We start from the raw sequence: 57,671 nt of genomic DNA on the forward strand, positions 1-57,671 counted from the left end.
TACTACGCCGCGCTGGCCTTCGAGCTGGAGGACACGCACGGGCGCGCGCTCCTTCCCGTGGCCCGCCTCGGCCGGGCCCGTACGGCGCTCCGGGGCGACCTGGGCGACCAGACCAAGGGCCTGGCACGCGAGGCGGGCGTCCGCGACCAGCTCTGATGCTCGACCACGCAGATGGTGCCGGCCGCCCGGCGCCTGGCCGGTGGCGGAGGCCCGCCGGGCGGTCGCGCGCCTGGCCGGTCTCCGCCGTACGCCCGCCGCCGGGGCCTGAACAAGGTGTGATGATCGGTCGGCGCAGGTCGCGGAACGGTTGCCCGCGACCTCGCTCCGGACCCGCCCTCTCTTGCGGTAACGTCACGTTACATGCCCCTCCTCGCCTCGATTCCCAGCCCGTCACAGGGGGTCTGGAATCTCGGACCGATCCCGATCCGTGCGTACGCGCTGTGCATCGTGCTCGGCGTCATCGTCGCCGTCTGGATCGGCGAACGCCGCTGGCGCGCCCGTGGCGGCGCCCCCGGAACGATCACCGACCTCGCGGTCTGGGCCGTGCCCTTCGGCCTCGTCGGCGGACGCCTCTATCACGTCATCACCGACTGGCAGATCTACTTCGGCTCGGACGCGCCCAAACGGCCGATCGACGCGCTGTTCATCTGGGAGGGCGGCCTCGGCATCTGGGGCGCGATCGCCCTCGGCGCGCTCGGCGTATGGATCGGCTGCCGCCGGCGCGGCATCTCCTTCACCGCCATCGCCGACACCCTCGCCCCCGGCGTCGCCGTGGCGCAGGCCATCGGCCGGTGGGGCAACTACTTCAACCAGGAGCTGTTCGGCGGCCCGACCGACCTGCCGTGGGCACTGGAGATCGAGCCGGGCCGCCCGGGCACCGTCCCCGGTGAGACCCTCTATCACCCGACGTTCCTGTACGAGTCGCTGTGGGACCTCGCGCTCGCCGGTGTGCTGATCCTCGCCGCCCGCAGGTTCAGCCTGCGGCACGGCCGGGTGTTCGCGATGTACGTCGCGGGCTACACGCTCGGCCGGTTCTGGATCGAGGGGCTGCGGGTGGACCCCGCCCACCACATCCTCGGCCTGCGGCTGAACCAGTGGACCTCGATCTTCATCTTCCTGTGCGCGCTGGCATACCTGTGGCTGGCCCGCAACCGTACGGGCGAGGAGCCGCTGGGCGTGCAGAGCGGCGACGCCGGCGACGACCCCGCCGATTCCGCCGATCCCGCCCACGGACGCGACCAGGCCGACGAGCCGGAGCTCGTCTCCGGCGAGGAGCGGGAGGACGCGGAGGCGCGAGACGGCGCCGGCGACGACCTGCCGCCGGACGGCGACACCGGCTCCGGCAAGCAGACGGCGACCGCGGGAGCGGGCGCCGCGAGCGACGGCCCGGCGGCGGAACCGGAGGCCGGCCAACGATGACGAAGGCCACGACGGGGGCGCGGGCCGAGATCCACCACGAGCATCGGGACGTCACCGGCGGTTGGTTACGCCCGGCGGTCTTCGGCGCGATGGACGGGCTGGTCTCCAACTTCGCGTTGATCGCGGGCGTCGCCGGCGGCACCGCGGAGACCAGGATCATCGCCCTCGCCGGCATCGCGGGCCTGGCCGCCGGAGCGTTCTCCATGGCGGGCGGAGAGTACGTGTCGGTCGCCAGCCAGCGCGAGCTCGCCCAGGCGGAGATCGACGTCGAGCGGCGGGAGCTGGAGCGGCACCCCGAGGCCGAGGAGGTCGAGCTCGCCCGGATGTACGAGGCGCGGGGCGTGGACCCGGAGACCGCCAGGGAGGTCGCCCGGCAGATCTCCCGCAACCCGGAGGAGGCCCTGGCGGTCCACACGCGGGCCGAGCTGGGCGTGGACCCCGACGACCTGCCCTCGCCCGTGGTGGCCGCCGTGTCGTCGTTCCTGTCGTTCAGCCTCGGGGCGCTGGTGCCGCTCCTGCCCTACCTGCTGGGCGTGCGGGGCTTGTGGATCTCGGCCGCGGTGTCGATGGCGGCGCTGTTCGCCGCGGGCGCCGTGGTATCCCGGGTGACGGCCCGCAGCTGGTGGTTCAGCGGCCTGCGCCAGCTCGTGGTGGGGGCCGTGGCGGCCTCGCTGACCTGGGGACTGGGCTCGCTGATTGGAACCGGCGGTCTATGACCAAGCGCAAGCGCCGGTCGCCGGCGCCGGCCGAGGGGCGGACCGGGGCCGCGCTCTCCGACCTCGGGCTGGACGACCGGCAGCAGCGTGTGGTCGTGTGGTCGGTCAGCGCCGTGGGAGTGCTGGCGATCGCCCTCGTGCTGACGCTGGTGGTCAACGCGATCGGCGGCGGGCAGTCGCAACCGGCCGAGGCGTCGGGCGACGTGTCGGGGGAGGGCCTGCCCGCGACCTTCCAGCCCTGGCCGACGGTGCAGGAACTGGCCCCGATCGCCGACAGGAAGGCCGACACCGCGCCGCTGACCGCTCAGGAGGTGTTCGGCGCGCGGACGCTCACCTCCGGGAAGGTCACGCTGCGCAGGCTCGCCAGCCGCCTCGACCAGTCGTGCGCGGGCGCCGTGTGGGGAGTCGATCTCGCCGACGCGCTGGCCGAGGCCGGATGCAGCCAGGCCGTACGCGGCCTGTACGGCACGGCCGACGGCGTGTACGCCGCGCAGTACACCCTGTTCAACCTGGCGGACGTCACGGCGGCGGACACGCTGGCGAAGTCGCTGGCGTCGCTCTACCGGGGCGCCTGGGTGCAGCCGCTGGAGTCGGCGCGGGCGAAGTTCGGCACCTACAGCGAGGGCAACGCCTACGTCCTGGGGCACTACCTCGGGGTGACCTGGATCGGCCGGACCGACGGCGCGGAACCGGGAGAGAAGGACGACTTCATCATGCTCGGGCTGGCCGTGCGCGAGGCCGAGAAGGCGATCTTCCGGCGCGTGGTGAAGGTGACGGGAGTGCCGTCGGACCCCGCGCAGCCGCCGGGCCCGGAAGACACCGCGCAGCCGTCCGAGGAGCCGCCCTCCGAACCCGGCTCCTCTCCCGCGGCGTCCCCGTCCGCGACGGCGACCTCGGCGCAGTCGTCCCTCGAACCCTAGAGCGCCGGTCATGTAGTCGTCAGACGGCCGGCCGATGTCGGGCCGGCCGCCAGACGAGGACGTGTGGGTTGTGGATCACGGCGGTTCGGCTGAGCTGGGGCCGTGCTCCGCTGGGGCCGGGCGCGGCGATCCGCGCCCTAATGGGACCGTCAGCCGGTCGTCACCTGTGCCGTCACCTGTGCCGCCAGCCCGCTGAGGCGGTGGAGGGGGAGTTCGAGCGGGGCGGCGTCGAGGGCCCACGGCGCGGCCTCCTCGACGGCGGCCCTGGCCTGCCGCTTGGTGAGCCCGGCCGTCTCGGTCAACGCCTCGCGCCAGGCGTTGCCGGTCTTCCCGTGCGCGCTGTCCATGATCCTGCGCACCACCCGGTCCTGCCCGCCGTCCGGGGGCGGGAGCCGTACGGCGTCGAGGACGTGGCCCTCGGCGGCCAGGCGATAGACGGGGGAGAGCAGGCGGGCGAGCGCGGGCAGGTCGGTGACCACGTCCGCCACAGGACCCGCGGTGAGCACGCGCACGTGCCGGGCGCGCGTCGCGAGCATCAGGCGGGGCAGCGCCGCCTCGAGCCCGGCCGGCACGGCGATCGCCACCCGCTCGGGGCTGGCGGCGTACGGCTTGGCCAGCAGGGTGGCGAGCCGGGTGCGCGGCACCTTCGGCAGCAGGCCGCGCGGCCAGTCGCCGGCGAGCAGGTCCGGTCCGAACGCCGCCACGGCCGCCTCGTCCGGCGGCGCCGCCGGGGCGGACTCGACGGCCTGCGGGCCCTGCGTGTAGATGGCGGTGGCGAGGCGGTCGAGCCGGGAGGCGATCGCCGGCCACGTCTTCGTGGTGGGCCGCAGCACGTACAGGTCCGCCGCGCTGCCGATGGCCTCCGCCCCGTGATACCGATTGAAGTGCGGAAATATCGCCTCGTGCAGCAGGTTGAGGTCGAACAGGGCCTTCTGCACCTTCAGCGCGAGCATCGGGGTGCGCTCGGAGGCGCCGTACGCCACGAGGATCCGCCCCTGGTCGCGGTCGCGCAGGCCCTCGGCGGCCCGGGCGGCGAACAGCCCGATCCCCTCGGGCGTGTACGGCGGGTCGGTGATCGCGAGGTCGGCCCAGCCGCGCAGCGACGGCGGCAGGCCGAGGCGCAGGTCGGCCCAGCGGGTGCGCACCCCGAGGTCCTGGGCGTCGATGTACTCCAGGATGCGGTCGTCGATGTCGGCCACGGCGACCTCGGCCTCCGGATGGACCATCCGTACGGCCAGCGAGGTCAGGTCGTGGTCGCCGACGCACAGCAGGCGGGCGCCGGGGAGCCAGAACCGCCGTCCCAGCAGGAGGGCGCGGCGCAGCACGGTCTCGGCGGTCGCGGAGACGTGGTCGAGCGCGTGCCGTCCCCGGGGCGCCTTGGCGATCAGGGTCTCCAGGCGGCCGAGCGTCTCGGCGTGCTCCGCGACCATTCCGGCGACCGGATTCCCGAGACCGGAAATATCCGTATCCGTCCAGACGTTGTAGCGGTTGGCCTGATCCCTGGGAATACGGACACGGTCGCCGCTGTGCTCAAGGGGGAGCACCCGAAGCAGCGACTCGATCGTCCGCCGCGACGTCGCGGTATCCCGGACCAGGTCTGCCAGGGTCCACCAGCGGCCGTCGGACAGGAGCGACAGCGCTCCGCGCAGGCGCAGGCCGTCCACTCCGGCCTCCGCCAGCAGTTCGTCGATCGCCTCATGACCACCCATGCGCAAACCATATCCACGGCGCTGGCCTGTGAAGGTTCGCGAAGCGGACCTGGGGGGCACTATTCCGGCAGCGTGTTGTAATCTCTAAGCACCACAACCGCAGCAGGGCCAGCGTCGTCCCTCTGTTCCACGCAGACGTTGACGACGGGAGTGACTACATGCCTGCTGCCCGCCTTGGCCTTTCCGGAGGTCTCCCCGAGCCCCAGGGACTCTACGACCCCGGTTTCGAACATGACGCCTGTGGCGTAGCCATGGTGGCCGATGTCGCGGGCCGCCGCAGCTACGACATCGTCGCCAAGGCACTGACCGCGCTCCGCAACCTCGATCACCGGGGTGCGAGCGGCAGCGAGCCGGACACCGGCGACGGCGCGGGCATCCTCACCCAGATCCCCGACGCGTTCTTCCGCGGCGTCGTGGACTTCGAGCTTCCCGCGGAGGGCGCGTACGCCGCGGGCACCGCGTTCCTGCCGCTGGACGAGCAGGCCAGGCAGACCGCGATCGGCCTCATCGAGCAGATCGCCGCCGAGGAGGGCGTCACCGTCCTCGGCTGGCGCGACCTGCCGGTGGACCGCGACCTGCCCGGCGCCACCGCCCGTGCGGTCATGCCGCACTTCGCGCAGCTGTTCGTGACCTCGCCCGGCGGCGAGACCGGCGTCGACCTCGACCGGATCGTGTTCGCCTTCCGCAAGCGGGCCGAGCACGAGGCGGACGTCTACTTCGCCTCGCTGTCCTCGCGGACCATCGTCTACAAGGGCATGCTGACCTCGCTGCAGGTCGAGCCGTTCTTCGCCGACCTGTCCGACGAGCGCTACGTCAGCGCCATCGCGCTGGTGCACTCGCGCTTCTCGACCAACACCTTCCCCTCCTGGCCGCTGGCGCACCCCTACCGCTACATCGCGCACAACGGCGAGATCAACACCGTGCGCGGCAACCGCAACTGGATGCGGGCCCGCGAGGCCATGCTCGCCACCGGCCTGATCCCGGGCGACCTGCGGCGGCTGTTCCCGATCTGCGACCCCGACGGCTCCGACACCGCCTCGTTCGACGAGACGCTGGAGCTGCTGCACCTCGGCGGCCGGTCGCTGCCGCACGCCGTGCTGATGATGATCCCGGAGGCGTGGGAGAACCACACCGAGATGGACCCGGCCCGCCGGGCCTTCTACGAGTTCCACTCCACCCTCATGGAGGCGTGGGACGGCCCCGCGTCGATCACCTTCTCCGACGGCACCCTGGTCGGCGCGGTCCTCGACCGCAACGGCCTGCGTCCCGGCCGGTTCTGGGTCACCGACGACGGCCTGGTCGTGCTCGCCTCCGAGGCGGGCGTGCTGTCCGACATCCCGCAGGAGAAGGTCGTCCGCAAGGGCCGCCTGCAGCCGGGCCGCATGTTCCTGGTCGACACCGCGCGCGGCCGGATCATCGAGGACGACGAGATCAAGGCCGAGCTCGCCGCCGCCGAGCCGTACGGCGAGTGGCTGCACGCGGGCCTGGTCCGCTTCGAGGAGCTGCCCGAGCGCGAGCACGAGCACCCGACCCACGAGGCGCTGGTCAAGCGGCAGCAGACCTTCGGCTACACGCAGGAGGAGCTGCGGGTCATCCTCGGGCCGATGGCCAAGAACGGCGCCGAGCCGATCGGCTCGATGGGCACCGACACCCCGGTGGCGGTGCTGAGCGAGAAGCCGAGGCTGCTGTTCGACTACTTCAGCCAACTGTTCGCGCAGGTCACCAACCCGCCGCTGGACGCCATCCGCGAGGAGCTCGTCACCTCGCTGCAGTCGACGATCGGCCCCGAGGGCAACCTGCTCGACCCCGGCCCGGCCTCGTGCCGCCGGCTCGTGCTGCCCTACCCGGTGATCGACAACGACGAGCTCGCCAAGATCATCCACATCAACGACGAGGGCGCGCTGCCCGGCTTCCAGCCGTACGTCGTGTCCGGCCTGTTCGACGCGGCCGGCGGCGGCGAGGCGCTGGTGCGGCGGCTGGAGGAGATCCGCCAGGAGGTCTCCCGGGCCATCGAGGACGGCGCGCGGATCATCGTGCTGTCCGACCGCGGGTCGTCCCGCGAGAAGGCGCCGATCCCGTCGCTGCTGCTCACCGGCGCGGTGCACCACCACCTCATCCGGGAGAAGTCCCGCACCCGGGTCGGGCTCGTGATCGAGACCGGCGAGGCCCGCGAGTGCCACCACATGGCGCTGCTCATCGGCTACGGCGCGAGCGCGATCAACCCCTACCTCGCGATCGAGACGGTCGAGGACATGATCGCCACCGGTCAGCTCGACCTCGACCCGCGCAAGGCCGTGCGCAACCTGATCAAGGCGTACGGCAAGGGCGTGCTGAAGGTCATGTCCAAGATGGGCGTGTCCACGGTCGCCTCCTACACCGGCGCGCAGATCTTCGAGGCCCTCGGCCTCGGCACCGAGGTCATCGACCAGTGCTTCACCGGCACCACCTCCCGCCTCGGCGGCGTCGGCTTCGACGTGCTCGCCACGGAGGCGCTGGAGCGGCACGCGCGGGCCTACCCGCGCGCGGAGAACCCGCACCGGCGGCTGGAGGTCGGCGGCGAATACCAGTGGCGCCGCGAGGGCGAGCCGCACCTGTTCAACCCGACCACCGTCTTCAAGCTGCAGCACTCCACCCGCACCCGGCGTTACGAGATCTTCAAGGAGTACACGTCCCTCGTGGACGGGCAGTCCGAGAAGCTCATGACGCTGCGCGGCCTGTTCAAGCTGCGTCCCGCCGGCGCGCCCGTGCCGATCGAGGAGGTCGAGCCGGTCGAGTCGATCGTCAAGCGGTTCTCCACCGGCGCCATGTCGTACGGCTCCATCTCCATGGAGGCGCACGAGACGCTGGCCATCGCGATGAACCGGCTCGGCGCCAAGTCGAACACCGGTGAGGGCGGCGAGGACCCCGAGCGGCTGTACGACCCCGAGCGGCGCAGCGCGATCAAGCAGGTGGCCTCCGGCCGCTTCGGTGTGACCAGCGAATACCTGGTCAACGCCGACGACCTGCAGATCAAGATGGCGCAGGGCGCCAAGCCCGGCGAGGGCGGCCAGCTGCCAGGCCACAAGGTGTATCCGTGGATCGCCAGGACCCGGCACTCCACGCCCGGCGTCGGCCTCATCTCGCCGCCGCCGCACCACGACATCTACTCGATCGAGGACCTGGCCCAGCTCATCCACGACCTGAAGAACTCCAACCCGCGCGCCCGCGTCCACGTGAAGCTGGTGGCCGAGGTCGGGGTCGGGACCGTGGCGGCGGGCGTCAGCAAGGCACACGCCGACGTCGTGCTGATCTCCGGCCACGACGGCGGCACCGGCGCCTCACCGCTGACCTCGATCAAGCACGCCGGCGCCCCCTGGGAGCTCGGCCTCGCCGAGACCCAGCAGACGCTGCTGCTCAACGGGCTGCGCGACCGCATCGTCGTCCAGGCCGACGGCCAGCTCAAGACCGGCCGCGACGTGATCATCGCGGCGCTGCTCGGCGCCGAGGAGTACGGCTTCGCCACCGCTCCGCTGGTCGTCTCCGGCTGCGTCATGATGCGGGTCTGCCACCTCGACACCTGTCCGGTGGGCGTGGCCACCCAGAATCCCGAGCTGCGCAAGCGGTTCACCGGCAAGCCCGAGTTCGTGGTGAACTTCTTCGAGTTCATCGCCCAGGAGGTGCGCGAGTACCTCGCCGAGCTCGGCTACCGCTCGCTCGACGAGGTGATCGGGCGGGCCGACCTGCTCGACACCACCCAGGCGGTCGAGCACTGGAAGGCCTCCGGCCTCGACCTGTCGCCGATCCTGCACCAGCCGGAGCTGCCCGAGGGCACCCCGCGCCGCAAGGTCGTCGAGCAGGACCACGGGCTCGACAAGGCGCTGGACAACACGCTGATCCAGCTTGCCGAGGGCGCGCTGAACCTCGGCGAGCCGGTGACGCTGGAGCTGCCCATCCGCAACGTCAACCGTACGGTCGGCACGATGCTCGGCCACGAGGTGACCAAGCGGTACGGCGGGGCCGGCCTGCCGGACAACACGATCGACGTGTCGTTCACCGGCTCGGCGGGCAACTCGTTCGGCGCGTTCGTGCCGCGCGGCATCACGCTGCGGCTGACCGGCGACGCCAACGACTACCTCGGCAAGGGCCTGTCGGGCGGCCGCATCGTCGTCCGCCCGCACCCCGACGCGCCGTTCGAGGCCGAGACGCAGGTCATCTCCGGCAACGTCGGCCTCTACGGCGCGACGTCCGGCGAGGTCTTCGTCCGCGGCATCGTGGGCGAGCGGTTCTGCGTGCGCAACTCCGGCGCGACCGCCGTCGTGGAGGGCGTGGGCGACCACGGCTGCGAGTACATGACCGGCGGCCGGGCCGTCGTCCTCGGCCCGACCGGCCGCAACTTCGCCGCCGGCATGTCGGGCGGCGTCGCCTACGTGCTCGACCTGCGGTCCGAGCGGGTCAACCGCGAGATGGTCGAGCTGGAGGCGCTGGACGACGACGACGCCGAATTCCTGCGCGAGATCGTCGAGAAGCACTTCGCGGAGACCGGGTCCACGGTGGCCAAGGCCCTGCTCGCCGAGTGGGACACCGCGCTCGGCCGCTTCTCCAAGGTCATGCCGTCGGACTACAAGCGGGTCCTGCAGGCGCGGGCCGCCGCCGAGGCCGAGGGCCGCGACATCGACGAGGCGGTCATGACCGCCGCCCACGGGTGACGCCGATGCGAATCACCGCGTCCGTTTCCGCGACCGTTTCCGCACAGGGATAGAGGGGGGTTACACCGTTGGCTGACCCGAAGGGGTTCCTGACACACGGGCGTGAGCTGCCGGCGCGCCGCCCGGTCGACGTTCGCATCCGCGACTGGCGCGAGGTCTACGAGGACTTCCCCCGGCCCGCGCTCACCAAGCAGGCCGCGCGCTGCATGGACTGCGGCATCCCGTTCTGCCACAACGGCTGCCCGCTGGGGAACCTCATCCCCGAGTGGAACGACCTCGTCTACCGCGACGACTGGCGTGAGGCGATCGAGCGGCTGCACGCGACCAACAACTTCCCGGAGTTCACCGGCCGCCTGTGCCCCGCGCCGTGCGAGTCGGCGTGCGTCCTCGGCATCAACTCCGACCCGGTCGCGATCAAGCGGGTCGAGGTCGAGATCATCGACCGCGCCTTCGCCGAGGGCTGGGTCACGCCGCAGCCGCCCGCGGCCAGGACGGGCAGGAAGGTCGCGGTCGTCGGCTCTGGCCCGGCCGGTCTCGCCGCCGCGCAGCAGCTCACCCGCGCCGGGCACGACGTGGTCGTGTTCGAGCGGGCCGACCGGATCGGCGGGCTGCTCCGCTACGGCATCCCCGAGTTCAAGATGGAGAAGCGGCACGTCGACCGCCGCATCGCCCAGATGGAGGCCGAGGGCACCGAGTTCCGCACCGGCGTCGACGTCGGCGTGGACGTCACGGCGGCGCAGCTCCGCGAGGAGTTCGACGCGGTCGTGCTGGCGGGCGGCGCCACGGCGTGGCGCGACCTGCCGGTGCCCGGCCGCGAGCTCAAGGGCGTCTACCAGGCGATGGAGTATCTCCCGCCGGCCAACAAGGCGCAGCACGGCGACTTCCCCGAGTCGCCGATCTCCGCGAAGGGCAAGCACGTCGTCGTGATCGGCGGCGGCGACACCGGCGCCGACTGCATCGGCACGGCGATCCGCCAGGGGGCTTTGTCGGTCACCCAGCTGGAGATCATGCCGAAGCCGCCGGCGACGCGTCCGGGCAGCCAGCCGTGGCCGACCTACCCGATGCTGTTCAAGATGGAGAGCGCGCACGAGGAGCTGGAGGCCGGGGCGGGCGACCGCGTCTACGCGGTGTCCACCACCGAGTTCGTCGGCGACGACGAGGGCAACGTGCGGGCGCTGCGCCTGGTCGAGGTCGAGGGCCCGGCGGCGGGCTTCAAGCCGATCCCCGGCACCGAGCGGGAGATCCCGGCCGAGCTGGTGACGCTCGCCATGGGCTTCCTCGGCCCCGAGAAGGGCCCGCTGCTGAACGACCTCGCGGCGCTGTCCGGCGACCCGGAGTCGTTCTTCGACGCCCGGGGCAACGTGGCCAGGAACGCGTCGTACGCGACATCGGTCGAGGGCGTGTTCGCGGCCGGCGACATGGGCCGCGGCCAGTCGCTGATCGTCTGGGCGATCGCCGAGGGCCGTTCGGCCGCGGCGGCGGTGGACAGCTATCTGAGCGGGCGGACCGTGCTGCCCGTTCCCATCCCTCCGACGGCGCGCCCCCTCGTCTGAGACGTGATCCACCGGCCGTGGTCCCAGGGGACCGGACCACGGCCGGTGTGGGCATTTAGGGGATAAAACGGGCATATCCCAATTCGGTGGCCGGGTTGCGAGCGCGTACGGCTGCCGGGAGGATGCTGAGCCCGTATCGAGGGGCCCCGGCACCGGGTGCCCGCAATCGAGGAGGATCGTTGCACGCACGGGGGCGGCTCGCCGGGGCCATCATGTCCATCACGCTGCTCGGCGGGCTGGGGGCCGCGGGACTGCCGGGGGCGGCGACCGCGTCCGAACCCGCGCAGAACTACCTGGTCTTCTACAAGGACGGCGGCGGCGACGCCGCGCAGCGGGCGGTCGAGGCAGCCGGAGCGACCATCCAGGCGCGGGACGACAAGCTCGGTTACTTCGTCGTGCGCACGACCGATCCCGAGCGGATCGGCGCCGATCCCTCCGTGGTCGGCGTCACGCTCGACCGTCCCATCGGCAGGACCGCCGACGTGCCCGTCGCGCCGCGCGCGAAGCACGCCGGGCCGGCCCCGAAGCACGTCCGGGCGGCCCCGAAGCAAGCGGCCCCGAAGCATGCGGCCCCGAAGCAAGCGGCCCCGAAGCAAGCGGCACAGGGGGGCGACCCGCTCTCGGACCGCCAGTGGGACATGAAGATGATCGGCGCCACCCCCACCGGGTCGTACGCCAAGGCCCGGGGCAGCCACAAGGTGCTGGTGGGCGTCATCGACACCGGCATCGACGGCAATCACCCCGACATCGCGCCCAACTTCAACCGGGCGCTCAGCCGCAACTTCGTGATCGACCAGCCCTTCGACGAGAACGGCAAGCCGCTCGACGGGCCCTGCGAGCACGCGGGCTGCAAGGACCCGGCCGACGTCGACGACGACGGCCACGGCACCCACGTCGCGAGCACGATCGGCTCGCCGATCAACGGCATCGGCGTCGCCGGGGTCGCCCCCGACGTGTCGCTGGTCAACCTCCGCGCCGGCACCGACTCGGGCTTCTTCTTCCTCAAGCCCACCATGGACGCCCTGGAGTACGCCGCCGACGTCGGCGTCGACGTGGTCAACATGAGCTTCTACGTCGACCCCTGGACGTTCAACTGCGCGAGCAACCCGAGCGACACGACCAGGGAGAGCCTTGAGCAGCGGGGGATCCTGGAGGGCATGCGCCGCGCGGTCAGGTACGCCTACACGCGTGGCGTCACGCTCGTCAGCGCGATCGGCAACGAGAGCCTCGACCTCGGCAAGGTGAAGACCGACACCTCCAGCCCCGACTTCCCCAAGGGCTCGGAGAAGAAGCGGATCATCGACAACACCTGCCTCAACGTCCCGGCCGAGCTCGACGGCGTCATCTCGGTGTCCTCCGTCGGCCCCAGCGGGCGCAAGGCGCCGTACTCCGACTACGGCGTCGAGCAGACCGACATCTCCGCGCCCGGCGGCGACCTGTTCGACGGCGGCACCGATCTCAAGGGCGTGAGCCGGGAGATCCTGGCCGCCGCCCCCGAGCACGTGCTGCGCGCCAGGGGCCTGCTGTTCGCCGACGGCAAGCCGAAGACGTCGTCGGTGGTCCGCGACTGCCAGGGCGGCAAGTGCGCCTACTACCAGTACCTGGAGGGCACCTCCATGGCCGCGCCGCACGTCACCGGGGTGGCAGCGCTGATCATCGGCCGGTTCGGCAAGCCGGGCAGGGGCGGGCTGCAGATGGACCCCGCGCAGGTGGAGCGCCTGCTGTACGCGACGGCGACCCCGAAGGGCTGCCCGACGCCCCGCACCTACCGCTACAGCACGGGCGAGAGCCAGGTCTGCGAGGGGCCCACGGCGAAGAACGGCTTCTTCGGGCACGGTCTGGTCAATGCCGCCCGAGCCGCCACCGTCACGTCCTGAGCGGCCTCCTGGGCCGTTTCCAGGGCCGCCTGAGTACGCGTCTGAGTAGCCCGCCGGATGTCCGGCGGGCTACGGCGGGCCTACCCTCCTCCGCGAGGAGGGCAGAGCATGATCTACGGGCTGGTCTGGCAGGCCACGATGGTGGTGCACTTCGTCGTCATCGCCTACATCGCCCTGGGCGGCTTCCTCGCCTGGTGGCGGCCCCGGCTGATCTGGCCGCACCTCGCGCTGGCCGCCTGGGGCCTGGTGCAGCTCACCGGGCTCGTGGAGTGCCCGCTGACCGCGCTGGAGAACTGGGCGCGGGCCAGGGCGGGGGAGGGCGGGCTGCTGCCGGGCGGCTTCATCGACACCTACATCGAGGGCGTCGTCTATCCGGAGGCGTACGTGTGGCACGTGCGGCTGGCGGTGATCGCCGTCGTGCTCGCCTCCTGGGCGGGGCTCGCGATCAGGATCCGCCGACGCCGCACACGTCCTGCGCGTACGACAGGAACGTCTGCTGCACCGGAGCCGGAGGCGTCGCGATGAGGTAGCGCTTCTCGCCGCCGCCCACGGTGCCGTAGACCGGGAACAGGTAGGCCTTCTTGGCCTCGGCGAAGGCGTGCCAGTCGCAGCGCATGGGGGTGATCTCCACCGGGATCTCCAGCCGGGTGGCGTCCGCCGCGAGCACCGCCACCGGCCGGCTCTTGCCGGAGCGGGGCAGCATCGTGTAATGCGTGGTGGCGCCGAGCTCGTCGATGGTGACCGGCTCGGAGCCGCCCTTCCTGGTGACGACGAGGTTCCCGTGGAGGGTCCGGCCCGCGCGGGTCCAGGTGTCCCCGAACGTCACGTCCACCGACTGGCGCAGGATGTAGGCCCCGCACTCGGCCTTCACCAGCCCGTCCAGCGTGGGATCGGGGTGGTGGACCGGGAACTCCACCTTGTGCAGGGCGCCGTCGCCGACCTGGATGTGCGCCACCACCGTGGCCGGGCGCACCGGCGGGATCTTCTCCGGGTCGCAGCGCGCCTCGCCGTACGGGATCCGCAGGTCCGTACGCGGCGTCTTGCCGAGGGTGGTGTCCACGGGGGCCGGCGGGAGCGTCGCGAACGAGTCCGTGACGAGCTGGACGTCCTGGAAGCGCACCCGCGTGGTGGTGTCGTTGCGCACGGACACCTCGAGCTCATGGGATGTCTCGTCGCTGCGCCACTGGTTGAGCGACACCGAAACACCCATCGGCGGCGCTGCCGATTCGGTAGCCTGTCCTGCGCACGCGGCCAGGGTGAACAGCGCCGTTATTGCCCCCCAAGTCCGGGTACGTCCCATGGCTGCCAAGGCTAGGGCACGCGGGTGATCGCGTGAAGTGTCTGAACATTTGGCGACAGCTGTGTGCGCCCGTCTCTGCAAGTGGTCTGTACCAATTAGGGTAGTGCTGTGAGTCGTCGAGCAAAGATCGTCTGTACCCTCGGGCCCGCCACCTCCTCACCGGAGCGCCTACGCGAGCTCATCAAGGCGGGGATGAACGTCGCCCGCTTCAACCTCTCGCACGGCAGCCACGAGTTGCACAAGGAGGTGTTCGACCGGGTCAGAGCCGCCGCCGACGAGCTGGGCTGCGCCGTGGGCGTCCTCGCCGACCTCCAGGGTCCCAAGATCCGCGTCGGACGTTTCGCCTCCGGTCCCGTACGGCTCGGCTTCGGCGACGTCTTCACGATCACGACCGAGGACGTCCCCGGAGACCGGGACATCGTCTCCACGACCTACGCGGGCCTGCCGGGCGACGTCAAGCCCGGCGACACGATCCTCGTGGACGACGGACGGCTGAACCTCGAGGTGACCGCGGTCGAGGGGCCGCGCGTCGTCACCCGCGTGGTCATCGGCGGCATGATCTCCGACAACAAGGGCCTCAACCTCCCCGGCGTCGCCGTCAGCGCCCCGGCGCTCACGGAGAAGGACGAGGAGGACCTGCGCTGGGCCCTGCGCACCGGCTTCGACATGATCGCCCTGTCGTTCGTCCGGTCGCCGGACGACGCCGCGCTGGTCCACGGGATCATGGAGGAGGAGGGCGTCAGGCTCCCGCTCCTCGCCAAGATCGAGAAGCCGCAGGCCGTCGACCGCCTCGAAGAGATCGTGGACGCCTTCGACGGCGTGATGGTCGCCCGCGGCGACCTCGGCGTCGAGCTGCCGCTTGAGCAGGTGCCGATCGTCCAGCGCCGCATCATCGAGCTGTGCCGCGAGAAGGCCCACCCGGTCATCGTGGCCACCCAGATGCTCGACTCGATGATGAGCGCCCCCCGGCCGACCCGCGCCGAGGCGTCCGACGTCGCGTACGCCGTGATGGACGGCGCGGACGCGGTCATGCTGTCCGGCGAGACCTCGGTGGGCAACTACCCGATCGAGTCGGTCTCCACGATGGCCCGCATCGCGGTAGCCGCCGAGAGCACCACGCTGCAGGCCACCCACACGCTGGACCGCCTGCCCGAGACGACAGGCGGGGCCATCGCCCGCGCCGCCGCCGAGGTCGGCGCGATCGTCGGGGCCAAGGCCCTGGTGGCGTTCACGATGTCCGGCGAGACCGCCCGGCGGCTGGCCCGCTATCGCTCGCCGATCCCGCTGCTGGCGTTCACCTCCAACCCGCAGGTGCGCGGCCAGCTCGCGCTGACGTGGGGCGTGGAGACGTTCGAGGTGCCGTTCGTGCACCACACCGACGACATGGTCCGCCAGGTCGAGGCCTCGCTGCTGTCGCTCGGCGTCTGTGAGAAGGGCGACAAGGTCGTCGTCGTGGCGGGGTCGCCGCCCGGCAACCACGGCTCCACCAACGCCCTGCGCGTCCACACCATCGGTTCGGCGGTCGCCCACCCGTCGAGCTGACCTCCCGGCGCACGCCCGGGTGCCCGGGCCGCATGACCTGGGGCACCCGGCGGCGGGGGAAAACCCCTTGAAGGCGCGGCGTCCTTCGACGGAGCATGGCAGGATCGAGTCGACCTTTCCTGTCAGATGCCGTCGTGCCGGATGCCGGAGGAGCGCTGCGCCCGTTGATGGACTCCCCCCAGGACCCCGGGCCCGGCGCGAGCGGCGGCACTGGTCACAGACCATGGCACTCGCTGTGGCGACTGCGGTCCTACCTGCGCCCGTACGTGCGCAGCCTGGTGGTGAGCTGGGTAGCCGCGCTGCTCGGGATCGCCGCGGGCACGGTGATCCCGCTGGTGAGCAAGGAGATCATCGACGGCCCGGTGGCCCACGGGGACCTCGGCGGGCTGGTCCCGCTCGGGTTGCTGGCCGTCGGCCTCGGCGTCGCCGAGGCCGTTCTCACGTTCGTACGCCGCTGGTCGCAGGCCGGTCCGGTCCTCGGCCTGGAGACCGCGATCCGCGACGACCTCTACCGGCATCTCCAGCGGCTGCCGATGAGCTTCCACGACGGATGGCAGTCGGGGCAACTGCTGTCGAGGGCGACGACGGACCTGTCGACGATCCGCAGGTTCCTCGGCTTCGGCATGCTGTTCCTGATCATGAACATCCTGCAGCTCACCGCGGTCACCGTGGTGCTGCTGCGGATGCACTGGCCGCTCGGCCTGCTCGTCGCCGTCTCCGCCGTCCCGATCGTGGCCCTGTCGCTGCGTTTCGAGCGGCGCTACAGGGTCGTCTCCCGGCAGGTGCAGGACCAGCAGGGCGACCTCGCCACGCTGGTCGAGGAGTCGGCCGTGGGCATCCGCACGGTCAAGGCGTTCGGGCGGCGCGAGCACGTGTTCGGGACCTTCGCCGCCGCCGCCCGCGAGATCCGCCGCACCTCGCTGGCGAAGGTGCGGCTGGCCTCCCGGTTCTTCACCTTCCTCGAAGTCGTGCCGAACGTCACGCTCGCCCTCGTCCTCCTGCTCGGCGCGATCGCGGTCGGCGCCGGCGCGCTGACGCTCGGCACCCTGGTCGCGTTCACCACACTGGTGCTCCAGCTCGTGTGGCCGGTCGCCTCGCTCGGCTACATCCTCACGATGGGCCAGGAGGCCATGACCTCCGCCGACCGGGTGATCGAGGTGCTCGACACGGTGCCCGCGATCAGCGGCGGCCCGGCCGTCATCGAGCGTCCGCGCGGCCACGTGCGCTTCGAAGGCGTCGGGTTCCGCTTCCCCGGCGCCGACCGGCCGGTGCTGCGCGACGTGTGGCTGGAGGTGCGGCCGGGGGAGACCGTCGCCCTCGTCGGGGCCACCGGGTCGGGCAAGACGACGCTCACCGCGCTCGTGCCCCGCCTGCTCGACGTCACCGAGGGCCGTGTCACCGTGGACGGGCACGACGTGCGCGACCTGTCGCTGATCTCGCTGCGCTCGGTGGTCGCCACCGCGTTCGAGGAGCCGACGCTGTTCTCCATGAGCGTCCGCGAGAACGTGACGCTGGGCCACGGGCACGCCACCGAGGACGAGATCCGGCAGGCCCTGGAGATCGCGCAGGCGACGTTCGCGTACGACCTGCCGTGGGGGCTCGACACCCGCATCGGCGAGCAGGGGATGTCGCTGTCGGGCGGTCAGCGGCAGCGGCTCGCGCTGGCCAGGGCCGTCCTCGGCAGGCCGCGGGTGCTCGTCCTCGACGACACCCTGTCGGCGCTCGACGTGGAGACCGAGGCGCTGGTCGAGGAGGCGCTGCGGCGGGTGCTCGCCGAGGCGACCGGCATCGTCGTGGCCCACCGCGCCTCGACCGTGCTGCTCGCCGACCGGGTCGCGCTGCTGCGCGACGGCACCGTCACCCACGTCGGCCGCCACGGCGACCTGCTGTCGGCCGTGCCGGAATATCGCGAACTGCTCGCCCAGGACGCCGACCTCGACCCCGAGGGATCGATGCGATGACCCAGCGGCCCGCCGACGACGCGACGGAGACAGACACGTGGCGTGGGGTCGCCGCGGAGGAGCGGGACGAGATCTCCGAGCGGGTCTCCCTGCTGCTGCGCACCCGGTCGCGCCGCCTGCTCGGCGACCTGCTGCGCCCGCACCGCAGGGCGATCGCCGTGCTCACGGCGGTCATCGTGGTGTCCAACGCCGCCGGGCTGGCCCTGCCGTACCTCGTGAAGGCGGGCATCGACGACGGGATCCCGCCCATGCTGCGCGGACAGGGCGCGGGCACGCTGCTCGCGATCGTCGGCGCGCTGCTGGGCGCCACGTTCACCCAGGCGCTCACCCGGCAGGCGTTCCTGCAGATGTCGGGCCGGATCGGCCAGGACATCCTGCTGGAGCTGCGCCGCCGGGTCTTCGACCACTTCCAGCGCCTGTCGCTGTCGTTCCACGAGAAGTACACCTCGGGGCGGGTCATCTCCCGGCTCACCTCCGACGTGGACGCGATCGCGGAGCTGCTCGATTCCGGGTTCGACGGCCTGGTCACGGCCGTGCTCACGCTGTGCGGCACCGCGGTCATGCTGCTCGTGCTCGACGTGCGCCTCGGCCTGGTGGCGTTGCTGCCGCTGCCGGTCCTGCTGCTGTTCACCCGGTGGTTCCGCCGCGAGTCGAGCGTCGCCTATCGCCGTACGCGGGAGGCGGTGGCGTTGGTGATCGTGCACTTCGTGGAGTCGATGACCGGGATCAGGGCGGTGCAGGCGTTCCGGAGGGAGCCGCGCAACCAGGAGATCTTCGCGCGGCTCAACGCGGACTACCGCGCCGCCAACACGCGCGGCATGCGCCTGGTCGCGGTGTTCATGCCCGGCATCAAGCTGATCGGCAACATCACCATCGCCGCAGTCCTGCTGTACGGCGGCCTGCTGGCGCTGCACGGCACGGTCACGGTGGGCGTGCTCGCGGCGTTCCTGCTCTATCTGCGCCAGTTCTACGAGCCGATGCAGGAGATCTCGCAGTTCTACAACGCGCTGCAGTCGGCCGGGGCGGCGCTGGAGAAGCTGTCGGGCGTGCTGGAGGAGCGGCCCTCGGTGGCACCGCCCCGCCGCCCGGTGCCGCTGCCGCGCGCCGCGGGGGCGTTGCGGTTCGAGGCCGTCCGGTTCGCCTATCCCGGCGGCCCGCCGGTGCTTCCACTGCTCGACCTGGAGATCCCCGCCGGGCAGACCGTGGCCGTCGTCGGCACCACGGGCGCGGGCAAGACCACGCTGGCCAAGCTCATCGCCCGGTTCCACGACCCGGTCGCCGGGCGGGTGCTGCTCGACGGCGTGGACCTGCGCGACCTGGACGAGGACACCCTGCGCCGCCACGTTGTGATGGTCACCCAGGAGAACTACCTGTTCAGCGGGACGGTCGCCGACAACGTGCGGTTCGGGCGGCCCGGCGCGCCGGATTCGGAGATCGAGCGGGCCGCCGAGGCCATCGGCGCCCACACGTTCGTCTCCATGCTGCCGGACGGCTACCAGACGCAGGTCGGCAAGCGCGGCGGGCGCATGTCGGCCGGGCAGCGGCAGCTCGTGGCGTTCGCCCGGGCGTTCCTCGCCGACCCCGCCGTGCTGATCCTCGATGAGGCCACCTCCAGCCTCGACGTGCCCAGCGAGCGCCTCGTCCAGCGGGCGCTGCGGACGATCCTCGCCGACCGCACCGCGCTGATCATCGCCCACCGCCTGTCGACCGTGGAGATCGCCGACCGGGTGCTCGTCATGGAGCACGGCCGGATCGTGGAAGACGGCCCGCCGGACCGCCTGATCGCCGGAGCGGGCCGGTTCGCCCGCCTCCACCGCGCCTGGCTCGACAGCCTCGCCTGAGGCCCGCCACCGCGGGCTACTCCCGGCGGCTTAGCCCGTCCGGCCGGGCTGATCCCGGTGGGGTAGCGGCGGATGACTCCATGGGCAGGACGCCGCCGCGCTCCGGCCGGACGAGTATTGGCGGTCATGGAAACCCCACAGAGGTATGTCCACGGGGTGGCGTTGCTGGCCACCGGCCTGCTCGCGGGCGCGTTCGCGTACGGCGCGGCCAACGAGATCCCCACGTTCGGAGCCGTTCCGCTGGACGTGCGCCTGACCTTCCAATGGGCCGCGGGCCCGGTGCCGGCCGGCTACGCCGAGATCTTCCGGCGCTGGGAGCTGTTCCACGACCTGCGCACCCTGACCACGCTGGCCGCCTTCGTCCTGATCGTCGCCGTGGCCGTCGTCAACCGGCCCGCCAACCGCTGAGGAGAACGTCCGTGAACCTCACTCTCATCGGCTCCACCGGCCACACCGGCCGATACGTCCTGGCCGAGGCGCTGCGCCGCGGCCACCGGGTCACCGCCTTCACCCGCAACGCCGCCGCCCTGGAAGCGCGACCGCACGCCGTCGTCGAGGGCGACGGCCGCGACCTGGAGAAGATGCGCACGGCCGTGGCGGACGCGGACGCGGTGATCTCCATCATCAACGGCGGCGACAGCCGCGACCCGCACCGTGCGGCCGAGGCCACCCGCACCGTCATGCGGGCGATGGCCGAGGCCAGGGTCCGGCGGCTGATCGTCACCACCCCCTATCCGATCGTCGCCCGCAGGCCGTTCCTGGTCCTGTGGCTGCTGCGCCGCCTGCTGGCCACCCAGTACGCCGACGCCCGCGACCTGGAGCGGGCCGTGAGCGCCGGCGACCTGGACTGGACCATCGTCAGGCTGACCCGGCTCACCGACCGGCCCGCCACCGGGGCGGTCGTGATCCGCCGCGAGCTGCTGGGCATGCCGCACGCCCTGACCAGGGCGGACGTGGCGGCCACCCTGCTGGACATCGCGCAGGAGGGTCACCTGAGCCGGGTGGCGGTCAACGTCAACGGGCGCTGAGCCCGCCACCCGTAAGTCACGCGTGGGGAAGGAGCAGGCGTTCCATGGCGGGGCGCAGGGGCGGGCCGATCTCCACGGGACGGCGGGTGCGCCGGCCCACGAAGACGTGCGTGAAGTCGCCCTCGGCGACCAGCGTGTCCCCGGCGACCAGCGCGAGCTCGTAGCGGACGCTGGAGCGGCCGAGGCGCCCGATCCGCAGGCCCACGCTGATCACCTGCGGGAAGGACACGGAGGCGTGGTAGGAGCAGCGCGACTCCACGCACAGCCCGATCGCCGGGCCCTCGTGGATGTCCAGCCCGGCCTCCTCGATCAGCCAGGTGTTGATCACGGTGTCCATGAGCGAGTAGTGCACGACGTTGTTGACGTGCCCGTAGACGTCGTTGTCCTTCCATCGGGTGGGCACGTCACGCCAGTGGGGATAGGCCGTCCGGTCGATCACGGGCTCGTTCACAGTCCGAGGTCCCGGCCGATGATCTCGCGCATGATCTCGTTGGACCCCGCCCAGATCCGGGTCACCCTGGCGTCCGCCCAGGCCCGCGCCACGCGATACTCCTTCATGTAGCCGTAGCCGCCGTAGAGCTGCACGCAGGCGTCGATCACCTGGTTCTGCACCTCGGCGGTCCACATCTTGGCCTTGGCCGCGTCGACCGCCGTCAGCTCCCGGGCGGTGTGGGCGGCCACGCACTGGTCGACGTACGCCCGGGTCACCTCCACCTTCGTCACCAGGTCGGCGAGGGTGAACTTGTTGTACTGGAAGCTGCCGATCGCCTGGCCGAACGCCTTGCGCTCCTTCACGTACGACAGGGTCTCGGCGAGCACGGCGGCGGCGTGGGAGATGTTGGTGACCGCGCTGCCGAGCCGTTCCTGGGGGAGGCGCTCCATCATCGCGATGAACCCCTGGTCCACCTCGCCGATCACGTTGGCGGCCGGCACCCGCACGCCTTCGAAGAACAGCTCGGCCGTGTCGGCCTCAGGCTGGCCGACCTTGTCCAGCTTGCGCCCCCGGTGGAAGCCGGGCATGCCCTCCTCGACCGCGAACAGCGTGATGCCCTTGGCCCGCTTCTCCGGGCTGGTGCGCGCCGCCACCACGACGAGGTCGGCCTGGTAGCCGTTCGTGATGAACGTCTTGGAACCATCGATGATCCAGTCGGAGCCGTCCCTTACGGCGGTCGTGCGCAGCGCCGCCAGGTCCGACCCGCCGCTCGGCTCGGTCATGCCGATCGCGGTGATCAGCTCTCCCGAGCAGAACGGCGGCAGCCAGCGCTTCTTCTGCTCGTCCGTCGTCAGCTCCACCAGGTAGGGCGCGACCACGTCGAAGTGGATGCCGAAACTGGACGCCAGAGCCATGCCCACCCCGGCGAGCTCCTCGATGAGCACGGTGTTGAAGCGGTAGTCGCCGGCCGCCGCGCCGTCGTACTCCTCGGGGACCTCCAGGCCGAGGAACCCCTGCCGGCCGGCCTCCCGCCACACCTCGCGGTCGATCAGCCGGCGCTCGATGAACTCCTCGGCCCGCGGGGCGACGGAGCGGATCACGAACTGCCGGACGGAGTCGCGGAATGCCTCGTGGTCCTCGCCGTAGATGGTGCGTCGCATCGATTCTCCAGACGATTGTTCGGTAGGGGGATGCTAGCGATTGACCTCCGGCGCGGACGCGGCGGCCGTCGCCCGTCAGCCCACCGGCACCGGATAGTCCTTCGCCAGCTCGGAGACCTCCGCCTCCCTGAGGACCACCGCGCCGCCGAGCGCCGCCTTGTCGGGCTTGAGCACGTACGACGACCGGGAGGCGGGCTTGTCGAAGAACGTGAAGTCCATCGGCGTGCCGAAGTCGCCGCCGAAGCCCGACTGCGTGCGGTGCGCGGTCAGGACGCCCTCACGGGTGAGGTCCTTGGCCTCGCACGCCTTCTTCATCGCCTCGTCCACGATCATCGCCGCGCTCCAGCCGGTGGGCACGCCGCTGTCGATGGTCTCGCCGGGATACTTCGCCTGGTAGTCGGCCACCAGCCGCTGCATCGACGGGTTCTGGGCGCTGACCGGCGTCCCCGCCGACACGTAGTAGAAGTCCTTCAGCAGGGCAGGCCCGGCCGGGGTCGGGAGAAGCTGCGGAGAGTAGGCCGAGTTGCTGCCGACGAACGGCACGTCCATGCCCTTGGCCAGGGACACGCCGACCAGCGAGGCCGTCTGCCGGGGCCCCACCGAGACGAGCACGGCCTTGACCCCGGCCGCCTTGAACGCCGCCACCTGGGCGCTCATGTCCTGGTCGGTCGCCTTGATCTTCTGCTCGACGATCTGCAGGCCGAGCTTGTCCGCGGCGTACTTCGAGCCGTTGAGCGAGCTCTCGCCGTAGTCGCCCTCGAAGTAGAGGTGCCCGATCTTGTCACCGGACGTGATCCCCTTCTCCTTCACGAGGAACTCGACGGCGTTGATCATGTCCACGTCGTACGTCGTGCCGGTCACCTGGATGGCCCGGCTTCCGAGCAGCGTGGTCGCCCATGCCATCGGGATCGTGAGCAGCTTGTCGCCGTCGATGCGCTGCTTCAGCGCCGTGATCATCGGGGAGCCGATGAACTGGGGGATCGCCGCCGACTTGGGCGCGACCTCGGTGTAGGCCGCCACGGCCTTCTGCGTGTCGTAGCCGTGGTCGCGGACGATCAGCTCGTACTTGCGGCCGCAGACCCCGCCGGCGGCGTTGACCTGGTCGAAGTACAGCTGCTGTGCCTGCGTCAGGCTCTTGCCGAACGACGCGTACGGACCGGTCAGGTCGGTGAGCGCGCTCACGGTGATCGTGGTGGCCGAGACGCCGGGGCCGGTCTTGACCCCGTCGCCGCCGGCCGCCGCCCCGGCGCCGTCGCCTCCGCCCGTGGCCTTGCCGCTCGCGCACGATGAGACGGCCAGGGACAGCAGGGCTAACGCCGCGACGCCGGCGCGGGTGCCGATTTTGCCCATCTGAGCTCCTTGAGTCGAACGCGGCCGAGCCGCGTGGCGAGCCCGGCCAGACCGCCGGGCAGGAACAGCACCACCGCGACGACGGCGGCGCCGTAGAGGATCCGCGCGGCCTCGGCGGGGGAGACCCCGCCGGAACCCGGCTCGGCCACCAGCGGCAGGGCGTCGCTGTAGCGCGTGAGCAGCTGGGGGAGCAGGGAGACGAACGCGGCCCCGGCGACCGCTCCCGCGACCGATCCCAGGCCGCCGATCACGATCATCGCGAGGTAGTCGAGCGACAGCAGCATGCCGAAGTAGTCCGGCACGACCTGCTGGAAGACCAGGGCGACCAGCACCCCGGCGAGCCCGCCGTACATGGACGACAGGACGAACACGCCCGCGCGGTATCGGGCGACGGGGACGCCCATGACCCCGGCGGCGATCTCGTGGTCTCTGATGGTGTTCATCGCCAGCCCGGGACGGCCGCGCAGCACGCCCCTGGCGAACACGGCCGCGCCCACGAGCAGCGCGATCCCGAGGAACCACAGCCGTTCGAGCGAACCGAACGGCACGTTCAGCACCACCAGCTCCGGAGTGTCGGCGAAGACGAGGCCGAACAGCTCCATCGGCGGCACCGGCCGTCCGTTGAAGCCGCCGGTCACCGGTTCGGCGTTGAACAGGATGTGCTGGCCGACGAAGATCAGGGCGAGCGTGGCGATGCCCAGGTAGGCGCCCTTGAGGCGGCCCGCGATCGGGCTGAACAGGCCGCCGCACAGGCCCGCGACGATCACCGCGGCCACGGCCGCGAGCGGCGTCGGGAGGCCCAGGTCGGTCGACAGGGAGACGTAGGAGTACGCCCCGACCGCGAGGAAGAAGGCGTGTCCCAGGGAGAGCTGCCCGGTCGCCCCGGTCAGCAGGTTGATCCCGATCGCGCCGATCGCCGCGGACATCGCGAACAGCCCCGCCTGCAGCCAGAACCCCTCCAGGTAGAAGGGGACCGCGACGGCCACCATGGCCACCGCGAGCCACAGCACGGACCGGAGGGTCCGTGCCGGGGAACGCAGCACGGACCGGAGGGTCCGTGCCGGGGAACGCAGCACCGACCGGAGGGCGCGTGCGGTGATCCTGGGCGCGGCCGGGCGGGACCGGGACGCGCCGGGTGCGGGCGTCTCTAGTGCGGGCGCTGCTGTCGGGGGCGCTGCTGTCGGGGGCGCTGCCGTCGGGGGCGTGTCGCGTACGGGCGTGGCGGCGTCGGGCGTGGGTTCAGACACGGGCCGGCTCCTTCGTGCCGAACAGCCCGGCGGGCCGCAGCAGCAGGATCACGATCATCACGAGGAACGGCGCGGCGTCGCCGATGCCGCGGCCCAGGAAGGCGAGCTCGCTCTGGTAGCCGCTCATCAGCGTTTCGGTGACGCCCACGATCAGGCCGCCGGCCAGCGCGCCCGTGGTCGAGTCGAGCCCGCCGAGGATGGCCGCGGGGAACGCCTTCATCGCCGCCGCGGCCGTCCCTCTGTCGAGGCCCGGCGTCGGGAACACGCACAGGAACATCGCCGCGACCGCGGCCAGCGCCCCGGCGACGGCCCACGCGCTGAGCGAGACGCGGCCGAGCCGTACGCCCATCAGCGCGGCGGTCTCCGCGTCCTCGGCCGTGGCGCGCATCGCCACGCCCCAGCCGGTGAACTTGAAGGCGAGCAGGAACGCCACGATCAGCGCGGCGGCGACCACGAGGGCCACGACACGGGTCTCGGCGACCGTGACCGGCCCGAAGTGCAGCACCCGGTCGCCCCATGGATCGCCGAGGGCGAGCACCTCGGTGCCGATCTGCCGGGTGAGCTCGGTCGTGAGCAGGATGTCCACGCCGATCGTGACGATGGCCAGCACACCGCGCGAGCCGACGTGCGCCCGCCGCAGGATCAGGAACTCCACCAGCGCGCCGACCACCGCCGCCGCCGCGATCCCGGCCGCCAGCGCCGCCCAGAACCCGATCAGCGGGTGCAGCCGGGCGATCACGTAGCCGCCCGCCAGCAGCAGCGACGCGTGCGTGAAGTTGACCACCTCGGTCGCCTTGAAGATCACCACGAAGCCGAGCGCGATCAGCGCGTACACGGCCCCGACCGAGATCCCGTTGACGAGCAGCTCCAGGAAGACCGCCATCACGCCTCCCCCCGTTCATCGGAGGGGCGGCCGAAGTCGCCGAGATAGGCGCGGACCACCTCGGGGTCGCGCTGGACCTCCTCGGGTGGCCCGTCGGCGATGCGCCTGCCGAAGTCGAGCACGGTCACCGCGTCGGCGATCCGCATGACCATGCCCATGTCGTGCTCGACCAGCAGGATCGAGATGCCGAGGCTCTCGCGCACCGACTCGATGAGGCCGGCCATCTCGCGCCGCTCGCCGCCGTTCATCCCCGCCACCGGCTCGTCCAGCAGGAGCAGCCGCGGCTCCATGCACAGCGCGCGGGCCAGCTCCACCCGCTTCTGCACGCCGTACGGCAGCAGCCCCACGGGGATGGACAGCGCGTCGCCGACGCCCGCGAACTCCGCGATCTCCGCCACCCGCGCGCCGTGCCGTACGGCCTCGTGCCTGGCCGCGGGCAGCCGCAGGCCGGCCGAGACGAAGCCGGCACGGGTCAGGCGGTGCCGCCCGAGCATGAGGTTGTCGCGCACCGTCAGGTGGGGCGACAGGGCGATGTTCTGGAACGTCCGCGCCACGCCCAGCGCGGCCACCTGGTGCGGGCGCAGCGACGTCAGCTCGGCGCCGCCGAAGCGCACGCTGCCCGAGGTGGCGCGGTAGACGCCCGACAGCACGTTGAAGCAGGTGGACTTGCCCGCGCCGTTAGGGCCGATCAGCGCGTGCACGCTGCCGGGGGCCACGGTGAAGCTCACCGCGTCGAGGGCGGTGAGCCCGGCGAAGCGCACCGTCACCTCGCTGACCACGAGCTCCGCCGGGCCGTCGCCGCCGACCGTACCGACCGGTTGGTTTCTCAGGGGTATGCGTCGCCGCCTCGCCGGGTACGCGCGCGGCTCGCCGCGGCGGTGGGTCATGCCGTCCATCTCGCCAGCCTGGTCCTCTCGTGCTTCTCGGTCGCAGAGTCGCGGGCAGAGCCGGTCGCAGAGTCGCGGGCGGAGCCGGTCGCGGAGCCGGTCGCAGAGTCTGGGGCAGGGCCGGGGCCGGTACCGACCGGTCGGTCTGTCTCGGGCGTGCCGACGCCGAGATAGCGGCGGCGCACCTCGTCGCTGGCCGCGAGGTCCGCCGCCGGGCCCGACAGCGCCACCTCGCCGACCTCCAGCACGTACGCCCGCTCGGCCAGCGCGAGCGCCATGGCCGCGTTCTGCTCCACCAGCAGCACCGACGTCCCCTGGGCGTTGATCTGCCGCACGGTGTCGGCGATCCGGGCCGCCATCAGCGGCGCCAGCCCGAGCGTGGGCTCGTCGAGCAGCAGCAGCGACGGCCCGGCCATGAGCGCCCGTCCGATCGCCAGCATCTGCTGCTCGCCGCCCGACAGCAGGCCCGCCCGCTGGTGGGCCCGCTCGGCCAGCACCGGGAAGAGCTCGAACACCCGCTCGCGGCCCTCCGCCGCGCGCCTGCCCGGCACGCCCAGCGCTCCGGCGCGGAGGTTCTCGGCCACCGTCATGCGGGCGAACACCCGTCGCCCCTCCGGCACCTGGACCACGCCGCGCCGTACGACCGCCGCGGCCGGCACCCTGTCGAGCCGGAATCCGCCGAAGGCGACCGTCCCCGACGTGATCGCGCCCCGGTGGAACCGCAGCGTCCCCGACACGGCACGCAGCAGCGTCGTCTTGCCCGCGCCGTTCGCGCCGAGCACCGCGGCCACCGTGCCCACGGGCACGGACAGATGGACGCCGCGCAGGGCGCGCACGGGGCCGTATCGCACATCCAGGCCCCTGATATCGAGGCCACCGGTCTCCTCGGGGTCCGCGATCCGCGGGCCCTCGATCCTCGGGCCGTCGGTCTCCGGGCCCGCCTCACCAGACATCCGCGCCTCCTGTGACTTCGATGAAGGCACACCCAACCCACCGTGGTCGAGGGCCGTCCAGCGCCGGACGTCAAGTCGGGACCCCAGCCCATGCCCGCCCGTCGCGCCCTGTGCTCCAGCACAATCCCGCATCACGAAACGAAAACCGAACCTTGTTCCGGACGCTGTGTGCTGGCACATTCGGGGCATGAGGTCCAGGACGGACGCCGAGGTCCGGGAACTGCTGCGGACCTCCGCCGCAGGCCTGCTGGAACGGCTGCCCGAGCTCGCCGACGAGCTGGTGAAGCGCGGCAGGGAAAGCGACGAGGCCTACCGCATGACGGTCCCCTTCGAGGACCACTGGAAGAGCACCCACGAGGGGCTGCGCGTCGGCATCACCGCGATCCTGCAGCCCCGGCACGAACGGCGCGACGTCGCGTACGCCCAGACGGTCGGGCGCAGGCGGGCCGAGTTCGGGCTGCCGCTCGACTCGCTCATGCGCAGCTACCGCCTGGCCGCGCAGGTCACCTGGAACGGCGTCATCGACATCATCGGCGACCAGGGCCAGGAACGGCTGCCCGCCCTGCTGCGCAGCGCCACCCACGTCTGGCACGCCATCGACCGCCAGGCCGTGGCTGCGGCCGACGCCTACCGCCGCCGGGAGAACGAGCTGCTCGGCCGGACCAACCAGCGTGTCAACGCCATGCTCGACGCCCTCCTGGAGGGCCGCGCCGACCCGGCCGTGGCGGGCGTGGCGGCGGGCGCCCTCGGCCTGCCGGAGCACGGCCGCTATGCGGTCGTCACAACGCGGCTGCCCGCGCAGCCCGACCGCGTGCACCGCCCCGACGAGATCGGCGGGCTGCGGTTCCTGTGGCGCATGCGCCCTGACCTGGAGATGGCGGTGGTGCACCTCGGCGACCGGGAGCTGGACGACCTGGTGGCGGCGATCACGCCGGTCGTCTTCGCGAGCGCCGGCGTCAGCCCGGTGGTGGAGAGCCTCGCCGACCTCGGCACGGCCCGCCGCCTGGCGGAGGTGGCCATGCGCACCTGCTCGGGGACCGGGCCGGAGATCGCGCGGCTGGATCAGCGGCTGCCCGCCGCCCTGGTGGTCTGCCAGCCGGAGCTGGCCGGTCACCTCGCGGGCGGCGTCCTCGGCCCGATCATCGCCTCGTCCGACGGCGGCGTGCTGCTCGCGACGCTGGAGGCGTGGCTGCGCTGCGAGGGGTCGGCCGTCCGGGCGGCGGCCGAACTCTACTGCCACCGCAACACCGTCTTCAACCGCGTGCGCCGCATCGAGCAGCTCACCGGCCGGTCGCTGGCCCGCCCCCTGGACGTCGTCGAGCTGTCCCTCGCCCTCGACGCCGTCCGTCTCCTCCCCGGCACCTGATTTCCCGTATCGGACGTGCCGGTTACACGGGCGCGCGACGATGCCGGACGTGGCCACCGGTTTCCGGCCGTGACTCTTGGTGCCGGAAGCGGGATTCGAACCCGCACGCCCTTTCAGGCGGACGCTTTTGAGGCGTCTATGTCTGCCATTCCATCATTCCGGCGCTTTTATCGGACTATGTCCCGATATGTCCAAGTTTAGAGTGATCGACGGGCAGTCGATCATCTTCCACCTGACGTGGTTCTAATGTAGCGGACGTCGGTAACCTCTTGTGCGTGAGTACGCAGCGGCGAGTGGTGATCGCGGAAGACGAGGCGCTGATCCGCCTCGACCTGAAGGAGATGCTCGAAGAGGACGGTTACGCCGTGGTCGGCGAGGCCGGCGACGGTGAGACGGCGGTGAAACTCGCCGTGGAGCTCCGCCCTGACCTGGTGATCCTCGACGTGAAGATGCCCGTGCTGGACGGGATCTCCGCGGCCGAGCGCATCGTCTCGGAACGCATCGCGCCGTGCCTCATTCTCACCGCGTTCTCGCAGCGCGACCTGGTCGAGCGGGCCAGGGACGCGGGCGCGATGGCCTACCTGGTCAAGCCGTTCACGAAGGGCGACCTGGTTCCGGCCATCGAGATGGCGGTGAGCAGGCACGAGGAGATCGCCGCGCTGGAGAAGGAGGTCTCCACGCTGTCGGAGCGGCTGGAGACCAGGAAGCTCGTGGAGCGGGCCAAGGGCCTGCTCATGGCCCAGCACGGGTGGACGGAGCCGCAGGCCTTCCGGTGGATCCAGAAGGCGTCCATGGACCGGCGGATGAGCATGCGCCAGGTGGCCCAGATCGTGGTCAGCGGGAACGGCGGCGAGGCCCAGCCGCCCGCCTGATCACGCCCTGCGGAGCGCGGTTCGGAAGACTCCTGGTCAGGGGCCGTCCCGCTAAGTTGAGGAGTTATTACGACTCCGCATCCAAGTGCGGACAGTTCTGATGCATCCCTGGTCGGGGCTTGCCGCGGCTATGTACCTTTCAGCCATTCGATCGGGACCAGTCGGCAGCGCTGACGATTCCCGGGCCTGGATGAAGGAGATGCTTCATGATCCGCATTGCCCCCCTCGGGCGGGCGCTGGCCGTCGCCGCGGCCGCCAGCCTCGCGCTGACGGCCTGTGGCGGTGGTGAGGACAGCGCCGCGCCGGCTTCCTCGGCGCCGGCTGCCGAGTCCTCGGCGCCCGCTGCCGCCACCGCCCAGGGCGATGGCGTTCTCACCGTCGGCACGTTGCTGCCGCAGACCGGCTCGCTCGCCTTCCTCGGCCCGCCGGAGTTCGCGGGTGTCGGGCTGGCGGTCAAGGAGATCAACGACGCCGGTGGTGTTCTCGGCAAGCCGGTGACGCAGATCGACACGGACTCGGGCGACACCTCGACCAACATTGCGTCCCAGTCTGTCGACAAGTTGCTGCAGCAGAAGGCCGACGTGGTCATCGGCGCCGCCTCGTCCTCGGTGTCGCTGTCGGTCATCGACAAGATCACCGGTGCGGGCGTCGTCCAGATCTCGCCGGCGAACACCTCGGACCAGTTCACGACCTACAACGACAAGGGTCTGTACTTCCGTACGGCTCCGCCGGACGTGCTGCAGGGCCGTGTCCTCGGCGACCTGATCCTCGCCGACGGCAACGACACGGTCGGCATCCTGGCCCTCCAGGACGCGTACGGCACCGGCCTCGCCGACAACGTGCAGAAGGCGGTCGAGGGCGGCGGCGGCCAGGTCGTGGAGAAGGTCATCTACGACCCGAAGGCGGCCGACTACTCGGCGGACGTCGCCAAGATCAAGGAAGCCAACCCGAAGGCCGTGGCGCTGATCGGCTTCGACGAGACCAAGAAGATCATTCCTGAGCTCGTCAAGCAGGGCCTGACCGCCAAGAAGGTGAAGTACTACTTCGTCGACGGCAACCTGTCCAACTACGGCACGGGCAAGGACGGCTTCCCCAAGGGCACGCTCGACGGCGCCAAGGGCACCCAGCCGGGCGCTCAGGTCTCGGACGACTTCAAGGCCAAGCTGCTGAGCGTCGACCCGAACCTCAAGGACTTCAACTACGGTCCCGAGTCGTATGACGCGACCATCCTGACCGCGCTCGCGGCGGTCGCCGCCAAGAGCGACGCGCCCGCGGACATCGCGGCCCACCTGCAGGAGGTCTCCACCGGCGGCGAGAAGTGCAAGGACTTCAAGTCCTGCAACGACCTGCTGGCGGCGGGCAAGGACATCGACTACGACGGCGCGTCCGGCCCGATCGAGTTCAACGAGGCCGGTGACCCGGCCGAGGCGACGATCGGCATCTACGAGTACGGCCCCGACAACACCAACAAGAACATCGCCTTCAACACCGGCAAGATCGCCGGCTGATCGCGGACACACGAAGGGCCCGCTCCGTCTGGAGCGGGCCCTTTCCGCGTGCCCGGGACCCGCGGGCCGTGAAGGACGGCCGGCCGGTCGCGGGGCGTCTCGCCGTGGCGGCTCAGGAACGGCCGCAGGCGGTGAGGACGGCGGCGGACGCCTTGCGATACCGGCGCAGCAGGTCCGTACGCTCCGAGCCGGCCGTGTCGGCCCGCGACAGGGTCGCGGCGACGCCGTCGATGGCCGAGACGGAGGCCGAGGCGGAGGCCGGCAGGTGGGGGCCGTACATCGCCAGCGTGCCGCGCAGATAGCCGAAGCGGCCGCGTACGTCCCCGTCCCAGTGCTGGGCCTCCTCCTGCCCGGCCGGCAGCAGCGACAGCCCCAGGTAGCCGATGGCGGACACCACGCGGGCGCAGGGGTCGTCGTCGGCCTTCGCGCCGGTGACGTAGACCGCGCCGGTCGTCTTCCCGGACGCGGTCCCCAGGGACGAGACGGAGTCCGGAGAGGCTCCGGGTTCGGAGGACGCCGACTGGCAGGCGGCGAGGCCCACCGCGAGCGCCGAGACGACCAGTGCGGTGCGGAGGGGGATTCGGGTCATACCGAACATTGTTCCCCTGCATGTTGCCGATGTGGTGGAAAAAAGGTCACAGACGTACGACGAGGGCCCCGGCGTCCGCCGGGGCCCTCGTGGCGAGCCGGCTCAGGCCTTGGCGAGCGTGCCCAGGTAGAGCTGGATGACCTTCGGGTCGTTGATCAGGTCGCGGCCGCTGGCCATGTAGGCGTTGCGGCCCTGGTCGAGCACGTAGCCACGGTGGCAGATCTGCAGGCAGCGCCGCGCGTTCTGCTCCACCATGATCACGGTGACACCGGCCTTGTTGATCTGCTGGGCCTGGATGAAGACCAGGTCCTGCAGCTTGGGCGACAGACCCGCGGACGGCTCGTCCAGCAGCAGCACCGACGGCTCGGTCATGAGCGCCCGGCCCATGGCGACCATCTGCCGCTCACCGCCGGACAGCGAGCCGGCCCGCTGCTTGCGGCGCTCCCGGAGGGCGGGGAAGATCTCGCAGACGAACTCGAACCGCTCCTTGAACTTGCCGGGCACCTGGAAGGCGCCCATCTCCAGGTTCTCCTCGATGGTGAGGCTGGGGAAGACGTTGTTCGTCTGCGGGACGTAGCCGACCCCGCGGGCCACCAGCGAGTGGGCCTTGAGGCTGGTGATGTCCTCGCCGTTCAGGGTGACCGTGCCGCTGCGCACCGGCACGAGCCCGAAGAGGGTCTTCAGCAGGGTCGACTTGCCGGCGCCGTTCGGGCCGATGATGCCGATCAGCTCGCCCTTCTTCACGTACAGGTCGGCGCCGTTGAGGATGTTGACGCCGGGGATGTAGCCGGCGTACAGCTCGTCGGCCCGCAGCAGCGCGTTCTCGGCTCCGGCGAGGTGGTCGGAGCGGTCGACGACGGCCGCACGCGAGACGGCCGCGTCGTCCTCCTCCGCGGCCGCGACCGGCGTGGGCTCGCCGGCCTCGCCCGCCGCGGCGTCGCGGTCCGGCTCCGCGGGGTTTTCCGGAGTGGGGGCGGTCATGCCTTCTCCTCGATCTCGGACTCCAGCTCGGCCTCGGCCTCCTGCAGCTGCTCCTCGAACTCCTCGGCGGACATCGGCGCGTCGTGGTGGGCGCCCAGGTAGGCGTCGACCACGCGCGGGTCCGACATGATGGTGTCCGGCGGCCCCTCCGCGATCACCGCGCCCTGGGCCATCACGATGACCCAGTCGCTGATGTCGCGCACCATGTCCATGTCGTGCTCCACGAAGAGCACGGTCATGCCCTCCTCACGGAGGTCCTTCACGTGCCCGAGGAGCGACTGGGTCAGGGCCGGGTTCACGCCCGCCATGGGCTCGTCGAGCATCACCAGCTCGGGGCCGACCATCAGGGCCCGGGCCATCTCCAGCAGCTTGCGCTGGCCGCCCGACAGCGAGCCGGCGAAGTCGTCGCGCTTGGCGGCGAGCTTGAAGCGCTCGAGCAGTTCCTCGGCGCGCTCGGTGATCTCGTCCTCCTGGCGGCGCCAGCTGCCCGGGATCAGCGCGCGGAAGAAGTTCTCGCCGAGCTGGTTCTGCGCGCCGAGCCGCATGTTCTCCATCACGGTGAGCTTCGACAGGGCCTTGGTGAGCTGGAACGTGCGGACCATGCCCGCACGGGCCACCCGGTGGGCGGGCATGCCCTTGAGCTGCTTGCCGTTGAACGTCCAGGACCCCTCGTCGGCGCTGTCGAAGCCGGTGAGCTGGTTGAAGAACGTGGTCTTGCCCGCGCCGTTCGGCCCGATCAGCGCGGTGATCGACCCGCGCTGGACCTCGACGTGGTCGACGTCGACGGCGGTGAGGCCGCCGAACCGGCGTACGACCTTGTCGACGACGAGGATGGGGTCGGGCTTGGGCACGCCGGGCTCGCGGTCGAGGCCCGCGAAGGCGGCCACCGCCGCCGCTTTCCTGCTCTGGGTGGTGTCAGCGTGCATCGAGCGCGATCTCCCTCTTGTCACCGAAGATGCCCTGTGGCCGGAAGATGAGCAGGAGCATCAGGCCGAGGCCGACCAGCATGAAGCGGACCGCGCCGATGTTGTTCACGGTGAACAACGAGGGCAGCAGCCCGGCGCTCACGGCCTCGCTGAGGGTGTTGCCGACGAAGACCAGCAGCACCCAGAAGATCGCGGCGCCGACGACGGGGCTGAAGACGCGGGCCGCGCCGCCGAGGATCACGATCGTGTACGCGTAGAAGGTGAACTCCGTGCTGAACAGGTCGGGCTGCACCGACGCCTGGCCGAGCGCGAACAGGAAGCCGCCGAAGCAGCCGATCACGCCGCCGAGCACGAGCGCCTGCATCTTGTAGGAGAAGACGTTCTTGCCGAGGCTGCGCACGGCGTCCTCGTCCTCGCGGATGGCCTTGAGCACGCGGCCCCACGGGCTCTTCATGAGCAGGTAGACCAGCCCGCAGGCGATCGCGATGAGCACCCAGCCGACGGTCAGCACCCACGTCACCCGCTCGTTGAAGCTGATCGGGCCGATGCCGTACGTGCCGGGGGAGTAGGGGTTCATCGCGAAGAAGTCGCCGGAGAAGTTCTGCCGGCCGTCCGAGCCGCCGAAGACGCTGCTGAACTGGACCGATCTGAAGACGAGCCGGACGATCTCGGCCGCCGCGATGGTGACGATGGCGAGATAGTCGGCGCGCAGCCGCAGGGTGGGGATGCCCAGCAGGAAGGCCAGCACGATGGTGGCCGCCAGGCCGATCAGGATGCCGAGCCAGAACGGCAGGTGGAAGGTGGCCACGGTGACGGCCATGCCGTACGCGGCGACGCCGAGGAAGGCCGCCTGGCCGAAGTTGAGCAGCCCGGCGTAGCCGAACTGGATGTTGACGCCGATCGCGGCGAGCGCGTAGACGACGGTCTCCAGGCCGATCGAGGCCTTGACCGTGGTGACGAAAATGGTGTTCCAGTCCACGTGTGGTCTCCGATCAGCCGATGCGCTCGCGCCGGCCGAGAATGCCCTGCGGCCGGAAGAGCATGACGAGGATGAGCACCAGCAGCGCGCCGACGGTCTTCAGCTCGGTCGGCACCACGACGGTGGACAGCTGGATGAACAGACCGACGACGATGGAGCCGACGAGGGCGCCGAAGGCGGTGCCGAGGCCGCCGAGGGTGACTCCCGCGAAGACGAGCAGCAGGATCTGGAAGCCCATCTGGTAGCTGACGTTCTGCGACAGGCCGAGCATCACGCCCGCGAGCGACGCGATGGCGCCGCCGACGGTCCAGATGATCCGGATGACGCCGTCGACGTTGATGCCGGAGGAGGCCGCCAGCGCGGGGTTGTCGGCGACGGCCCTGGCCGCCTTGCCGATGCGGGTCTTGAGGAGCGCGAGCCCGACGATCACGAGCACCGCGAGCTCGATGCCCATCGCGATGAAGTTCTTCGGCGCGGCGGAGATCGGGCCCACCTGGATGCCCGGCTGGGCGTTGTAGTCCGCGTACGGAGCGCCCTCGCCGCCGAAGAAGAACAGGAAGACGTAGCGGAGGAACAGTGCCAGGCCGATCGAGATGATCATCATCGCGACCAGGCTGCTGCCGCGCTTGCGCAGCACTCCCCAGAAGAACCGGTCCTGGGTGTATCCGAAGGCTCCGCCGATCACCACGGAGATCACCGCGGCCAGGACGAGCGGGATTCCCAGGACGACGTTGAAGAAGTAGGCGCACATCGCGCCGAACGTGAGCAACTCGCCGTGGGCGAAGTTGGTGAGCCCGGTGGTGCCGAACACCAGGGACAGGCCCATGGCCGCCAGGGCGATGATGAGCCCGAGGTTGAAGCCCTCGAAGGTGAGCTGCGCGACCCGGTCCCAGAAGGAGGAGGCGCCCGACGAGGACTCCGCGGCGGCCTCGCCCGGCTGGCCCGCGGGGGCGAGGGCGAACAGGACGTTGCGCTCGCTTCCCTCATAGACCTGGACGTTCAGGGTGGCCCGGTCCTTGAACTTCAGCGCGACCCCCTGCGGGAGGGTCGACTCGTCGAGTGTGACCTTATATGTGCCCGCCTGGGGGACCGGCACCTCCCACTTGCCGTCCGCACCTGTGGTGGCGTCTCCGACGGGTTTGCCGTCTTCGCCTGCCACGCTGATCTTCACGCCGTTCACCGGCTGGCCTTGGTTTTGGAGTGTGCCCTTCAACGCCTCCCCGTCCGCCCAGGCGGGGGAGGAGAGGAGAAATACGAGTCCACCCAGGAAGGCCGTGAACGCGATCACGGCTCTGCGCAATGGTGCTCCCTCTGGTTCAGGTCTTGGCGGGGTCGTGCCCCCACTGCGGACGCGCAACATCGTCCAGGTTGCTGCGATGTTGTGGCCGGAGCATAAGCCTGAGACGCCCGTTTCCGGGTTGTTCGTCACCAATTGGTGACCATGGTGTGTCACTGACGTGAGAAAGGCTTCGCAGGTCAGGGCATGTAAGGAGTCAACTGGAGGATCACTGCTGTAGGAGTCGGGGGATCGGCGCCGGAGAAAAGCATGAGCCCGTGAGAAGGACCTTTGGGACCGTACACAGCTTCCCCGGCTCCGCACGTTGTCTACTCGGTCTTCTCACGGGCTCTGGAGCCACAACGGTAGCGACCGGAGCGACCCCCGTGCAAAGAGAGTCGCAAGCCGTTCCGTTATGAGGCCCAATGCGTCGTAAGGGTTTTTCGTGGTTCTTGCCCGGCCGGCCCGCGGGCGGGCGTGCCCCGCGAGCCCGGCGGCCTCAGGAGGCGTCCTTGAGCATGCAGGTCAGACGGGCCGTGCACACCGCCCGGCCCTCGTCGTCGGTGATCTCGATGACGTACGTCGCGAGCGTGCGCCCGCCGTGCACACGGGTGGCCACGGCGGTGACGTGTCCCGAGGTGGCGGAGCGGTGGTGGGTGGCGTTGATCTCGATGCCGACGGCGATCCTGCCCGGGCCCGCGTGCAGGGCGGCGCCGGTCGAGCCGAGGGTCTCGGCAAGCACACAGGACGCGCCGCCGTGCAGCAGCCCGTACGGCTGCGTGTTGCCCTTGACGGGCATCCGGCCGACCACCCGCTCGGCGCTGGCCTCCAGGATCTCGAGCCCCATCCGCCGGTGCAGGTGGTCCCCGGGCGCGTTCATGAACGCCACGAACTCCTCGGGATTCGTCAAGGTCAAGGGGACGCCTCCTGTGGGAAGAGCACGGGTTTTCTGTCGTACAGGGAGACTAGGCTGCGGATGTGCCGAAGAGTGAAGCGACCCCCACCCGTCCGTGTCTGCTGCTCCTGGACGGGCATTCCCTTGCTTATCGCGCGTTCTACGCGTTGAAGGACGCGAACCTCATGACCACCGATGGTCAGCACACCGAGGCGGTGTACGGCTTCACGTCGATGCTGGCCAACATCCTGCGTGACGAGCAGCCGAGTCACGTCGCGGTGTGCTTCGACCGGAGCGAGCCGACCTTCAGGCACGAGGCGTACGACGGCTACAAGGCCAACAGGGCGGAGACTCCCGAGGACTTCCGCGGCCAGATGCAGCTCATCTTCGAGCTGCTCGACGCGCTGCGCATCCCGCGCCTGTCCGTGGCCGGCTTCGAGGCGGACGACCTGATCGCGACGCTGGCGACCCGGGCCTCGGCCGAAAGCATGAACGTGCTCATCGTGACCGGCGACCGCGACGCGCTCCAGCTCGTGAACGACAACATCACGGTGCTCATGACCCGGCGGGGCATCAGCGACATGACCCGCTTCACCCCCGAGGCCGTCAAGGAGAAGTACGGCCTCACCCCGGCGCAGTATCCGGACTTCGCGGCCCTGCGCGGCGACCCGAGCGACAACCTGCCGAGCATCCCGAGCGTGGGGGAGAAGACCGCCACCAAGTGGATCGTGGAGTACGGCTCGCTCGACGAGCTGGTCCGGCGGGCCGACGAGGTGAAGGGCAAGGTCGGCGAGAAGCTCCGCGAGCACCTCGGCCAGGTGATCCACAACCGGATGCTGACCGAGCTGCGGCGCGACGCCCCGGTCGACGTGGAGCCGTCCGCGCTCACCATGGGCCTGTGGGACCGCGAGGAGGTCAACAAGCTCCTCGACGCGGTGCAGATCCGCGGAGAGCTGCGCGAGCGCCTGTTCAAGACCCTCGGCACCACCGAGCCGGAGGCGGGCGAGGGCTTCGAGCTCGAAGTGACCGTACTCGAACCCGGCCAGGTGGCCGGCTGGCTGGCCGCCCTCCCCGAGGACCGCGCCGGGCTGGCCTTCCAGGGCACGTACGGCAGCGGCACCGGGCGGATCGACGGCCTGGCGATCGCCTCGCCAGGCGGCGCCGCCTACCTCGACCCCACGCGCCTCACCGAGGAGGACGAGGCGGCGCTGCACGCCTGGCTGGCCGACGAGAAGCGGCCGAAGGCCGTGCACGACGCCAAGGGGCCGCTGCTCGGGCTGTGGGCCCACGGGCACGACCTGCGCGGGCTCACCTGCGACACGGCGCTCGCCGCATACCTGGCGATGCCGGGGCAGCGGTCGTTCCCGCTCGACGACCTGGTCCTGCGCTATCTCCACCGCGAGCTTCGGGCGGAGTCCGCGCCCGGCGGGCAGACCTCCCTGTTCGAGGACGCCGACGAGGGCGCGGCCCGCGACCTCGCGCTGCGCGCCCAGGCCGTGCGCGACCTGGCCGACGCGCTGGAGGCCCACCTGTCCCAGCGCGGCGGCACCCGGCTGGTGACCGAGGTCGAGCTCCCGCTGGTGCGGGTGCTGGCCCAGATGGAGCGGGCAGGCATCGCCGCCGACCGGCAATACTTCGCGGCGCTGGAGGCCGAGTTCGGCGCGGCCGTCAAGCAGGCGGTCGAGGCCGCCCACCAGGTGGTGGGCGAGCAGTTCAACCTCGGCTCGCCCAAGCAGCTGCAGGAGATTTTGTTCGGCAAGCTCGGCCTGCCCAAGACCAAGAAGATCAAGACGGGCTACACGACCGACGCCGACGCGCTCGCCTGGCTGGCCCAGCAGACCGACAACGAGCTGCCGGTGATCCTGCTGCGCCACCGCGACCAGACCAAGCTGCGCACCACGGTCGAGGGCCTGATCAAGGAGATCGCCGACGACGGGCGGATCCACACCACCTTCAACCAGATCGTGGCGGCCACCGGGCGGCTGTCGAGCGAGAAGCCCAACCTGCAGAACATCCCGATCCGCACGGTCGAGGGCCGTCGCATCCGCAAGGGCTTCGTGGTCGGGGAGGGCTACGAGACGCTGCTGACGGCCGACTACAGCCAGATCGAGCTGCGGATCATGGCCCACCTGTCCGGGGACGAGTCGCTGATCGCGGCCTTCGAGTCGGGCCACGACTTCCACCAGGCCACCGCGTCCCGCGTCTTCGACCTGCCCCCGGAGCAGGTCGACGCCGAGCTGCGCGCCCGGATCAAGGCCATGAACTACGGCCTGGCCTACGGCCTGTCCGACTTCGGGCTGTCGGGGCAGCTCAACATCCCCGTCGCGGAGGCCAGGGCGCTCAAGGAGGAATACTTCGAGGAGTTCGGCGGCGTCCGCGACTACCTGGAGTCGATCGTCGCCCAGGCCCGCAAGGACGGCTACACCGAGACCATCCTCGGCCGCCGCCGCTACCTGCCCGACCTGACCAGCGACAACCGGCAGCGCCGGGAGATGGCCGAGCGGATGGCGCTCAACGCGCCCATCCAGGGCTCGGCCGCCGACATCATCAAGGTCGCCATGCTCAACGTGCAGAAGGCGATCGAGGGCATGCGCTCCCGCATGCTGCTCCAGGTCCACGACGAGCTCGTGTTCGAGGTCGCGCCGGGCGAGCTGGAGGAGCTGACCGAGGTCGTGCGCACGCAGATGGGCCGGGCCTACGACCTGAGCGTGCCGCTGGAGGTCAGCGTGGGCGTCGGCACCACCTGGGAGGACGCCGGCCACTGACCCACGGCCCGGGCACGCGCCCGCGCGCTCCCGCACCCCGCGAACCGGGCTGTCCTCCCGGGCCGTCTTACAGGGGGCAGGGGCGATGACCACGGCATTCCGGGCGCTCTCGCGCGCCCGGCGCGCAGGGCCGGGCGGACTGCGCCGTCTACCGGGCGGCAGGGTTCGCCGCGCGCTGGTCGAAGCGGGGCCGGCCCTGTGGCCGACGGGTCAGGGCGGCCGACGGCTCAGGGTGGGCGACGGCTCAGGGTGGGCGACGGGTCAGGGATGGCCGGTGGGGCGGGTGCGCCTGCGGTCGCGCCCGGCCAGGGCCAGGCCCGCCTGCTCGACCTCCAGCAGGCTGGTCTCGTGCCGCTCGGTCTCGTACGCCGCCCGCCCGCCGCGTAGCCCGAACAGGCGCTTGCTCAGCGCGATGTACAGCACGGCCGCGATGTTGATCAGGAGGATCACGATCCGGAACGGGCTCGCCTTCTCGGCGATCTCGTAGATCTCCACCGGGATGAACGCCGAGGTGACGACCACCGAGAAGTACTCGCCCCATCGCTTCAGCAGCCACAGCCCGATGCCCTCGGTCAGCAGCAGGGCCGCGAGGACGAGCAGGGCGAGGCAGATCCAGGTGAGGGTCGTGGTCCGCGCGCCCAGCGCGGTCCGCAGCGTGTGCACCACGCCCGAGTGGTCGAGGTTCCACCCGAGTTTGCGGGCCAGCGGCTGGACCAGCGGGAGGTCCTGGTCGAACGCCCGCCGTACGGCGTCGTGGTGGGCCCGGAACCGCCACACGCCGTAGGCTCCCGCGATCACGAGCAGCGCCTTGGCCCAGCGGAAGACGGCGATCAGCCGTAGCACGGCGGCGTCCCGCAGCGCCCGGCCGCGCAGCACGACGGGCGCGTCGCGGGCCGGTCCGGCCCCGCGCGGCGGGCCCAGGGTGAAGTCGCCGCAGCGCAGGCAGCGCCACGCCTCGCCCAGCGCGGTGTCGGCGCGCAGGCGGCTTCGCAGCGCCTCCTCGTCCGGCGCGTAGGTGACGTGCCCGTGCCGTCCGCAGGCACGCAGGCTCCAGTCCACAGGAAAATTGCAACACACGCGAATGCGGACACGCCGGGCAGTAAGGTCAAATAACTGTGCGCAACCTTGCCCGGATGACGGCGATCGTGAATGTCGTCGTCGTCGTGATCGGTCTTGCCGTGCTCGTGCTGTTACCCCGGTCCACGGGCGAGGAACGGCCGCAGGCGCGGCCGGCGCAGCCGAGGTCGCCGTCGCCCAAGCCCAGTGCGGCACCGCCGAAGGCGACCGCCGCGTCGGCCAGGAAGGTCAAGGCGAACGAGGCCGGCCTGGTGCCGGTGATCATGTATCACCGCATCCTGCCCAAGCGGCTGGCGTCCATCGACCGGACTCCCGCCCAGCTCCGCAAGGAGCTGGAGCGCCTGGCCAAGGACGGCTACGTGCCGATCACCGCGGCCGAGCTGGTGGCAAGGAAGATCGACATCCCGGCCGGGGCCCATCCCGTCGTCCTGACCTTCGACGACGGTCATCCCAGCCACTTCGCCCTGGACAAGAACGGCATGCCGAAGAACGACACGGTCGTCGGCATCATCTTCGAGGTCGCGGCGAAGTTTCCGACCTTCCGGCCTGCCGCCACCTTCTACGTCAACCACGACCCCTTCGGCCTGCGGGACCGCGAGCAGCAGAAACAGGCGGTGAAGTGGCTGCTCGACCACGGCTTCGAGGTGGCCAACCACACCTACTCCCATCCCGATCTCCGCAGGCTTTCGAACAAGAAGGTCGCCGAGCAGATCGTGCGGCAGCAGCGGCTGCTGAAGAAGATCGGCGTGCCGGCCTCGACGACCTTCGCGCTGCCGTACGGGTCGATGCCGAGGAAACGGAGCAAGGCGCACGACGGCACCTGGGACGGCACCCGCTACCGCTTCGACGCCGTCTTCCTCGCCGGGGCGGAGCCCACGGTTTCGCCCTACGCGAAAAGTTTCCCGCGCTACGCGATCCCGAGGATCCAGTCCAACGGAAAACACGGCGAATGCCGGCGCTGGTGCACGACCTACTGGCTGGATTGGCTCGACAAACACCCAGGAGAGCGTTATACGTCGGATGGGGATCCGGCCCGAGTCTCGGTGCCGCGTAAACTCCGGGCAACGCTCTCGCCGTCCCGCGCGAAGTCGGTGATCACCTACTAGCCGTTCGCCTGGTTGCCTCGGATTGACCCGGCTCGCTCCGTCTCATATGCTGATCGCTGCGCTGTGGGCTCGCGCGCGTCACGGACGGAGCGGGCTCGCGCTCGGTCATCTGGTGGCTACCAGGAAAGCAGCATCATCCGGTGAACGAAAAACGGCCCGCCGCGCTTCTGTCACAACGACATCTGTCCGGTTCGGAGCAATTCCACACATGACGAGCAGCACTGAGGCCACCTCGAGCACCCCGCAGGTAGCGGTCAACGACATCGGTTCCGAGGAGGCCTTCCTCGCCGCGATCGACGAGACCATCAAGTACTTCAACGATGGGGACATCGTTGAAGGCACCGTTGTCAAGGTCGATCGAGACGAGGTCTTGCTCGACATTGGCTACAAGACCGAGGGCGTTATCCCGTCGCGCGAGCTCTCGATCAAGCACGATGTCGACCCGGCCGAGGTCGTCGAGGTCGGAGAGCACGTCGAGGCCCTGGTCCTCCAGAAGGAGGACAAGGAAGGCCGCCTCATCCTGTCCAAGAAGCGCGCCCAGTACGAGCGCGCCTGGGGCACGATCGAGAAGATCAAGGACGAGGACGGCATCGTCACCGGCACGGTCATCGAGGTCGTCAAGGGTGGCCTGATCCTCGACATCGGTCTGCGCGGCTTCCTCCCCGCCTCCCTGGTGGAGATGCGCCGCGTCCGCGACCTTCAGCCGTACGTCGGGCGCGAGCTCGAGGCCAAGATCATCGAGCTGGACAAGAACCGCAACAACGTGGTCCTGTCCCGCCGTGCCTGGCTGGAGCAGACGCAGTCCGAGGTCCGCCAGACGTTCCTCAACACCCTGCAGAAGGGCCAGGTCCGCAAGGGCGTCGTCTCCTCGATCGTCAACTTCGGTGCGTTCGTGGACCTCGGCGGCGTCGACGGCCTGGTGCACGTGTCCGAGCTGTCCTGGAAGCACATCGACCACCCGTCCGAGGTCGTCGAGGTCGGCCAGGAGGTCACGGTCGAGGTTCTCGACGTCGACATGGAGCGCGAGCGGGTCTCGCTGTCGCTCAAGGCGACGCAGGAGGACCCGTGGCAGCAGTTCGCCCGGACCCACCAGATCGGTCAGGTCGTGCCCGGCCGCGTCACCAAGCTGGTGCCGTTCGGTGCCTTCGTCCGGGTCGAGGAGGGCATCGAGGGCCTGGTCCACATCTCCGAGCTGGCCGAGCGCCACGTGGAGATCCCGGAGCAGGTCGTGCAGGTCGGCGACGAGATCTTCGTGAAGATCATCGACATCGACCTGGACCGCCGCCGCATCTCGCTGTCCCTCAAGCAGGCCAACGAGGGTGTCGGCGCCGAGGTCGAGTTCGACCCCACGCTGTACGGCATGGCGGCGACCTACGACGAGCAGGGCAACTACATCTACCCCGAGGGCTTCGACGCCGAGACCGGCGAGTGGCTCGAGGGCTTCGACAAGCAGCGTGAGGAGTGGGAGCGGCAGTACGCCGAGGCCCAGGCCCGCTTCGAGGCGCACCGCTCGCAGATCGAGAAGGCCCGCCAGGAGGAGGCGGCGGCCAGCGAGGCCGCTCCGTCGTCCTACAGCGGCGAGACCAGCACGCAGTCCGGCGGCGGCGCCCTCGCCTCCGACGAGGCCCTCGCGGCCCTGCGTGAGAAGCTGGCGGGCGGCCAGAGCTGACACCCGGTCTCTTCTGACCGGAGGTCAACGGCCAGTCCTCCACAGCATCACGAAAGGCCCCGCTTCGGCGGGGCCTTTCGCCATGTCCGGGCGGTTTTCCCATGCGGGGGGGACGCCTCGCCCCGATGGGCGGCAGGATGGGTCCCGTGATCGAGAGCGCCGGGCCGGTGCCGCCGCTGCGGCTCCTGGAGACCCGGCGCGGCGACGGCTCGGACAACGTGATCCTGCGATACGCGGTGCGCGGCGAGTGACGTCCGGGTGCCCGGCCCTGCGGAGCGGGGCGTGCCGATAGGGTGGCCCTCGTGGTGGAGATCACGAGGGCCCTGCCCGTGGACGCGGGGGAGATCCTCACCCTGCAGCGGGCGGCGTACGTCACCGAGGCGCAGCTCTACGGCGACCCGTTCATCGCGCCGCTCGTCGAGTCGCTCGACCAGGTGCGTACGGTGATCGAGACGGCGGTCGTGCTCAAGGCGATGGACGGCGGGCGGCTGGTCGGCGCGGTCCGGGGCCAGATGTCCGGCTCGACCTGCCTCGTGGGCCGGCTCGTGGTCGCGCCCGACCGGCAGGGGCAGGGGATCGGCAGCGCGCTGCTGGCCGCGATGCACGAGGCCGTGCCCACGGCGACGGCCTTCGACCTGTTCACGGGCCATCTGTCGGGCGGCAACCTGCGGCTCTACCGCCGCCTCGGCTATCGGGAGACCCAGCGCGAGCGGGTGCAGGACCACCTGACCCTGGTCCACCTGCGCCGGGAGCCCCGGCATCAGCCGGCCCGATAGGCTGCGGCACGTGCTGAAAGTTGGGCTCACCGGCGGCATAGGTTCGGGCAAGAGCGAGGTGGCGCGGCTGCTCGCGGCCCGCGGCGCGGTCGTCGTCGACGCGGACAAGATCGCCAGAGAGGTCGTCGAGCCGGGCACCCCCGGGCTCGCGGAGATCGTCGAGGCGTTCGGCGAGGACGTGCTCCGTCCCGACGGCAGCCTCGACCGGGAACGGCTCGGCGCGATCGTCTTCGCCGACGCCGAGAAGCTGAAGATCCTCAACGGCATCGTCCACCCCAAGGTGGGCGAGCGCAGCGAGCGGCTCCAGCGGGAGGCCCCGGACGACGCGGTCGTCGTCTATGACGTGCCGCTGCTGGCCGAGAACAACCTGGCCCCCCTGTACGACGTGGTGATCGTGGTGGACACGCCGGACGACGTGCGGCTGGAGCGTCTGCAGCGGTTCCGCGGCATGCGGGAGGAGGACGCCCGCGCCCGGATCGCCGCCCAGGCATCCCGGGAGGACCGGCTGAAGATCGCCGACATCGTCATCCGCAACGAGGGGTCGCTGGACGACCTGGAGGCTCAGGTCGACAAGGTCTGGCAGGACCTGAGCGGCCGGGTCGCCCACAACGCCTGACAGGAGCCACCGGGTCGGTCTGCCGTCGGCGCGACCCCGAGGGCCGGATCACCTCGGCGCGGCGGCGCCGCCTGGCCGAGCCCTGCCTGGCCGGCCTGGAGACGACCGTCCCGGCCGGGAACTGGCCGGGTATCAGGCGGACCCGGTCTCCGGGAGCCGCCGGCGAGTGAGCACTCCCATCGCCCGGGCCGCTCCGCCCGGAGGCCGCACCGGCGTCCGGGCGGAGCGAATCTACAACGTAAAGCCGTCGAGCTCGGAGCGCTCACGGGCGTCCGGCGGCGGCGCCTTCCACCCAGGACCGGTAGGCGTCGAGGACGAGGCCGTGGAAGTGGTGCACGCCGTGCTCGGACAACCCCGAGCCGGACGGGTCGTACACGATGCGGCCCTGGTCGAAGGCCGGGGTGTTCATGCCCCGCTGCACGCTCTCCACGATCGTGATGTCCTGCTGCTGCAGCACCTCGTCGATGTAGCGCACCGCTTCCACCTCGGCGTCCAGGAGCTCGGCCGTCTCGAAGTAGAAGTCCCAGGTCTCCAGGGTGCGGCCGGGACCGGCCGGGATGACCTGCAGGACCATGAAGTTGCCGCGGCCGGGGTAGCGCAGCAGGCAGGTGTTGGGCCACAGCCACCACACCGCGTGCTGCGTGACCGACGCGCCCGCGACGTCGTACGCGGCGTTGTCGTGCGTGCCGGCCTCGGCGAAGTGGCTCGACCAGATGCCGTGGGTCTTCACCTCGTAGGTGTCCATGTCGACGAGGTCGACGAACTCCTTGTGGGCGATGTGGCAGTGGTAGCACTCCAGGAAGTTGTCGATGACGTTCTTCCAGTTGGACGCGATGTCGTACGTCAGCCGCTTCGCGAAGGTCAGCTCGGCCACGTCGGGGGCCCATTTGGCGATGTCGGCCGCCAGATCTCCGGCCTGCTCGGCCAGGGGGACGGCGTCCGCGTCCAGGTTCACGTAGACGAATCCGCCGAACTCCTCGACCCGCACCTGGTCGAGGCAGATCTCGTTCTTGTCGAAGGTCTCCATCGCGTCGGCGCGGCGGGCCGCCTTCAGCCGGCCGTCCAGGGCGTACGTCCACGCGTGGTACGGGCAGACGATGTTGCGCGTGGTGCCGGACCCCGTGAGCAGCTCGTGGGCGCGGTGCTTGCAGACGTTGTAGAACGCGCGCAGCGCTCCGTCGCGATCGCGCACGACCGCGATCGGCATGCCGGCCACGGTGGCCGACACGTAGCTGCCGGGGGACGCGAGCTTCTCCACATGGCAGATCCACTGCCAGGTGCGGGCGAAGATCGCCCGGAGGTCGACGTCGAGCCATCGCGGGTCGGTGTACGTCTCGGCCCGCAGCGACATCGATCGTGCGGGGTCCTCGTGATATCCGGTGCCGACGCGGCGTACGTCGTCGATCGTGACTGAAGCCATGGCCGGAGCATACGAGCGTCTGAACGATCGTTCAATATATTCCTGGACGTTCGTTCAGTCCTGCCGCTGTGCCGCCGGTGTGCCGGCGAGCGCGATCTCCTCGCAGCGGGCGACGTTCCTGCTGATCGAGGCGTGATCGAGCCCCAGCAGGGCGGTGAGCCACAGGCCGTTCTGGATGACGTCGATGTCGGCGGCACGCCTGCCGCACTCGTCGGCCGGCAACTCGGGGCGGGCCGCGTGGATCAGCGCGGCCAGTCCGGCGCGGTAGCGCTTCTGGGCCTCGGTGTTGATGCGTTCGAAGTCCTCGTGGGCCTGGGCGAGCGCCCAGAGCTGCAGCCGCAGGGACAGATACTCGGTCGTCAGGAACTCCGGATCGGCCACCCGCTTCAGCGCGGCTCGCAGCCGCTCTTCCGGTTCCAGGGCAGGGTCCGGCTCGACCAGTGCGATGTCCTGCTCCTCGATGCGGCGCAGGGCCGCCCGAATGAGGCTCGTCTTGTCCTCGTAGTGGTAGTTCACCAGCCCCAGGGAGACCCCGGCCTCGCGCGCGACGGCGCGCATGCTGACCCCCGAGATGCCCTGCAGGGACAGCAGCCGGAGTGCCGCCTCGAGGATCCGTGCCTGCCGGTCGATCTTCTCGTCGGCGTCCATCGCGCGCACGGGCCTCGGGCTCACCTCCACAACCTTAGCGGCGGCGGGAACGGCGCGTCAGTGGCCGCTCCTCGCGGCGGGGACGGCCCGTCTTGACGGTAGCGGCTAATGCCATTAGCCTTTGGGCTATACTGATGAGCCTGGAGGGCGAAAATGACCGAGTTCCTGAAGATCGGCGAGGGTGAGATCGCGTACGACGTGACCGGCGGGGGCCCGCTGGTCGTGATGGTCCCCGGCATGGGGGACAGCCGTCGCGCGTACCGTTTCCTCGCCTCGGCGCTGACCACCGCCGGATATCGCGTGGCGACCATGGACCTGCGCGGGCACGGCGAGTCGAGCCTCGGCTGGGACTCCTACACCCGCACCGACACCGCGAACGACATCGTCGCCCTGATCGAGCACCTGGGCGGGCCGGCCGTCGTCGTCGGGCACTCGTTCGCCGGGGGAGCGGCCACCATCGCGGCCGCGCAGCGGCCCGAGCTGGTCGACGCGCTCGTGGAGGTCGGCCCCTTCACCCGGCCGCAGAAGCCCGACCTGGGCGGGCTGCTGAGCAACGGTCACTACCGCAAGGGCATGACGCGGCTCATGGGCGTGGCGCTCTTCCGCAGCATCGGGCTGTGGAAGAGCTACCTCGACCACGCCTACCCGGGCGTCAAGCCCGCCGACTGGGCGGACTACCTGGCCGCCCTGGAGAGCGACCTCCGCAGGCCGGGCCGGATGGCCGTCGTGAGCGCGATGGGCGCGTCCGCCCCCACGGACGCCGGCGCCCACCTCGGCGACATCCGCTGCCCCGCCCTGGTCGTCATGGGCACCCGCGACCCCGACTGGGCAGACCCCCGGGCGGAGGCGGACGGCGTCGTCGCCGGGATGCCGCAGGGTCTCGGCGAGGTGGTGATGATCGAGGGCGCCGGGCACTACCCGCACGCGCAGCACCCCGACGAGGTCGCCGCCGCGATGCTCGCGTTCCTCAAGGAGCGCGTCCGTGGCTAGGGCCGCCCTGTCCCCGGACGCCGTCGTCGACATCGCGCTGCGCGTCGTGGACGAGGAGGGCCCCGAGGCGCTCACCCTGTCCGCGGTCGCCGGGCGGGCGGGCGTCGCCACGCCCTCCCTCTACAAGCACGTACGCAACCTCGCCGAGCTGCGCGTCCTGGTGTCCGGGAGGGTGATGGGCGAGCTGACGGAGGTCGCGAGCGAGGCGGTGCTCGGCCGGTCGGGAGACGAGGCGCTGCGCGCCCTGATGGACGGGTGGCGCGCCTATGCCGGCCGGCATCCGCACCGCTACTCCGCGCTGATCCAGGCGCCCCGGCCCGAGACGGCCGAGACGGGAAACCGGCTGGTCGGCATCATGGTCGCCGCGCTGCGGGCGTACGGGCTCGAGGGCTCGGCCGCGATCCACGCGGTGCGCTGCCTGCGCGCCGCGATGCACGGCTTCGCCGTCCTGGAGGCGGCGGGCGCCTTCCAGCTCGCCGAGGATCTCGACGAGAGCCACGCCCTGCTGATCCACATGGTCGTGTCCGGCCTGCTGACGGCCCACGAGCGCTGAGCCCTCCCGTGCCCTGCCCGGGCTGTGCAGCGCCCGCAAGCGATGTGCCCGGGCCGCCCAACGCCGCCGAGCGCTGAGCCCGCCGCGTGTCCGGGCTGCGCACCGCCCGCGAGCGCCGAGCCCCCCGCCTGAGGCCGTCAGAACGGCTCGTCGAGGGCCAGCCGCCTGACCTCGGGCAGGTATTCGTCAAGCTCACCGGGCTCGAACCGGCACATGCCGATCACGTACCAGAACTGGCCCGTCACGTCGCCCTCCAGCTTGTACAGCCCGCCGGGCGAGAACGCGGCCCATCCCTCGGGCAGGCCGAGCAGGGTGGCGCGGCGTTCGCGCCGGGGGACGTCCCACAGGATCACCACGCCGTCGTCGCCGGCGCTGGCGAGCAGGTCCCCGGAGGGATGGAACGCCACCGACCAGATCCGGCGGCCGTGACCGGAGAGGGTGCCGACGCGCGCGCCGGAGGCCGGGTCCCACAGGTGGACGCCGAGGTCGTCCCCGGCGGTGGCCAGCAGATCGCCCGATGGGCTGAAGGCGGCCGTCCACAGCCGCCCGCCGCCGGCGAGCACGTGCAGGCACTCGCCCGAGGCGACGTCCCACAGCCGGGCGGTGCCGTCGTTGCTCGCGCTCGCCAGCAGGTCGCCCGAGGGAGAGAAGGCCACCGCGTACACCCGGTCGTCGTGGCCGCTCAGCGTCGCCGCCCACTGGCCGGTCGGCGCGTCCCACAGCCGCACGTTGCGGTCGTCGCAGCCCGTGGCCACGAGCCTGCCGTCGGGGCTGAAGCCGATCGACCTGACCCTGCCCCGGTGCCCGGCGAGGTTGGCGACCTGCCGCCCGGAGGGGCGATACCACAGCCGCACGCTGTCGTCGTCGTTCGCGGTGGCCAGCAGCTGCCCGTCGGGGCTGAACGCCTCGGCCCACACGTGGTCGGTCTCCACGTTGAGCTCCCGCTCGTACGTGCCCGCCACCGGGTTCCACAGGTAGACGCCGCCGTCGTTGCTCGCGGTCGCCAGCAGCGGACCGGCCGGGCTGAAGACGGCCGACACCAGCCGGTCGGCCGTCCCGGTGAGCGAACGCAGGCGGCGGCCCGTGACCGGGTCCCACAGCCGTACGTAACCGTCGTTGCCGCACGCGGCGAGCATGCCGCCGTCGGCGGAGAAGCGCACCGAGGTGATGCGGCGGCCGTGGCCGCGCAGCGTCTGGACGCACTGCCCGGTGCGCGGGTCCCACAGGCGGGCGGTGCCGTCGTTGCTGGAGGTCGCGAGCTGCCGGCCGTCGGGGCGGAACGCGAACGGCCACACCGAGCCCCGGTGCCCGGTCAGCTCGGCCCGCATCTGGCCGGTGCGGTGGTCCCAGATCCGTACGACCCCGTCGCTGTCGCCGGTCGCAAGCAGCTCGCCGGTGGGGTCGAACAGGACCTGGTAGACGGCGCCACGGTGCCCGGGCAGGCTGCCGGCGGCCTCGCCCGTGGCCGGGTCCCACAGCCGTACGGCTCCCTCCGTGTCGCCGGAGGCGAGCAGCCGGCCTTGGGGGTGGAAGGCGAGGGAGTAGATCCGGCCGGGGTGACCGGTCAGCTCGTGCGTCGCGGCGCCGGTGCGGGGGTCCCAGACGCGCAGCACGCCCTGGCCGTCACCGGCGGCCAGGCGGGTGCCGTCGGGGCTGAGGGCCAGGCGATAGACGGCTCCGCTGTGGCCGTGCAGGTGGTGGCGCACCCGCCCGGTGGCGAGGTCCCACACGCGGATCGCCCCCGCGCTGTCGCCGGTCACCAGCAGTCCCGGCAGGAACACGGCGGTGTAGATCGGGGCGGTGTGGCCCGGCAGCTCCCACACGAGCTCGCCGGACGCCCAGACCCGCATGATCCCGTCCGCGCCGCCCGCCGCGATCAGGTCGCCCGAGGTGACCACGGGCCACACGCCCTCGGGATGGCCGCGCAGGACGTGCGCCGGCTCGCCCGTGGCCGGGTCCCACACCCGGACGGTGCCGTCGCTCGCGCCGGTCACCAGCCCGGCCTCGCCGTAGGCGACCTTGTATACGCGGCCCCGGTGGCCCTGCAGCGTGCGCAGGGCGGACCCGGTGACGCTGTCGCAGACGAGGACGCCGCCGTCCTCTCCGCCCAGGGCGACCACGCCCCCGCCCGGGTCATAGGCGACCGGTTCGGGCAGGCGGCTGCTGTTGAAGTGATAGCCGTACGGCACGCCGACGACGGCGGGGGCCAGCTCGGCGCCGACCCTGCCACCGTCCGGGCCGCCGCCCGTGCCGCCGCCCGTGCCGGGGACGGCGGGCGCCACGGCCGCGCCGCGCAGCTCGGGCGCTCCCCTGGGGACGCCGGTGACGTCGATGAGCGCGGCACGGTCCCAGCGGCTGCCTTCGACGGCGACGTCCCGCAGGTCGGCGCGGGCGAACCGGGCCCGGGTGAGGTCGGCGCCGCGCAGGTCGGCGCCGACCAGCACGGCCTCGTCCAGGCGCGCCCCCGCGAGCCGGGCGTCCCTGAGCACGGCGTGGGACAGGTCGGCCCCGACGAGCCGGGTGTCGGTCAGGTCGGCGCCGGTGAGGTCGACGCCCTGCAGCTCGCGGTAGGACAGGTCTTCGCCGCTGAGCCGGGCCCCGCGCAGGTCGGTGGCGGCCGAGGTGCGCAGCCGGGTGGTCACCTTGATGGCGTTGGCCCGCGCGACGTCGCCGGCGCCGGGGGAGGCGAGCGTGCGGGCGGCCCAGGTCTGCAGCCGCGAGGCGTCGGCCAGGTCGCACAGGAAGTCGACGGCGAGCGCCGACAACGGCCGCAGGCCGAGCCCCGGCGCGTGGCCGCCGTCGAGCGACTCCGCCAGGTGCCGGGCCACCAGCCACTCCACGACCGAGGCGTGGATGAAGCCGAACAACCCCTCGTCCGTACGGACCAGCAGGCTGCCGGCTCCGACGGCGTGCGCGGCCTGCTCGGGCGTCAGCCGCGAGATCCCCTGCCCCGCAGAGGCCGCGCCGCCGTCCGTGCCGGCCGGGGCCGCCTGCGGTCCGTACGGCACGCGGCCCTGTGGGTCGGCGGCCAGATCGGTGAGCGTGTCGGCGACCTCGGCCAGCTCCGCCGGGCGCAGGTAGGTCTCGCCGGTCTCCCACAGCCGCAGCGCGAGCGTGGTCGCGGCCCGCCACAGCTCCTCGCGGGTCAGCCCGCCGGGGGCCCCGGCGACGCCGCCCACGCGCTCCTCCTCGAAGGCCAGCCACGTGTCGAGGATCTCCTGGTAGAGACCGGCGGCGCTGATCGCCTCCCCGGCCTGGGCGACGGCGCGCAGCCGTTCCGCGGGCAGGTCGGCGATGAAGCTGAGCATGCGGGGGTTGTGCGCGAGGCCGAGCAGGTCGCCGATGCCGGTGAGCAGGGCCATGCGCTCGTCGGCCGCCTGCTGCGAGCCGTACCGGTTGAACAGGTAGGCGCGGATCTGTTCCTCGGTGAACTCCTCGATGCTGAGCACCCGCCGGTTGGGCAGCAGGCCGACCTTCTCCCCGAGGGCGGTCATCACCTGGCTGCGGGATTTGAAGTGCTGGGTGCGCCCGGCCACGACGATCTTCGCCTTGTCCTCCGCCGCGCGCAGCAGGGTGTCGAGGTGGTCGGCCGCCCGTTCGTACGTCACCCGGGTGACCAGCTCGTCGAAGCCGTCGAACAGCAGCACGATGCGGCCCTGGCGCAGCATGTAGTGGAACGCCTTGAGGTCGATCAGCTCCTCGCCGTGGTTGGCGAGGTGCGCCGCGACCAGCCCGGCGACCGAGTGCGCCTTGTCGAGGGCACGCAGCTCGATGAGGATCGGCGTGAGGTGCGGCAGCTCACCGGGGATGCGTCTGGCCACCTCGTGCAAGGAGAACGTCTTGCCCCGGCCGAAGTCGCCGAGCACGAGCACGAACCGCCCGTGGTCGGCCGCGAGCAGGTTCATCAGCTCGTCGGTCAGGTCGTCGCGCACCTCGCCGCCGGTGCGGTCGAGCTCCCTGAACCGCTGCGGCACGTACAGCTCGGGCGGATAACGGCGGTCGCCGCGCAGCCTGGCCGTCTGCCCGGCCACGTAGGACGACAGGTCGAGCAGGCCCTGAAACTCGGTGAAGCTGCGCAGCCGCAGGCCGCGCCGCATCGCGTCGTCGCGTAAGGCCCGCGACGGCTGCGGCCCCTGGTAGACCAGCTCGGCTGAGTGCTCCAGCCCCGCCGCGTGGACGTGACCGAGGAACGCCTCGACCCGGTCCTGGCTCAGCTCCCCGGCGTGCGCGCCGATCAGGACCTGGCGGACGAACCCGTCCTCGGGGTGGGTTACGAGCAGGCGCGGCGGGTCCCCCGCGACGCGGCGGATCTTGGCGCGTTCGAATCGGGTCTCGCAGACCTCGGCGATCCGGTCGAGCAGCAGGTCGGCCGGTCCGGCGGGCTCCTCCGGCTCCTGTGCCGGCGGCTCCGGGGCCGCCGCGGCGGGGGTCTGCGGCCGCCAGCCGCGCCAGCCGTACGGCAGGGCCTCGGCGTCGCCCAGCTCCGGCCGGTCCCTGGTCCACCGGCGCAGCCCCTGCGGCGTGATCTGGAGGATCTGGTGACGGCCGGGGGCGAGCGCGGGCACGCACGGCAGCCCCTCCAGCTCCCAGACCTCATCCGGCCCGCCGCGCCGGGCGTCGCGCCCGTGCACGAGCAGGTCGAGCCGGGAGCCGAGCAGCCGTTCCAGGGTGGCCGCGTCGCGCAGCCCGGGGCGCGGGGGATGGGCGACGGCGCCGATCCGCAGCCAGCCCTCGAACGGCCGCAGCCGCTCGGCGAACCACGCCGCCTGGGCCTCGCCGACGAAACCGTAGTCGTCCTCTTCGCGGTGGCTCATCGCGATCGTGGAGTTGATCCCGGCGACGACCGTGCGCAGCTCGGGCAGTTCGAACAGCGTCCACGGCTGGGCGCTGTCGAAGGCCGGGCCGTCGAGGCCCTGGTAGAGCTCGCCGAATAGCGTGGAGAAGTGCCGCCACTTGGGCCAGTAGGGCGGCTGCGGGCGCACGTCGTCGGCCTCGCAGGTCGCGAAGTAGGCCCGGCAGGCCGCCTTGGTGACGTCGCGCGGCCCGGGGACGACCACCAGCCGCCCGGGTTCGAGCCCCAGCAGCACGCGCAGCCCGGTGAGGAACGCGAGGGCCTGCTCGCACTCGCGGATGCTGCCCGACTCGGTGAGGTCGCCGGTGACCATCAGCAGGTCGGGTCGGGGCATCCCGGCGTCGGCGAGGCGGGTCAGGTCGGCCCACACGCTCGCCTGCAGCTCGCCCGCGTCGAGCGGCTCGTCGGCCTCGGCCAGGCCGCGTCCGAACCGGGGCCCGGCGACGTGCAGCACGGTCACCGAGGAGGCGCCGCCCGCGCGCTCGGCCGTGGGGAACGCGGGCTCGGCCGCCGGGGCGCGCCGGGGCCGGGGCACCCGTACGGCGGGGGGCTCGGGCTCGGCGGGCGGATGGAGGGCGCGCGCGCCCGGCCCCCCGGGGAACCGGGGCGGTTCGGCCGGCTTGGCCCGGCCGGCCAGCGCCTGCCTGATCCGGGTCAGCAGCAGCCGCCGCGCCTCGCCGGGGTCGGTCACGCCGAGCAGGTCGACCCAGGTGATCGTGGACAGCAGGCCGTCGAGCGAGACGTCCTCCAGCCGCACCGTCACGAGCTTGTTGGACGGGTTGTCCGGAACGGCGCGCAGGGCCGCCTGCCATTCGAGCCTGCCGTACCGGGAACCCAGGTAGTTGCGGGTGAGCACGGCGACGACCAGGTCGGCCTCGCTGACCCCGCGGTCCATGAAGTCGATGAAGTTGGTGCCCGGGACGAAGTCCCACGCCTGCAGCATCGTGCGGTAACCGGCGGCTTCGAGCTGCCAGGCGATCCACGTCGCCCACCGCTCGTCGGCGGGAGAGTAACTGACGAAGATCTCGGTCCGCGCGTCCCCCCGCCCCGTGTGCGTCATGGAGCCCAGTATCCCCGCTGCCCCCGACGGTTTGGAGGGGGTTCGATCATCCTCGGGCCGCCGATATAAGGTGTGCGCGTGGCGACCGGGCTGCGGCGATTGAGCGTTCTCGACTGGATCAGGTTCGGGCTGCTCGCCGCGGGCCTGGTCTTCGTGGCCACCGGCCTGCTGCCCGCGGAGGAGGCGAGGGCCAGCGTCGAACGCATCGCCCCGCTTCTGCTGTTCCTCGGCGCGGTGATCGTGCTGGCCGAGCTGACCAAGGAGGCGCAGGTCTTCGACGTCATCGCGACCCGCCTCGCGATCGTCGGCCGGGGGAGCTACGCCGCTCTCTTCTTTCTCTGCACGGCCTTCGCCTCGCTGGTCACGATCGTCTTGAACCTGGACACGACGGCCGTACTGCTGACGCCGGTCATGCTGGCCCTGGCGCCGCGCGCGAAGATCGCGCCGCTGCCGCTCGTGATGACCACGGTCTGGCTGGCCAACACCGCGAGCCTGCTGCTGCCGGTCTCCAACCTCACCAACCTGCTCGCGATGAACCGGGTGGCGCTGACCACGCAGGAGTTCGCCGCGCGCATGTGGGCGCCCCAGGCGGCGTCGATCGTGGTGACGATGGCGTTCCTTTGGGCGTTCTACTGGCGGCGCGGCGAGCGGGGCGAGGACCGTTACGTGGCGCCGCCCCCGGTGCCGGTGGCCGACCGGGTGCTGTTCGGCGTCGCGGGGGTGGCATGCCTGCTCTTCATCACCGCGATCCTCGCGGGCGTGGAGATCGGCGTGGCGGCCCTCGTCGCGGCGGTCGCGGTGGTCGCCGCCTTCGCCTGGCGCGACCGGGCCAAGCTCGTGTGGGGCCTGATCCCCTGGCGGCTGCTGGTCTTCGTCACCGGGCTCTTCCTCGTGGTCCCGACGCTCAGCCGCCTCGGCCTGGCCGACGTGATGCGCGCGCTCGTCGGCCTGGGCGGCGACGGGGACGGCGCCTACCGCGCGGCCGCCGCCGGAGCGGCGCTGTCCAACGTGCTCAACAACCTCCCGGCGTACGTCGCGGGCGAGCAGGTGATCCCCGCGGCCAACCACACGCAGCTGCTGTCGCTGCTCGCAGGCACCAACCTGGGCCCGGTGATCACGCCCTGGGGCTCGCTCGCGACGCTGCTGTGGTTCGAGTGGTGCCGTCGCGGAGACGTACGGGTGCCGCTGGCCAAGTTCGTCGCCACCGGTGCCGGCCTCGCCCTGACCGGCCTCGCCGCCACGGTGACCGTCCTGATCCTCACCGCCTGAGGCGTCACTGGGGCGGGTCCCGGCGGATCAGGCCCTCGCGTCGTCGTACTGTCGCCGTGCCCGTTCGACGCGCTCGAGGTTGGCCGCGCCCCACTCGGCGATCTGGGAGAACAGGGGCGAGAGGGTGCGGCCGAGCTCGCTGATCTCGTATTCCACGCGCGGCGGCACCTCGGGATGGTAGGTGCGGACGACCAGGCCGTCGCGTTCCAGCTGGCGCAGGCGCTGGGTGAGCACCTTGGGGGTGATGTTCTCTATCCGCCGCTCCAGCTCGACGAACCGCTGGCGGCCGAAGGCCTGGAGCGACCAGAGGATGGGCGAGGTCCACCGGCTGAACACGATGTCGACGACCGGGGAGATCGGGCAGGCCAGTTCGGGGTCGGCGGTGGCATCGGCCGCGGGCCGGTTCATCTCGATCGGCATGGCTCATACCCTCTGAGGTAGTCACTTTCCTCTAGGTACCTACTATACCGACGGTGTTAGCGTCGGCGTCATCGCGAGAAACCGCAGAGAAAGACGCAGGAGTCGACATGATCGTGGTGACGGGTGCGACCGGGAACGTCGGTCGTACGCTGGTGCGGGCCTTGGCGGAGGCAGGGGAGAGGCTGACGGCGGTGTCGAGGGGGACGGCCCCGGTGAACCTGCCGGGAGGGACCAGGCACGTCCGGGCCGACCTGGCCGCACCGGAGACCCTGCGGCCCGCCTTCGACGGTGCCGAGGCTCTGTTCCTGCACGACGGCGGCACGGGCGGCGTCGGGCTCGACCCGCGAGCCATCCTGGACGTGGCCGGGGCCGCCGGAGTCCGGCGGGTGGTGCTGCTCTCCTCGCAAGGCGTGGTGACCAGGCCGGAGTCGCAGTCGCACGGCGGTGTCATGCGGGCGGCCGAGGAGGCGGTGCGCGAGTCGGGCCTGGCCTGGACGATCCTGCGGCCCGGCGTCTTCGCGTCCAACGCCTACGCCTGGGCGGAGTCGGTACGGGCCGAGCGGACGGTCGCCGCGCCGTTCGGCGACGTCGGGATCCCCGTGATCGACCCGGCGGACATCGCGGAGGTCGCGGCCGTGGCCCTGCGCGGGAACGAACACGTGGGCCATGTCTACACGTTGAACGGGCCGGCGGCCGTCACACCCCGGCAGCAGGCGGAGGCGATCGGCGCGGCCCTCGGGGAGCCCGTGCGTTTCGAGGAGCTGACGCGGGCGGAGGCGCACGCGCTGATGTCCACGTTCATACCGGAGCCGGCCGTGGAGACCTCGCTGGCCGTGCTCGGCGAGCCCAACGCGGCCGAACTCCGGCTCAGCCCGGACGTCGAGCATGTGCTGGGCCGGGCGCCCCGCTCGTTCGCCGAGTGGGCCCGCGGCAACGTCGACGCCTTCCGGTGAACCGTGACACGGCCGCCCCGGCGCTCCGGGCGCGGGTGGCCGGCGGCTATGGAGGGTGCTGAGAACGACACGGCGAAAAGTTGTCGGAATCCTCATTCGCCGCACGGAGGGTCTTGGTATGGGATCGATCCGTGACAGATGAACAGAGTCCGCGTGGGCGGCGCTTCCCCGCGGCCGACATCGCCAGGGTCAGCGTCTTCGCCGCGCTGATCGCCGTGCTCGGCATGCCGGGCGCGCTGAACATCTTCGGCGACGCGGTGCCGATCACGTTGCAGACGCTCGGCGTCATGCTCGCCGGGGCGATCCTCGGCACGTGGCGGTCCGCCCTCGCCATCGTGGTCCTGCTCGTGCTGGTCGCCGCGGGGCTGCCCCTGCTGGCCGGCGGACGCGGCGGGCTCGGCGTCTTCACCGGGCCTTCGGCCGGCTTCCTGATCGGCTGGCTTCCCGGCGCGGCCGTGACCGGTTGGATCGTCGAACGCGGCGGGCGCACGCCGTCCACGGTGCGGCTGGTGGCCGCCTGCCTGGCCGGCGGCGTCGGCGTGGTCTACCTGTTCGGCATCCCCGTGCAGGCCCTGGTCACCGGGCTGTCCCTGGGCAAGACGGCGCTGCTCAGCGCCGTCTTCCTGCCCGGCGACGTGGCC

46 protein-coding genes and 1 tRNA gene (2 of these 47 cut by a window edge) are annotated in these 57,671 nt (G+C 71.5%); 26 read left to right on the top strand and 21 right to left on the bottom strand.

The features are described from left to right. From HCK04_RS01820 to HCK04_RS01835, 4 genes are all read left to right on the top strand, one after another. Positions 1-156 carry the 3' portion of a GPR1/FUN34/YaaH family transporter gene (locus HCK04_RS01820; RefSeq protein WP_142645081.1) on the top strand. 597 nt of this gene lie to the left of the window's left edge, so only the last 156 of its 753 coding nucleotides appear in the window; the start codon falls outside the window, past its left edge; the stop codon is at positions 154-156. A 204-nt stretch (positions 157-360) separates the two neighbouring features. Beyond that, positions 361-1,419, top strand: coding sequence for a prolipoprotein diacylglyceryl transferase (gene lgt, locus HCK04_RS01825; protein WP_142645082.1), 1,059 nt, complete (start codon positions 361-363; stop codon positions 1,417-1,419). Then, positions 1,416-2,135: a VIT1/CCC1 transporter family protein gene (locus HCK04_RS01830; protein ID WP_142645083.1), complete on the top strand. Its 720-nt coding sequence runs from the start codon at positions 1,416-1,418 to the stop codon at positions 2,133-2,135. The genes lgt and HCK04_RS01830 overlap by 4 nt, the downstream gene beginning before the upstream one ends. Continuing rightward, the gene (locus tag HCK04_RS01835; protein WP_168065549.1) at positions 2,132-3,055 is read left to right on the top strand and encodes a hypothetical protein; all 924 of its coding nucleotides are present in this window, start codon (positions 2,132-2,134) and stop codon (positions 3,053-3,055) included. Before HCK04_RS01830 ends, HCK04_RS01835 begins: the two co-directional genes overlap by 4 nt. A 149-nt stretch (positions 3,056-3,204) precedes the next feature. On the opposite strand, the gene HCK04_RS01840 is transcribed toward HCK04_RS01835, so the two are convergent. Beyond that, positions 3,205-4,764, bottom strand: coding sequence for a bis-aminopropyl spermidine synthase family protein (locus tag HCK04_RS01840; protein ID WP_205829679.1), 1,560 nt, complete (start codon positions 4,762-4,764; stop codon positions 3,205-3,207). Positions 4,765-4,922: 158 nt separating this feature from the next. Between HCK04_RS01840 and gltB the strand changes: the two genes are divergently transcribed. The 4 genes from gltB (at position 4,923) to HCK04_RS01860 (ending at position 13,404) form a co-directional block, all read left to right on the top strand. Further along, positions 4,923-9,449 carry a glutamate synthase large subunit gene (gltB, locus tag HCK04_RS01845; RefSeq protein ID WP_142645084.1) on the top strand — a complete coding sequence of 1,509 codons (4,527 nt, stop codon included), beginning with the start codon at positions 4,923-4,925 and terminating at the stop codon, positions 9,447-9,449. Between the two features lie 68 nt (positions 9,450-9,517). Then, a complete protein-coding gene (locus HCK04_RS01850; RefSeq protein WP_142645085.1) occupies positions 9,518-11,002 on the top strand; it encodes a glutamate synthase subunit beta in 1,485 nt (494 codons plus the stop codon). A gap of 179 nt (positions 11,003-11,181) precedes the next feature. Further along, positions 11,182-12,879 carry a S8 family serine peptidase gene (locus HCK04_RS01855; RefSeq protein ID WP_240970790.1) on the top strand — a complete coding sequence of 566 codons (1,698 nt, stop codon included), beginning with the start codon at positions 11,182-11,184 and terminating at the stop codon, positions 12,877-12,879. 108 nt (positions 12,880-12,987) lie between these two features. Continuing rightward, on the top strand, positions 12,988-13,404 hold the full coding sequence (locus HCK04_RS01860; protein ID WP_142645086.1) for a DUF2784 domain-containing protein: 417 nt from the start codon (positions 12,988-12,990) through the stop codon (positions 13,402-13,404). Here HCK04_RS01860 and HCK04_RS01865 read toward each other — a convergent pair. Continuing rightward, a complete protein-coding gene (locus HCK04_RS01865; RefSeq protein ID WP_142645087.1) occupies positions 13,325-14,089 on the bottom strand; it encodes a hypothetical protein in 765 nt (254 codons plus the stop codon). The two genes, HCK04_RS01860 and HCK04_RS01865, sit on opposite strands and share 80 nt — an antisense overlap. 198 nt (positions 14,090-14,287) lie before the next feature. Here HCK04_RS01865 and pyk point away from each other — a divergent pair, with 198 nt between their 5' ends. The 5 genes from pyk to HCK04_RS01890 all read left to right on the top strand — a co-directional run bounded on the left by pyk (position 14,288) and on the right by HCK04_RS01890 (position 20,551). Continuing rightward, positions 14,288-15,721, top strand: coding sequence for a pyruvate kinase (gene pyk, locus HCK04_RS01870; RefSeq protein WP_142645088.1), 1,434 nt, complete (start codon positions 14,288-14,290; stop codon positions 15,719-15,721). A gap of 167 nt (positions 15,722-15,888) precedes the next feature. Further along, on the top strand, positions 15,889-17,682 hold the full coding sequence (locus HCK04_RS01875) for an ABC transporter ATP-binding protein (RefSeq protein WP_142645089.1): 1,794 nt from the start codon (positions 15,889-15,891) through the stop codon (positions 17,680-17,682). Continuing rightward, complete coding sequence (locus HCK04_RS01880) at positions 17,679-19,523, top strand: ABC transporter ATP-binding protein (protein WP_142645090.1); 1,845 nt, start codon at positions 17,679-17,681, stop codon at positions 19,521-19,523. The genes HCK04_RS01875 and HCK04_RS01880 overlap by 4 nt, the downstream gene beginning before the upstream one ends. Positions 19,524-19,649: 126 nt before the next feature. Then, on the top strand, positions 19,650-19,931 hold the full coding sequence (locus tag HCK04_RS01885) for a hypothetical protein (protein ID WP_142645091.1): 282 nt from the start codon (positions 19,650-19,652) through the stop codon (positions 19,929-19,931). 11 nt (positions 19,932-19,942) lie between these two features. Next, positions 19,943-20,551, top strand: coding sequence for an NAD(P)-binding oxidoreductase (locus tag HCK04_RS01890; RefSeq protein ID WP_168065551.1), 609 nt, complete (start codon positions 19,943-19,945; stop codon positions 20,549-20,551). Positions 20,552-20,567: 16 nt separating this feature from the next. Here the strand turns inward: HCK04_RS01890 and HCK04_RS01895 are convergent, their stop codons facing one another. The 7 genes from HCK04_RS01895 to HCK04_RS01925 all read right to left on the bottom strand — a co-directional run bounded on the left by HCK04_RS01895 (position 20,568) and on the right by HCK04_RS01925 (position 27,464). Then, positions 20,568-21,002, bottom strand: coding sequence for a thioesterase family protein (locus tag HCK04_RS01895; protein WP_168065553.1), 435 nt, complete (start codon positions 21,000-21,002; stop codon positions 20,568-20,570). After that, positions 20,999-22,144: an acyl-CoA dehydrogenase family protein gene (locus HCK04_RS01900; protein ID WP_142645093.1), complete on the bottom strand. Its 1,146-nt coding sequence runs from the start codon at positions 22,142-22,144 to the stop codon at positions 20,999-21,001. Before HCK04_RS01900 ends, HCK04_RS01895 begins: the two co-directional genes overlap by 4 nt. 75 nt (positions 22,145-22,219) lie before the next feature. After that, the gene (locus HCK04_RS01905; protein WP_142645094.1) at positions 22,220-23,494 is read right to left on the bottom strand and encodes an ABC transporter substrate-binding protein; all 1,275 of its coding nucleotides are present in this window, start codon (positions 23,492-23,494) and stop codon (positions 22,220-22,222) included. After that, positions 23,455-24,483, bottom strand: coding sequence for a branched-chain amino acid ABC transporter permease (locus tag HCK04_RS01910; RefSeq protein ID WP_142645235.1), 1,029 nt, complete (start codon positions 24,481-24,483; stop codon positions 23,455-23,457). Before HCK04_RS01910 ends, HCK04_RS01905 begins: the two co-directional genes overlap by 40 nt. A gap of 250 nt (positions 24,484-24,733) precedes the next feature. Further along, a complete protein-coding gene (locus HCK04_RS01915) occupies positions 24,734-25,624 on the bottom strand; it encodes a branched-chain amino acid ABC transporter permease (protein WP_142645095.1) in 891 nt (296 codons plus the stop codon). Beyond that, the gene (locus tag HCK04_RS01920) at positions 25,624-26,520 is read right to left on the bottom strand and encodes an ABC transporter ATP-binding protein (RefSeq protein WP_240970791.1); all 897 of its coding nucleotides are present in this window, start codon (positions 26,518-26,520) and stop codon (positions 25,624-25,626) included. The genes HCK04_RS01915 and HCK04_RS01920 overlap by 1 nt, the downstream gene beginning before the upstream one ends. Continuing rightward, entirely contained in the window at positions 26,508-27,464 is a 957-nt protein-coding gene (locus HCK04_RS01925; RefSeq protein ID WP_142645096.1) for an ABC transporter ATP-binding protein, read from the bottom strand. Before HCK04_RS01925 ends, HCK04_RS01920 begins: the two co-directional genes overlap by 13 nt. A 187-nt stretch (positions 27,465-27,651) precedes the next feature. Here HCK04_RS01925 and HCK04_RS01930 point away from each other — a divergent pair, with 187 nt between their 5' ends. Further along, the gene (locus HCK04_RS01930; RefSeq protein ID WP_142645097.1) at positions 27,652-28,830 is read left to right on the top strand and encodes a helix-turn-helix domain-containing protein; all 1,179 of its coding nucleotides are present in this window, start codon (positions 27,652-27,654) and stop codon (positions 28,828-28,830) included. A gap of 77 nt (positions 28,831-28,907) precedes the next feature. Here the strand turns inward: HCK04_RS01930 and HCK04_RS01935 are convergent. Then, positions 28,908-28,993: transfer RNA gene (locus tag HCK04_RS01935), tRNA-Leu, on the bottom strand. A 112-nt stretch (positions 28,994-29,105) separates the two neighbouring features. Here HCK04_RS01935 and HCK04_RS01940 point away from each other — a divergent pair. Together HCK04_RS01940 and HCK04_RS01945 are read left to right on the top strand one after the other, a co-directional pair. Then, a complete protein-coding gene (locus HCK04_RS01940; protein ID WP_260617025.1) occupies positions 29,106-29,702 on the top strand; it encodes a response regulator in 597 nt (198 codons plus the stop codon). A 206-nt stretch (positions 29,703-29,908) separates the two neighbouring features. Continuing rightward, the gene (locus tag HCK04_RS01945) at positions 29,909-31,210 is read left to right on the top strand and encodes an ABC transporter substrate-binding protein (protein WP_142645098.1); all 1,302 of its coding nucleotides are present in this window, start codon (positions 29,909-29,911) and stop codon (positions 31,208-31,210) included. Positions 31,211-31,322: 112 nt separating this feature from the next. Here HCK04_RS01945 and HCK04_RS01950 read toward each other — a convergent pair whose 3' ends face one another. The 6 genes from HCK04_RS01950 to HCK04_RS01975 all read right to left on the bottom strand — a co-directional run bounded on the left by HCK04_RS01950 (position 31,323) and on the right by HCK04_RS01975 (position 36,841). Then, entirely contained in the window at positions 31,323-31,799 is a 477-nt protein-coding gene (locus tag HCK04_RS01950; protein ID WP_142645099.1) for a hypothetical protein, read from the bottom strand. A 102-nt stretch (positions 31,800-31,901) separates the two neighbouring features. Then, on the bottom strand, positions 31,902-32,780 hold the full coding sequence (locus HCK04_RS01955) for an ABC transporter ATP-binding protein (protein WP_142645100.1): 879 nt from the start codon (positions 32,778-32,780) through the stop codon (positions 31,902-31,904). Continuing rightward, positions 32,777-33,706, bottom strand: coding sequence for an ABC transporter ATP-binding protein (locus tag HCK04_RS01960; RefSeq protein ID WP_142645101.1), 930 nt, complete (start codon positions 33,704-33,706; stop codon positions 32,777-32,779). Before HCK04_RS01960 ends, HCK04_RS01955 begins: the two co-directional genes overlap by 4 nt. Continuing rightward, positions 33,696-34,685, bottom strand: a complete 990-nt coding sequence (locus HCK04_RS01965; protein ID WP_142645102.1) for a branched-chain amino acid ABC transporter permease — start codon at positions 34,683-34,685, stop codon at positions 33,696-33,698. The genes HCK04_RS01960 and HCK04_RS01965 overlap by 11 nt, the downstream gene beginning before the upstream one ends. 13 nt (positions 34,686-34,698) lie before the next feature. Further along, positions 34,699-35,844: a branched-chain amino acid ABC transporter permease gene (locus HCK04_RS01970; protein WP_261985606.1), complete on the bottom strand. Its 1,146-nt coding sequence runs from the start codon at positions 35,842-35,844 to the stop codon at positions 34,699-34,701. A 616-nt stretch (positions 35,845-36,460) separates the two neighbouring features. Then, positions 36,461-36,841 (bottom strand): hotdog fold thioesterase, encoded by a 381-nt coding sequence (locus HCK04_RS01975; RefSeq protein WP_142645238.1) that lies wholly within the window; start codon positions 36,839-36,841, stop codon positions 36,461-36,463. Between the two features lie 98 nt (positions 36,842-36,939). Between HCK04_RS01975 and polA the strand changes: the two genes are divergently transcribed. Continuing rightward, positions 36,940-39,621: a DNA polymerase I gene (gene polA / locus HCK04_RS01980; protein WP_142645104.1), complete on the top strand. Its 2,682-nt coding sequence runs from the start codon at positions 36,940-36,942 to the stop codon at positions 39,619-39,621. Positions 39,622-39,882: 261 nt separating this feature from the next. Here polA and HCK04_RS01985 read toward each other — a convergent pair whose 3' ends face one another. Then, positions 39,883-40,680 carry a DUF2127 domain-containing protein gene (locus HCK04_RS01985; protein ID WP_142645105.1) on the bottom strand — a complete coding sequence of 266 codons (798 nt, stop codon included), beginning with the start codon at positions 40,678-40,680 and terminating at the stop codon, positions 39,883-39,885. Between the two features lie 74 nt (positions 40,681-40,754). Between HCK04_RS01985 and HCK04_RS01990 the strand changes: the two genes are divergently transcribed. The 4 genes from HCK04_RS01990 to coaE all read left to right on the top strand — a co-directional run bounded on the left by HCK04_RS01990 (position 40,755) and on the right by coaE (position 44,865). Further along, a complete protein-coding gene (locus HCK04_RS01990; protein WP_142645106.1) occupies positions 40,755-41,804 on the top strand; it encodes a polysaccharide deacetylase family protein in 1,050 nt (349 codons plus the stop codon). 208 nt (positions 41,805-42,012) lie between these two features. Continuing rightward, the gene (gene rpsA, locus HCK04_RS01995) at positions 42,013-43,473 is read left to right on the top strand and encodes a 30S ribosomal protein S1 (protein ID WP_142645107.1); all 1,461 of its coding nucleotides are present in this window, start codon (positions 42,013-42,015) and stop codon (positions 43,471-43,473) included. A gap of 302 nt (positions 43,474-43,775) precedes the next feature. After that, on the top strand, positions 43,776-44,249 hold the full coding sequence (locus HCK04_RS02000) for a GNAT family N-acetyltransferase (RefSeq protein ID WP_142645108.1): 474 nt from the start codon (positions 43,776-43,778) through the stop codon (positions 44,247-44,249). 10 nt (positions 44,250-44,259) lie between these two features. Continuing rightward, positions 44,260-44,865 carry a dephospho-CoA kinase gene (gene coaE, locus HCK04_RS02005; RefSeq protein ID WP_142645109.1) on the top strand — a complete coding sequence of 202 codons (606 nt, stop codon included), beginning with the start codon at positions 44,260-44,262 and terminating at the stop codon, positions 44,863-44,865. Between the two features lie 262 nt (positions 44,866-45,127). Here the strand turns inward: coaE and HCK04_RS02010 are convergent, their stop codons facing one another. Both HCK04_RS02010 and HCK04_RS02015 read right to left on the bottom strand, forming a co-directional pair. Then, a complete protein-coding gene (locus tag HCK04_RS02010; RefSeq protein ID WP_205829681.1) occupies positions 45,128-46,285 on the bottom strand; it encodes a ring-hydroxylating oxygenase subunit alpha in 1,158 nt (385 codons plus the stop codon). Between the two features lie 54 nt (positions 46,286-46,339). After that, positions 46,340-46,957: a TetR/AcrR family transcriptional regulator gene (locus HCK04_RS02015; RefSeq protein ID WP_260617027.1), complete on the bottom strand. Its 618-nt coding sequence runs from the start codon at positions 46,955-46,957 to the stop codon at positions 46,340-46,342. Positions 46,958-47,086: 129 nt separating this feature from the next. Between HCK04_RS02015 and HCK04_RS02020 the strand changes: the two genes are divergently transcribed. Together HCK04_RS02020 and HCK04_RS02025 are read left to right on the top strand one after the other, a co-directional pair. Then, complete coding sequence (locus tag HCK04_RS02020) at positions 47,087-47,923, top strand: alpha/beta hydrolase (RefSeq protein ID WP_142645110.1); 837 nt, start codon at positions 47,087-47,089, stop codon at positions 47,921-47,923. After that, complete coding sequence (locus HCK04_RS02025; RefSeq protein ID WP_142645111.1) at positions 47,916-48,476, top strand: TetR-like C-terminal domain-containing protein; 561 nt, start codon at positions 47,916-47,918, stop codon at positions 48,474-48,476. The genes HCK04_RS02020 and HCK04_RS02025 overlap by 8 nt, the downstream gene beginning before the upstream one ends. Positions 48,477-48,613: 137 nt before the next feature. Here HCK04_RS02025 and HCK04_RS02030 read toward each other — a convergent pair whose 3' ends face one another. Next, complete coding sequence (locus tag HCK04_RS02030; protein WP_142645112.1) at positions 48,614-54,388, bottom strand: TIR domain-containing protein; 5,775 nt, start codon at positions 54,386-54,388, stop codon at positions 48,614-48,616. Positions 54,389-54,466: 78 nt separating this feature from the next. On the opposite strand from HCK04_RS02030, the gene HCK04_RS02035 reads away from it, so the two are divergent. Next, positions 54,467-55,657 carry an SLC13 family permease gene (locus HCK04_RS02035; RefSeq protein WP_142645113.1) on the top strand — a complete coding sequence of 397 codons (1,191 nt, stop codon included), beginning with the start codon at positions 54,467-54,469 and terminating at the stop codon, positions 55,655-55,657. Positions 55,658-55,684: 27 nt separating this feature from the next. On the opposite strand, the gene HCK04_RS02040 is transcribed toward HCK04_RS02035, so the two are convergent. Then, positions 55,685-56,077: a helix-turn-helix domain-containing protein gene (locus tag HCK04_RS02040; protein ID WP_240970792.1), complete on the bottom strand. Its 393-nt coding sequence runs from the start codon at positions 56,075-56,077 to the stop codon at positions 55,685-55,687. 107 nt (positions 56,078-56,184) lie between these two features. On the opposite strand from HCK04_RS02040, the gene HCK04_RS02045 reads away from it, so the two are divergent. Beyond that, positions 56,185-57,030: an NAD(P)H-binding protein gene (locus HCK04_RS02045; RefSeq protein ID WP_142645114.1), complete on the top strand. Its 846-nt coding sequence runs from the start codon at positions 56,185-56,187 to the stop codon at positions 57,028-57,030. Positions 57,031-57,161: 131 nt separating this feature from the next. Continuing rightward, on the top strand, positions 57,162-57,671 hold the 5' portion of the coding sequence (locus HCK04_RS02050; RefSeq protein ID WP_260617028.1) for a biotin transporter BioY. The gene runs 102 nt beyond the window's last position; only the first 510 of its 612 coding nucleotides appear in the window; the start codon lies at positions 57,162-57,164; the stop codon falls past the right edge of the window.

The organism is Microbispora sp. CL1-1 (assembly GCF_012034195.1).
Classification (GTDB): Bacteria; Actinomycetota; Actinomycetes; order Streptosporangiales; family Streptosporangiaceae; genus Microbispora.

Coding starts and splice junctions, on each gene's coding strand:
- HCK04_RS01860 (WP_142645086.1), top strand. CDS start 12,988: ATGATCTACGGGCTGGTCTGGCAGGCCACGATGGTGGTGCACTTCGTC.
- HCK04_RS01830 (WP_142645083.1), top strand. CDS start 1,416: ATGACGAAGGCCACGACGGGGGCGCGGGCCGAGATCCACCACGAGCAT.
- HCK04_RS01865 (WP_142645087.1), bottom strand. CDS start 14,089: ATGGGTGTTTCGGTGTCGCTCAACCAGTGGCGCAGCGACGAGACATCC.
- HCK04_RS01910 (WP_142645235.1), bottom strand. CDS start 24,483: ATGGTGGCCGTCGCGGTCCCCTTCTACCTGGAGGGGTTCTGGCTGCAG.
- HCK04_RS01925 (WP_142645096.1), bottom strand. CDS start 27,464: ATGTCTGGTGAGGCGGGCCCGGAGACCGACGGCCCGAGGATCGAGGGC.
- HCK04_RS01975 (WP_142645238.1), bottom strand. CDS start 36,841: ATGAACGCGCCCGGGGACCACCTGCACCGGCGGATGGGGCTCGAGATC.
- HCK04_RS01880 (WP_142645090.1), top strand. CDS start 17,679: ATGACCCAGCGGCCCGCCGACGACGCGACGGAGACAGACACGTGGCGT.
- HCK04_RS01900 (WP_142645093.1), bottom strand. CDS start 22,144: ATGCGACGCACCATCTACGGCGAGGACCACGAGGCATTCCGCGACTCC.
- HCK04_RS01945 (WP_142645098.1), top strand. CDS start 29,909: ATGATCCGCATTGCCCCCCTCGGGCGGGCGCTGGCCGTCGCCGCGGCC.
- HCK04_RS02030 (WP_142645112.1), bottom strand. CDS start 54,388: ATGACGCACACGGGGCGGGGGGACGCGCGGACCGAGATCTTCGTCAGT.
- HCK04_RS02040 (WP_240970792.1), bottom strand. CDS start 56,077: ATGCCGATCGAGATGAACCGGCCCGCGGCCGATGCCACCGCCGACCCC.
- HCK04_RS01920 (WP_240970791.1), bottom strand. CDS start 26,520: ATGGACGGCATGACCCACCGCCGCGGCGAGCCGCGCGCGTACCCGGCG.
- gltB (WP_142645084.1), top strand. CDS start 4,923: ATGCCTGCTGCCCGCCTTGGCCTTTCCGGAGGTCTCCCCGAGCCCCAG.
- HCK04_RS01950 (WP_142645099.1), bottom strand. CDS start 31,799: ATGACCCGAATCCCCCTCCGCACCGCACTGGTCGTCTCGGCGCTCGCG.
- HCK04_RS02045 (WP_142645114.1), top strand. CDS start 56,185: ATGATCGTGGTGACGGGTGCGACCGGGAACGTCGGTCGTACGCTGGTG.
- HCK04_RS01930 (WP_142645097.1), top strand. CDS start 27,652: ATGAGGTCCAGGACGGACGCCGAGGTCCGGGAACTGCTGCGGACCTCC.
- HCK04_RS01960 (WP_142645101.1), bottom strand. CDS start 33,706: ATGCACGCTGACACCACCCAGAGCAGGAAAGCGGCGGCGGTGGCCGCC.
- rpsA (WP_142645107.1), top strand. CDS start 42,013: ATGACGAGCAGCACTGAGGCCACCTCGAGCACCCCGCAGGTAGCGGTC.
- HCK04_RS02020 (WP_142645110.1), top strand. CDS start 47,087: ATGACCGAGTTCCTGAAGATCGGCGAGGGTGAGATCGCGTACGACGTG.
- HCK04_RS01915 (WP_142645095.1), bottom strand. CDS start 25,624: ATGGCGGTCTTCCTGGAGCTGCTCGTCAACGGGATCTCGGTCGGGGCC.
- HCK04_RS01905 (WP_142645094.1), bottom strand. CDS start 23,494: ATGGGCAAAATCGGCACCCGCGCCGGCGTCGCGGCGTTAGCCCTGCTG.
- HCK04_RS02010 (WP_205829681.1), bottom strand. CDS start 46,285: ATGGCTTCAGTCACGATCGACGACGTACGCCGCGTCGGCACCGGATAT.
- HCK04_RS01990 (WP_142645106.1), top strand. CDS start 40,755: ATGACGGCGATCGTGAATGTCGTCGTCGTCGTGATCGGTCTTGCCGTG.
- HCK04_RS01885 (WP_142645091.1), top strand. CDS start 19,650: ATGGAAACCCCACAGAGGTATGTCCACGGGGTGGCGTTGCTGGCCACC.
- HCK04_RS01955 (WP_142645100.1), bottom strand. CDS start 32,780: ATGACCGCCCCCACTCCGGAAAACCCCGCGGAGCCGGACCGCGACGCC.
- HCK04_RS01840 (WP_205829679.1), bottom strand. CDS start 4,764: ATGGGTGGTCATGAGGCGATCGACGAACTGCTGGCGGAGGCCGGAGTG.
- lgt (WP_142645082.1), top strand. CDS start 361: ATGCCCCTCCTCGCCTCGATTCCCAGCCCGTCACAGGGGGTCTGGAAT.
- HCK04_RS01835 (WP_168065549.1), top strand. CDS start 2,132: ATGACCAAGCGCAAGCGCCGGTCGCCGGCGCCGGCCGAGGGGCGGACC.
- HCK04_RS01875 (WP_142645089.1), top strand. CDS start 15,889: ATGGACTCCCCCCAGGACCCCGGGCCCGGCGCGAGCGGCGGCACTGGT.